Source organism: Candidatus Enterococcus ikei, from assembly GCF_017316105.1.
Classification (GTDB): Bacteria; Bacillota; Bacilli; order Lactobacillales; family Enterococcaceae; genus Enterococcus_L; species Enterococcus_L ikei.
Genome location: NZ_JAFLWD010000009.1, coordinates 115343 through 173013, shown reverse-complemented (window position 1 = coordinate 173013; position 57671 = coordinate 115343). Strand labels below are relative to the sequence as shown.

The 57671-nt window shown below is 33.9% G+C and carries 52 protein-coding genes and 2 riboswitches (1 of these 54 cut by a window edge); of the genes, 9 read left to right on the top strand and 43 right to left on the bottom strand.

The features are described from left to right. Positions 1 to 1066: the 3' portion of a murein hydrolase activator EnvC family protein gene (locus JZO69_RS04850; protein WP_207111760.1), read on the top strand. 221 nt of this gene lie to the left of the window's left edge; the window shows 1066 of its 1287 coding nt (coding positions 222–1287); its start codon lies off the left edge, out of view; the stop codon is at positions 1064 to 1066. A 137-nt stretch (positions 1067 to 1203) separates the two neighbouring features. Next, entirely contained in the window at positions 1204 to 1638 is a 435-nt protein-coding gene (locus JZO69_RS04845) for a universal stress protein (RefSeq protein WP_207111759.1), read from the top strand. A 121-nt stretch (positions 1639 to 1759) separates the two neighbouring features. Here JZO69_RS04845 and JZO69_RS04840 read toward each other — a convergent pair whose 3' ends face one another. The 14 genes from JZO69_RS04840 to JZO69_RS04775 all read right to left on the bottom strand — a co-directional run bounded on the left by JZO69_RS04840 (position 1760) and on the right by JZO69_RS04775 (position 19260). Continuing rightward, positions 1760 to 3040 carry a glycoside hydrolase family 125 protein gene (locus JZO69_RS04840; protein ID WP_207111758.1) on the bottom strand — a complete coding sequence of 427 codons (1281 nt, stop codon included), beginning with the start codon at positions 3038 to 3040 and terminating at the stop codon, positions 1760 to 1762. Between the two features lie 15 nt (positions 3041 to 3055). Continuing rightward, positions 3056 to 3853 (bottom strand): MurR/RpiR family transcriptional regulator, encoded by a 798-nt coding sequence (locus JZO69_RS04835; protein ID WP_207111757.1) that lies wholly within the window; start codon positions 3851 to 3853, stop codon positions 3056 to 3058. Between the two features lie 142 nt (positions 3854 to 3995). Then, positions 3996 to 5318 (bottom strand): PTS sugar transporter subunit IIC, encoded by a 1323-nt coding sequence (locus JZO69_RS04830; protein ID WP_207111756.1) that lies wholly within the window; start codon positions 5316 to 5318, stop codon positions 3996 to 3998. Between the two features lie 22 nt (positions 5319 to 5340). Next, positions 5341 to 7968, bottom strand: coding sequence for a glycoside hydrolase family 38 N-terminal domain-containing protein (locus JZO69_RS04825; protein ID WP_207111755.1), 2628 nt, complete (start codon positions 7966 to 7968; stop codon positions 5341 to 5343). A 321-nt stretch (positions 7969 to 8289) separates the two neighbouring features. Continuing rightward, entirely contained in the window at positions 8290 to 8625 is a 336-nt protein-coding gene (locus tag JZO69_RS04820) for an antibiotic biosynthesis monooxygenase (protein ID WP_207111754.1), read from the bottom strand. 13 nt (positions 8626 to 8638) lie between these two features. Next, positions 8639 to 10066, bottom strand: a complete 1428-nt coding sequence (locus tag JZO69_RS04815) for an ABC transporter ATP-binding protein (protein ID WP_207111753.1) — start codon at positions 10064 to 10066, stop codon at positions 8639 to 8641. Next, on the bottom strand, positions 10066 to 10761 hold the full coding sequence (locus JZO69_RS04810; RefSeq protein WP_207111752.1) for an energy-coupling factor transporter transmembrane component T: 696 nt from the start codon (positions 10759 to 10761) through the stop codon (positions 10066 to 10068). The genes JZO69_RS04815 and JZO69_RS04810 overlap by 1 nt, the downstream gene beginning before the upstream one ends. Continuing rightward, entirely contained in the window at positions 10736 to 11353 is a 618-nt protein-coding gene (locus JZO69_RS04805) for an MptD family putative ECF transporter S component (protein ID WP_207111751.1), read from the bottom strand. Before JZO69_RS04805 ends, JZO69_RS04810 begins: the two co-directional genes overlap by 26 nt. Further along, positions 11350 to 12522 carry a hypothetical protein gene (locus tag JZO69_RS04800; protein WP_207111750.1) on the bottom strand — a complete coding sequence of 391 codons (1173 nt, stop codon included), beginning with the start codon at positions 12520 to 12522 and terminating at the stop codon, positions 11350 to 11352. Before JZO69_RS04800 ends, JZO69_RS04805 begins: the two co-directional genes overlap by 4 nt. Positions 12523 to 12712: 190 nt before the next feature. Continuing rightward, complete coding sequence (gene pcp, locus JZO69_RS04795; protein WP_207111749.1) at positions 12713 to 13357, bottom strand: pyroglutamyl-peptidase I; 645 nt, start codon at positions 13355 to 13357, stop codon at positions 12713 to 12715. A gap of 79 nt (positions 13358 to 13436) precedes the next feature. Then, positions 13437 to 14381 (bottom strand): DUF979 domain-containing protein, encoded by a 945-nt coding sequence (locus tag JZO69_RS04790; protein WP_207111748.1) that lies wholly within the window; start codon positions 14379 to 14381, stop codon positions 13437 to 13439. Beyond that, entirely contained in the window at positions 14378 to 15079 is a 702-nt protein-coding gene (locus JZO69_RS04785; RefSeq protein WP_207111747.1) for a 5-oxoproline transporter, DUF969 family subunit, read from the bottom strand. Before JZO69_RS04785 ends, JZO69_RS04790 begins: the two co-directional genes overlap by 4 nt. 293 nt (positions 15080 to 15372) lie before the next feature. Beyond that, complete coding sequence (locus JZO69_RS04780) at positions 15373 to 17496, bottom strand: hypothetical protein (protein ID WP_207111746.1); 2124 nt, start codon at positions 17494 to 17496, stop codon at positions 15373 to 15375. Between the two features lie 261 nt (positions 17497 to 17757). After that, entirely contained in the window at positions 17758 to 19260 is a 1503-nt protein-coding gene (locus tag JZO69_RS04775; protein ID WP_207111745.1) for an Lsa family ABC-F type ribosomal protection protein, read from the bottom strand. A gap of 542 nt (positions 19261 to 19802) precedes the next feature. On the opposite strand from JZO69_RS04775, the gene JZO69_RS04770 reads away from it, so the two are divergent. From JZO69_RS04770 to JZO69_RS04760, 3 genes are all read left to right on the top strand, one after another. After that, a complete protein-coding gene (locus JZO69_RS04770; protein WP_207111744.1) occupies positions 19803 to 20186 on the top strand; it encodes a VOC family protein in 384 nt (127 codons plus the stop codon). Between the two features lie 15 nt (positions 20187 to 20201). After that, positions 20202 to 21041: a Cof-type HAD-IIB family hydrolase gene (locus JZO69_RS04765; protein WP_207111743.1), complete on the top strand. Its 840-nt coding sequence runs from the start codon at positions 20202 to 20204 to the stop codon at positions 21039 to 21041. 99 nt (positions 21042 to 21140) lie between these two features. Next, the gene (locus JZO69_RS04760; protein ID WP_207111742.1) at positions 21141 to 21992 is read left to right on the top strand and encodes a MurR/RpiR family transcriptional regulator; all 852 of its coding nucleotides are present in this window, start codon (positions 21141 to 21143) and stop codon (positions 21990 to 21992) included. A 168-nt stretch (positions 21993 to 22160) separates the two neighbouring features. Here the strand turns inward: JZO69_RS04760 and JZO69_RS04755 are convergent, their stop codons facing one another. From JZO69_RS04755 to JZO69_RS04745, 3 genes are all read right to left on the bottom strand, one after another. Continuing rightward, the gene (locus JZO69_RS04755; protein WP_207111741.1) at positions 22161 to 22940 is read right to left on the bottom strand and encodes a zinc ribbon domain-containing protein; all 780 of its coding nucleotides are present in this window, start codon (positions 22938 to 22940) and stop codon (positions 22161 to 22163) included. Between the two features lie 10 nt (positions 22941 to 22950). Further along, positions 22951 to 24120 (bottom strand): glycoside hydrolase family 3 protein, encoded by a 1170-nt coding sequence (locus JZO69_RS04750; protein WP_242586546.1) that lies wholly within the window; start codon positions 24118 to 24120, stop codon positions 22951 to 22953. A 129-nt stretch (positions 24121 to 24249) separates the two neighbouring features. Further along, positions 24250 to 25821, bottom strand: a complete 1572-nt coding sequence (locus JZO69_RS04745; protein ID WP_207111739.1) for a zinc ribbon domain-containing protein — start codon at positions 25819 to 25821, stop codon at positions 24250 to 24252. A 238-nt stretch (positions 25822 to 26059) separates the two neighbouring features. Here JZO69_RS04745 and JZO69_RS04740 point away from each other — a divergent pair, with 238 nt between their 5' ends. Then, positions 26060 to 26458 carry a VOC family protein gene (locus tag JZO69_RS04740; protein ID WP_207111738.1) on the top strand — a complete coding sequence of 133 codons (399 nt, stop codon included), beginning with the start codon at positions 26060 to 26062 and terminating at the stop codon, positions 26456 to 26458. A 143-nt stretch (positions 26459 to 26601) separates the two neighbouring features. Here the strand turns inward: JZO69_RS04740 and JZO69_RS04735 are convergent, their stop codons facing one another. Together JZO69_RS04735 and thiT are read right to left on the bottom strand one after the other, a co-directional pair. Continuing rightward, positions 26602 to 27903 carry an MFS transporter gene (locus tag JZO69_RS04735; protein ID WP_207111737.1) on the bottom strand — a complete coding sequence of 434 codons (1302 nt, stop codon included), beginning with the start codon at positions 27901 to 27903 and terminating at the stop codon, positions 26602 to 26604. Between the two features lie 423 nt (positions 27904 to 28326). After that, entirely contained in the window at positions 28327 to 28929 is a 603-nt protein-coding gene (gene thiT / locus JZO69_RS04730; protein ID WP_207111736.1) for an energy-coupled thiamine transporter ThiT, read from the bottom strand. Between the two features lie 55 nt (positions 28930 to 28984). Then, a riboswitch (TPP riboswitch) is annotated at positions 28985 to 29082 on the bottom strand. 150 nt (positions 29083 to 29232) lie between these two features. Here thiT and JZO69_RS04725 point away from each other — a divergent pair. Beyond that, positions 29233 to 30330, top strand: a complete 1098-nt coding sequence (locus JZO69_RS04725; RefSeq protein WP_207111735.1) for a hypothetical protein — start codon at positions 29233 to 29235, stop codon at positions 30328 to 30330. Positions 30331 to 30534: 204 nt separating this feature from the next. Here the strand turns inward: JZO69_RS04725 and JZO69_RS04720 are convergent, their stop codons facing one another. After that, positions 30535 to 30996, bottom strand: a complete 462-nt coding sequence (locus JZO69_RS04720) for a phage tail protein (protein WP_207111734.1) — start codon at positions 30994 to 30996, stop codon at positions 30535 to 30537. 166 nt (positions 30997 to 31162) lie between these two features. Here JZO69_RS04720 and nrdI point away from each other — a divergent pair, with 166 nt between their 5' ends. Then, positions 31163 to 31597 (top strand): class Ib ribonucleoside-diphosphate reductase assembly flavoprotein NrdI, encoded by a 435-nt coding sequence (nrdI, locus tag JZO69_RS04715; protein WP_207111733.1) that lies wholly within the window; start codon positions 31163 to 31165, stop codon positions 31595 to 31597. 88 nt (positions 31598 to 31685) lie between these two features. Here the strand turns inward: nrdI and JZO69_RS04710 are convergent, their stop codons facing one another. The 6 genes from JZO69_RS04710 to JZO69_RS04685 all read right to left on the bottom strand — a co-directional run bounded on the left by JZO69_RS04710 (position 31686) and on the right by JZO69_RS04685 (position 40507). Beyond that, the gene (locus tag JZO69_RS04710) at positions 31686 to 32657 is read right to left on the bottom strand and encodes a diaminopimelate dehydrogenase (protein WP_207111732.1); all 972 of its coding nucleotides are present in this window, start codon (positions 32655 to 32657) and stop codon (positions 31686 to 31688) included. 108 nt (positions 32658 to 32765) lie between these two features. Next, the gene (locus tag JZO69_RS04705; protein ID WP_207111731.1) at positions 32766 to 34346 is read right to left on the bottom strand and encodes a phosphatase PAP2/LCP family protein; all 1581 of its coding nucleotides are present in this window, start codon (positions 34344 to 34346) and stop codon (positions 32766 to 32768) included. Positions 34347 to 34615: 269 nt separating this feature from the next. After that, a riboswitch (M-box (ykoK) riboswitch) is annotated at positions 34616 to 34783 on the bottom strand. Between the two features lie 205 nt (positions 34784 to 34988). Further along, the gene (locus JZO69_RS04700) at positions 34989 to 35507 is read right to left on the bottom strand and encodes a hypothetical protein (protein WP_207111730.1); all 519 of its coding nucleotides are present in this window, start codon (positions 35505 to 35507) and stop codon (positions 34989 to 34991) included. Positions 35508 to 35822: 315 nt separating this feature from the next. Beyond that, on the bottom strand, positions 35823 to 37664 hold the full coding sequence (locus JZO69_RS04695) for an ABC transporter ATP-binding protein (protein ID WP_207111729.1): 1842 nt from the start codon (positions 37662 to 37664) through the stop codon (positions 35823 to 35825). 15 nt (positions 37665 to 37679) lie between these two features. Beyond that, positions 37680 to 40061, bottom strand: coding sequence for an ATP-binding cassette domain-containing protein (locus JZO69_RS04690; protein ID WP_207111728.1), 2382 nt, complete (start codon positions 40059 to 40061; stop codon positions 37680 to 37682). After that, positions 40061 to 40507: a MarR family winged helix-turn-helix transcriptional regulator gene (locus tag JZO69_RS04685; protein WP_025868625.1), complete on the bottom strand. Its 447-nt coding sequence runs from the start codon at positions 40505 to 40507 to the stop codon at positions 40061 to 40063. The genes JZO69_RS04690 and JZO69_RS04685 overlap by 1 nt, the downstream gene beginning before the upstream one ends. A gap of 337 nt (positions 40508 to 40844) precedes the next feature. Between JZO69_RS04685 and JZO69_RS04680 the strand changes: the two genes are divergently transcribed. Continuing rightward, positions 40845 to 41096 (top strand): hypothetical protein, encoded by a 252-nt coding sequence (locus JZO69_RS04680; RefSeq protein ID WP_207111727.1) that lies wholly within the window; start codon positions 40845 to 40847, stop codon positions 41094 to 41096. Between the two features lie 133 nt (positions 41097 to 41229). On the opposite strand, the gene JZO69_RS04675 is transcribed toward JZO69_RS04680, so the two are convergent. The 17 genes from JZO69_RS04675 to JZO69_RS04600 form a co-directional block, all read right to left on the bottom strand. Next, complete coding sequence (locus JZO69_RS04675) at positions 41230 to 42927, bottom strand: metallophosphoesterase family protein (protein ID WP_207111726.1); 1698 nt, start codon at positions 42925 to 42927, stop codon at positions 41230 to 41232. A gap of 171 nt (positions 42928 to 43098) precedes the next feature. Beyond that, positions 43099 to 43371 (bottom strand): hypothetical protein, encoded by a 273-nt coding sequence (locus JZO69_RS04670; RefSeq protein ID WP_207111725.1) that lies wholly within the window; start codon positions 43369 to 43371, stop codon positions 43099 to 43101. 171 nt (positions 43372 to 43542) lie between these two features. Then, positions 43543 to 44091, bottom strand: coding sequence for a CPBP family intramembrane glutamic endopeptidase (locus JZO69_RS16735; RefSeq protein ID WP_277989621.1), 549 nt, complete (start codon positions 44089 to 44091; stop codon positions 43543 to 43545). A gap of 31 nt (positions 44092 to 44122) precedes the next feature. Next, positions 44123 to 45436 (bottom strand): YcaO-like family protein, encoded by a 1314-nt coding sequence (locus JZO69_RS04660; protein WP_207111723.1) that lies wholly within the window; start codon positions 45434 to 45436, stop codon positions 44123 to 44125. Beyond that, positions 45429 to 46088, bottom strand: coding sequence for a bacteriocin biosynthesis cyclodehydratase (locus tag JZO69_RS04655; RefSeq protein ID WP_277989619.1), 660 nt, complete (start codon positions 46086 to 46088; stop codon positions 45429 to 45431). The genes JZO69_RS04660 and JZO69_RS04655 overlap by 8 nt, the downstream gene beginning before the upstream one ends. A gap of 3 nt (positions 46089 to 46091) precedes the next feature. After that, positions 46092 to 46346: a hypothetical protein gene (locus tag JZO69_RS16730; RefSeq protein WP_277989618.1), complete on the bottom strand. Its 255-nt coding sequence runs from the start codon at positions 46344 to 46346 to the stop codon at positions 46092 to 46094. A gap of 7 nt (positions 46347 to 46353) precedes the next feature. After that, positions 46354 to 47229 carry a SagB family peptide dehydrogenase gene (locus JZO69_RS04650; RefSeq protein WP_207111722.1) on the bottom strand — a complete coding sequence of 292 codons (876 nt, stop codon included), beginning with the start codon at positions 47227 to 47229 and terminating at the stop codon, positions 46354 to 46356. Beyond that, positions 47226 to 47543 (bottom strand): LlsX family protein, encoded by a 318-nt coding sequence (locus JZO69_RS04645; protein ID WP_207111721.1) that lies wholly within the window; start codon positions 47541 to 47543, stop codon positions 47226 to 47228. Before JZO69_RS04645 ends, JZO69_RS04650 begins: the two co-directional genes overlap by 4 nt. Positions 47544 to 47603: 60 nt before the next feature. Beyond that, a complete protein-coding gene (locus tag JZO69_RS04640) occupies positions 47604 to 48347 on the bottom strand; it encodes an ABC transporter permease (protein ID WP_207111720.1) in 744 nt (247 codons plus the stop codon). Next, positions 48347 to 49237, bottom strand: a complete 891-nt coding sequence (locus JZO69_RS04635; RefSeq protein WP_207111719.1) for an ATP-binding cassette domain-containing protein — start codon at positions 49235 to 49237, stop codon at positions 48347 to 48349. Before JZO69_RS04635 ends, JZO69_RS04640 begins: the two co-directional genes overlap by 1 nt. 52 nt (positions 49238 to 49289) lie before the next feature. Next, positions 49290 to 49439, bottom strand: coding sequence for a listeriolysin S family TOMM bacteriocin (locus tag JZO69_RS04630; protein ID WP_207111718.1), 150 nt, complete (start codon positions 49437 to 49439; stop codon positions 49290 to 49292). A gap of 595 nt (positions 49440 to 50034) precedes the next feature. Further along, the gene (locus JZO69_RS04625) at positions 50035 to 50229 is read right to left on the bottom strand and encodes a hypothetical protein (RefSeq protein WP_207111717.1); all 195 of its coding nucleotides are present in this window, start codon (positions 50227 to 50229) and stop codon (positions 50035 to 50037) included. 18 nt (positions 50230 to 50247) lie between these two features. Next, positions 50248 to 51204, bottom strand: a complete 957-nt coding sequence (locus tag JZO69_RS04620; RefSeq protein WP_207111716.1) for an alpha/beta fold hydrolase — start codon at positions 51202 to 51204, stop codon at positions 50248 to 50250. Next, positions 51182 to 51850, bottom strand: coding sequence for a TetR/AcrR family transcriptional regulator (locus JZO69_RS04615; protein WP_207111715.1), 669 nt, complete (start codon positions 51848 to 51850; stop codon positions 51182 to 51184). The genes JZO69_RS04620 and JZO69_RS04615 overlap by 23 nt, the downstream gene beginning before the upstream one ends. 432 nt (positions 51851 to 52282) lie before the next feature. After that, positions 52283 to 53287, bottom strand: a complete 1005-nt coding sequence (gene sph, locus JZO69_RS04610) for a sphingomyelin phosphodiesterase (RefSeq protein ID WP_347401566.1) — start codon at positions 53285 to 53287, stop codon at positions 52283 to 52285. A gap of 738 nt (positions 53288 to 54025) precedes the next feature. Further along, on the bottom strand, positions 54026 to 56341 hold the full coding sequence (locus JZO69_RS04605) for an ABC transporter permease (RefSeq protein WP_207111714.1): 2316 nt from the start codon (positions 56339 to 56341) through the stop codon (positions 54026 to 54028). After that, positions 56335 to 57039 (bottom strand): ABC transporter ATP-binding protein, encoded by a 705-nt coding sequence (locus JZO69_RS04600; protein ID WP_207111713.1) that lies wholly within the window; start codon positions 57037 to 57039, stop codon positions 56335 to 56337. The genes JZO69_RS04605 and JZO69_RS04600 overlap by 7 nt, the downstream gene beginning before the upstream one ends. Positions 57040 to 57671 lie beyond the last annotated feature (632 nt).

The window sequence follows — 57671 nt, the reverse complement described above, 5'->3', positions numbered from 1 at the left end:
AAAACATGAAAAAGAAATGAATCAACTAAATACCGACATTTCTAACTTGGAAACTAAAATCAAAAAAAGAAACGAGCAACTACAAGCACAAGCTAGAGTTACTCAAACAAATCATGAGCAAGAATCAATGTTGGCGGTTTTACTAAGCGCCGAATCGATTTCTGATGCCATTACAAAAGCTTTAGCTGTTAATACTCTCGTTACTGCAAATAATGATATTTTAACTGCTCAAAAAGATGACAAAAAAGAACTCGATAAGTTAAAAGTTTCCTTAACAGAAACATTAAAAACACTTGAAAACAAAACCGAAGAGCTTGAAGAGAAAGAAGCCGCTTTAGCAGAAGCAAAACTTGAGCAAAATGTTAAAATCAACGAAATCGCTGCTACTCTTGCAACTGAAAAAGCTGAAAAAGACAAATTTATAAAACAAAAAGAAGAAGCTGAAAAAAGAAAGCAAGCGCAATTAAAGGCGATTGCTGAAGAAAAGAAAAAAGAAGCTGAAGCAAAAGCATTAGCAGAAAAACAAGCGCAAGAACTGGCGGCAAAAATAAAAGAAACCGAAACAGCTTCTGCTCCTACCAAAACAACAGAAAAAGAACAAACAACAACTGTTCCTGACACCAATAGTGATGAAAATACGCAACAAACACCTACTCCCCCTGTTTCTTCTGGCGGTTGGTCAGCACCTGTTGCAGGAATGAACATCACAAGTGGATTCGGTGGCCGTGAAGATCCTACTGGTATTTCTGGTTCGTTCCATGACGGGATCGATTTTGGAGGCGCAAGTGGCACACCAATCATGGCTTCAAGATCTGGTGAAGTTGTTAGCGCAAATTACAGTGGCATGGCTGGAAATCACGTTGTAATCAAGCACGATAATGGCTATTATTCCTATTATTTACACATGAGTAGCTTAAGTGTTTCAGCTGGACAATCTGTTAGTGCTGGACAAAACTTAGGCGGTATGGGAACAACAGGAAATTCTACAGGCGTTCACTTACACTTTAGTATTTCAACGGGATTGTGGAGCGGGTTTGTTAATCCAGCACCATTCCTTGGTTTATAAAAAAACAGCGATAGGAATTCAGTATCTTTCTTAATTCCTATCTTTTTTGATAGCACTATTTATTTCCCATCAATTCGTTTAACCTCTATGAATGAACATGGTATAATAAAGGTAGATAAAGAAAGGTGCTGATTGAAATGATCAATAACTATTCAAATATTCTAGTTGCTGTTGACGGGTCGAAAAATGCTGAGTTAGCTTTACAACATGGAGTCGCTATTGCAAAAGAAAAGAATGCTACCTTATACTTATTATCTGTTGTTGACGAGAATGCAATCAGTCATAGCTCATATGCTTACTCAAAAGTGTTAGCAGAAGAAAAAGAAGCCATTGAAAAAGAGCTGTTAAAAAATATTTATTATGCTACTCAACAAGGATTGGATAATGTGATACCGATCGTTGAGATCGGCAACCCTAAAGAAATGATTTCTACGGTCATACCGGCTAACCAATCGATCGATTTGATTGTTCTTGGTGCCACTGGTAAAGGAATGATCCAGTCCAATCAACTTGGAACAACCACGAGTTATGTTGTCCAATATGCGCCTTGTAATGTACTCGTAGTGAAATAATTACTTCCCTCAATAAATAAACCGTCCTCAAAGTTTCAACTTTTTGAGGACGGTTTTTAAAGTAATACAATGATTGAACATAAAATACCCTAAAAAATATGCTGAGATTTTCTCATATGCTCTATTCCAATTTTCTTATTTCCAAATAATCTAACAGTAATTCACAAAACATCATATTCGCCCATGAAAACCATTCGCGTGTATAGCTTTTTGGATCATTAACATTGATTCCTTCATGCATATGATTTGTACCTGCATCTGTTTGTACTAATGTATTGAGAAGTTCAACTTTTTCATCCTGATTATCTGCTGTTAATCCTTGTATGCATAAAGCAATCGGCCAAACATAGTTTTTCGGCGTATGCTCGCTTCCGATGCCCCTCAAATAAGTTCCCTTGTAATAATAAGGATTCTGATCTGATAAAAGAAGCTTTCTTGTATTTTGGTAAATTTCATCATCGATCGAGCAATAGCCTAAATATGGCGCTGCTAGTAAACTAGGAACATTGGCATCATCCATCAATAGATAATTTCCTAAACCGTCCACTTCATATGCATACACTTTTTTCCCTTGATGCTCAACGATGCCCCATTCACAAATTCCTTGATCGATTTCAATGCTCAAGAGTTTAGATTTTTCTGCCAGTGCATTGTCCTTATATATCGTTTTAAAAATCTCTTCAAGATATCTTAAAATAACCACAGCGAACATATTTGCTGGAATTAGGTAATTATAGGTACAACTGTCATCACTTGGACGAAACCCAGACCAAGTCATCCCCGTAAATCCACACGGTTCTCCTACCCCATCATTGCTTAGTGTATCTTCTGGTCTTTCACCAAAACGTTCAAAACGATAAAGAGAATGTTCATGCCGTTGTTCAGTCTTAAAAACCTCGATAATCAATTTGGCTGCTTGTTTAAACGCATTTGTAAAATGACTTGTCTCACCTGTTTTTTTCCATAATAAATAAGCCAGTTCTATTGGATAACATAAAGAATCTACTTCATATTTTCGTTCCCAGATCCAGCTATTCATTTCGGTTAGATCTTGATGATAACAATGACTGTTTGCTGTTTCGTTAAATGCATTTGCGTATGGATCAAGTAAAATACATTTTATTTGGCGATCAACTAATCCACAGATAAGCTGTTTAATCCGTGGATCTTGATTCACAACAGCTAAATATGGTTTGATTTGAGCAGATGAATCTCGTAACCACATCGCCGGAATATCACCAGTTATCACAAAGGTATCTCCTAATTCTGTTATTTTTACAGTTGTTTCTAGCGTATTATCAAAACAGTTTGAGAAAACTTCACTCCATCTTTGATTGCTGGATTTTTCATATACTAATTTTTTTATATTTTCAATGACTAATTTTGAATATTTTTCTGTCATGGATGTTAACCCTTTCTATTTCCCTTTTAAAATTACTTCTGATTTGATCCAAGATTTTATCGTATCTTTATGATACATTGTCAAAATTTCAGTATACAAAATATCGATTACTGTTAATACTGGTATCTGAGGAGATATGCCGCCCATATCTTTTTTCCCCATTGAGCTAGTCAGACAGAAGCTTTCAGCAAACTCTTTATGTGGACTTTTCTCGTTAGCTGTTATCACTATCACATTTGCATTTTTTTCAGAAACGATTTTTACAGCTTCATGTATGGCTTCGTTATCGCCAGAAATCGAAGAAACAACAACCAAGTCACCTTGTTGAACACCATGAGCCATCATTACAATCGAATGTTCATCCTTGATTACGTTGACAACCTTTCCAAGTCGAGAAAATTTAAATTCAAAATCCTCTCCGCAAAATGCATTGTAACCTGTTCCCCAATAATGAATGATCCGACCAGCATCGATCATTAAGGCTGCTTTTTTCACTTCAGCTTTGTCCAGCTTTTCCATAATGTCGTTTAGAAGCAGTGAGTAGTTCAAATTTACATAACTAATACTTGAATCTGACTGTTTCTTTGATCCTTTACTTGAATATTTATATAAATAGATTAATTCTTTGTAATTTGCTAAACCGATTTTTTTACAAAAACGTGTAATTGAAGAATTAGAAACACTAAGTTTTTTAGCTAACTCTTGAATTCCTAATTCTTTATTACCATCAAGAAAATACTGAGCAATTACTCGTTCTACGTCAGTAAACTTCTTTTCATTTGCCTGAATGATTAATTCAATATAGCTTTCCATACTTGCCTCTCTCCTTCCTTTACTTCAACAAAAACAAGAGGAGGATGGGACAGAAGGGTTTAATCCCGAGAAATAAGAAGGAATTGCTTCTGCTCCCACCGTTTATCCAACGCACTTATCTCTTGTTTTGGCTGATCAATAACTAGTTTTGTGCATTGAGTAATTGACTTTCGTCAAACTTCATATTCATCCGTACAAACGGAGCATAAATGAAGATATCTAATACCACTAAAGCAGCGGTCAAGATCACTGGACTCAAATGGAATGCGCCTAGAATCCACGTACTGACAAAGATCGGTTCGTTCCCAGAATTTAAAACGACTAACGGAACGACCCAACCAATTTTAGTTACAATATAAGCAACAATTGCGTTAAACACTGGCACGAATACAAATGGAATGAACATCAAAGGGTTCAATACAATCGGAAAACCAAAAATAATTGGTTCATTGATTCCGAATAACCCTGGAATAAATGATAGTTTTGCGACTTCTCGACCACTATATGTTTTAGGTGTAAAAATCAAGATTGCTAAGATCAAACCGAAAGTTGCACCTGAACCACCAATCATTGCATAAACGTTTGTCATTGTATTTGGAGCAATAGAAATATCAGCAAAACTTTTTGTTTCAGCAAATTTTGCAACATTTTCCAAGAAAATCGGCAACCATAAAGCAGAAACAACACCCCAGACAATATTAAAACCATGCAACCCTAGAAACCATAGGATTTGTTCCAATAAAATAACCACGATAATAGCTGGTAACCCAGTTCCGACAGAAGTCAAAGGTTGAACAAATAGTTGACTGACCATGTCCATAAGAGAATTGAAGTTAAATGCTTCAATCACCACTTTCACTACAGAACAAGTTAATAATACAATTGAAATTGGAATCAAAGCGAAAAATGAATCAAATACATTTGGCGGAACATTTCCAGGAAGTTTGATAGCAATTTTGTGTTTTGCTAAAATCGAATACAGGTAAACAGCTAATAATCCAACGATCAAAGCCGTAAACATACCTTCATAACTAAAGAAATTATTCGCGTATCCTTGAAGGATTTTTGCTGAATTATCTGCAAAATTCACATTATTCGGTACCATGACAAAATAAGCAGCAAAGGCTAATAATGTCGCTAGTAGCGGATTAATGTTTGATTCAGGATGTTTTTTCATCAACTCTTTTGCGTAATTATATGCAGTAGAAAATACAATCAGTAATGCCACGATTCCAAGTGTTCCTTGATAAACATTGCCGAAGATTCCTGATGCTGTCTGGCCAAGCGTCGTTTCTCCAAAAAATGCATCTATCTGCATTTTGATCAGGTTAGAAAATGAACCAACCACGGTAAACGGAATACTGCTGATAAAGGCATTTTTGATTGCTTGTAAAACACTGTTATTATCTACTTTATTTGCGATTTTTAATAATGGCTCTTGTATTTTCTCAATGTTTATATTCATGTTAAATCAACCTTTCTCATGTTTATCTTTCTATTGAAACTGTTTTAATTTCTCCTGGCTTAAACTTGCCTAACGATAATTTATCCAACATGCCTAAAGATTTAATTACATCACCATTCAAGTCAACAAAACGAACCTTTCTTTTAGCTTCTAAAGTTAACGTTTCTGTCTTGAGCGCTTCTGTTAATGACGGATTATACAAACGAATATTGATCCATTGCTCATCTCTACTTAGTTCAATTGCACTAAATACTAAATTAGATCCATTTAACGTTATCAACTCTTTTACATCGTTGATTTGATCTAGTTTATTGCTTTGGAAGTATTGAATTGGGTTGGTAAAACGATTCAATGTTTGAACTTGGTAATACGGTCTAGTGACTGAATATACTTGGTATTCTTTTTGAATCATTATAGGATCAAACTCATCTGTGATCATCAATGATAACTCCATCTCCAATGGACCTAATAATTGACTGTCAGGTGTGGGGATATAACGATATTGGTTCCCAGATGCATCTCCTGGTCTTCTTAATAATTCTGGTCTTCCTAAGAATCCTACACCTCTAAATAAAGTGATATACAATGCATTATTGATCACTTGATATTCTTTAATTCCTTTGCTCATTACGGTCCAACTTGCAGCAGAATCATGGATATTCGTATAATGAATCATTGGATAAATTTCAGTAGGTTCTTCTTTCCAACCAAGTTCTTTCCAGTCATCAATGTGAGGGTCTTGATTATTTCGTTCTACAATGCCAAACAATGTATCTGCATAGCTAACCTGGCTTTCTACAGGTGTTTTTATAACTAAGCGCATCCGATGATCCAAGACTTGATTGTTTATGTTTAATTTCATATCGATTCGTTTGGACTTTTTACTTAGTGATACGGTAAAGCTATAATCGACTTTTGCATTTGATTCTTGTTCTTTTCTCGCGCGTAAATCTTTGGGCAACTGCCAAGTACCAGTTACTGTCATTGTTGAAACGAGCGAACCTTTTTGAACCGAAATATCTGTTGTATTAAAGAATAATTGATGAACTTTATCATGATAAGCAGGAGAGTAATCATACGTATCTCCTTCATCACCAGATTCTTCCACGTATAAACAATTTTCGTAAGTTATGCCTTGCTCTTTTAGTGAAATCGAAAAATTTCCTTCTAAGAAACTGATTTTATAACGATCATTTTCAATCATCGCTTTTTCTGTGTTTTCATGTTTTTCTCTAGCAATTAAGTTTTCTTGTTCTTCCACAGTAACGATTGTATAAGACAAAGGCGCCGTCTCTTTTACAAAGCTTAGTTTATGGATATAATAGTATTTTGATTCATCATAATCACTTTCTGATCGTCTAACTTCACCAGCATAAACTTTTTCAGTTGATAGAATTTGAATAGGCAGCTCATCATGCTTCTCATCAAATAGCTTGATCATTTGCTTTTTAGTACTTACTTCAACTGTATAAGGATCTGTTCGTGTATAAGGTAATGTATTAAATAAAACTAAATTATTTTCTTCGATTCCTTCAATTGATTCGGAAATTTTTCTTACCAAATAATCAATAGTTGAATAAGATAATTGGTCCGCTTCTTTGTATCTTGCCAAAATCATTTCATTTGTTTTGTCTGTATTACAGCCACCAATACTATCGTGTGCATGATTTTTTAAGAGTAGCTTCCAAATATAATCCATTAGTTCCCGTTTAAATGGAATCCCAAGATCATCAGCCATCAACATCAGCGGTTCTAATTGGAAAATCAACCGATTTTCAATCGTATCATTTAATTTTTTCAAATCATATCTTGATGAATAAATAGAACGATGAATTTTAGAAACGCTTCCACTCATGAACTCACCTTGAACGGTTGGTAGCTCTGCATTATCTTTTCTTAATAAATTAAAAATATGAGGGTAATTGCTTTCTTCAATTTTGTATTCACTACTAAATTGTTCATTTACTTCTTGAATGATTGTTTTTAAGTTGCGGTCGACTGCTCGCTGATCACCGCCAATGGGTAAAGTGACCACCTCAGTTGCACTATCTTCGGCAACAATATCAAGAATATTTTTTTTCTCATATAGCGCCCCTTCCACAAGTGCCACACCAGCGTAATATCCATTTCGAATATTTATCGTCAATACTTTAGAGCCATCTTCTGCTGTCCAGTAAAATTCACGACTTTTAGTGACTTCATTTGGCATTCCTCGCCAAAATACAGCATCTTCAATGCCAAAACCATTATAGATTTTAGGCATATCTTTGCCTTGTCCAAACGAATCCGGCAGATAGCCTAAAGCAGTGTGGCCTCCTAAGTGTTTCGACATATCAATGCCGATTTGCAGATTTTTCACTACAGATTCACCAGCAACAACAAATTCATCCATCTGCGTATACCAAGGACCAATAAATAATTTTTTTCCCTCAACAAGTTCTTTGATTTTTGCTGTTTTTTCTGGATATACTTTTAAATAATCATCTATAATGCTTAATTGTCCATCCAGATAATAATAATCTAGTTCGTTATTTTCTAATGCATAGATCATCTCATCCATATGATAAGAAAACTGTATAAATGCTTCATTATCACTAAAATACCACTCACGATCCCAATGTGTATGGGCAACTACATGTACCTTCTTCATTTGTTATTTTCTCCTTCCAATATTGCTCATCTTTAATATACTCTGGATCACTTAAAAAGAAAACGATTACGGTAATACTTTCAAGTATTTTCTTATTTTAGATAAATCAATGAAAATATTATCATTAGTTTAGTAAAAAATGACATCAAAAGCCGAAGAGATATGCTTTTAATGTCGTACTTATACTCTTTATTTCGTCTCATAACTACGAAACTATTTTCATAACGCGTTGAACTTAGTAGCTTCGATTATCACCGTTTTTATGTCTAACTAAAAAAAGATTCCTGTCAGTAATTTCAGACAGAAACCTTTTTGGTTCATTTATGTTAGTACTTCATATTCAGCTATTGTACTTGAAATAATTCCTGGTCGTTTCTTTTCTACATCTGTTTCCTGTTTTGGTTCTTTTCGTTGGTGCATTTGTTTAAACGATTGACTTTGTACCCAATTTTTTTGGTGTTCTTTTGAAGTCCATCGACTTAATACCACCAATTCAGTGATCTCAGGATCATTTGGTAACGTGCGGTGCATCAATTGAAAATTTAAGAAGCCATCAACTGCTTCCATACTTTCTTTGGTATGACCTGCTGTAAACTGCTGAATGATTCTTTGTGAATGAGCAGTTTCTGTTTGGATCGTATTCGTTACAATATACATATACTTCCCTCCATTAGTAATTGATAGTCGTTTCTATAAAACAATCTTCAATGATTTTCCCTTGATCAAGATGAATTACTCTCTGACAAGTACGGCTTAGAAATTCTTTATCATGTGTGATCACAAGAACTAAGATATTTTCTTGATGCAGCCAGCGAATTGTATTACTAACTTCTTCCATATGCAATAAATCCAATCCACTTGTCGGTTCATCAAAAATAATGATTTTTTTTCCTGATAATAAAGCACTAGCGATTGCCACTCGTTGTTTTTCTCCACCTGACAAAGTTTGTGGGTGACGTTGTAACAATGGTTCTAGATTGAGCATTTTGACAATTTTATCATATTCATTCGTATTTTTTGCATTCAAGCTAATTTCTTTTTCTACAGTTTCAAAAAATAATTGAAGATTAACATCCTGCATTACAACAAAACTTTCTTTGATCAATTGTTTTGGTGTCATCAGTTGTTGATTTAATTTAATCACACCTTGGCTAGGTTTGAGCAATCCCGATAAAAGTTTTGAGAATGTAGATTTCCCAGCGCCATTGTGACCGATGATTCCAGTGATGTGGTCACTCGTTAAGCTAAGTGAAGGAATCTGCAACACAGAAGGCTGCTTACGATAATGGAAATCAAGCTCTTCACAAGAAAGAACTAGTTTTTCTAAACCCTTTTCTTGATCACTTGTTTTTGTAAAGGTTGTTTGTTCGAGTGATCTCAAACCCATTGCTTGGATTTCTCTTGGTGTTTTTTCTCTCATTTCTTGGCTTGTATAGCTTTCAACAATTGTTCCTTCGTCCATAACTAAATAACGATCTGCAAGATCTGTCAAATAGTATAGACGGTGTTCAGACACAATGATCGTCATACCTTCATCTTTAAGCACCCTTAAATAGCCTTTTAATCGATCAATCGTTTCTTCATCTAAATTGCTTGAAGGTTCATCCAGTAAAAATAACTGATGCTTCAACATGCTGGCAGAAGCAAAGGCAATCAATTGTTTTTGTCCCCCAGATAAATGAAACATGCTTCGTTCTAAAAATTCTTCTAAAGAAAATAAACTTGTTATTTCCTTGATTCGCTCAATCATTTCTTTTGGCGGCAGACCATAATTTTCCATCGCAAACGCTAATTCAGAATAGACATCGCTAGTAAAAAATTGAGTCTTAGGATTTTGAAATACGACACCAATGTCGCGTACATATTCATTAAATTCTTTCGTTAATAAATCTTGACCTAAAACAGAACCTGTTCCTGTCAGCTCCCCTGTATACAGTTCAGGAATCAAACCGTTTAAAATTCTTAGTAACGTGGACTTGCCACAACCACTTTTACCACATAAAACAATAAACTCACCTGCTTGAATGTCTAAATCAGCTTGCTGGATGATTCTTTCCTGATCCTCATAGGCAAAAGTTACATTCTGTAAATCAATCATTAAATCAACCTCCCTATGACACCGCAGACAATCAAAGTACCAATCAATAAATAATCTTGAACTTTCAATTGGATTTCGTAGATACTCGTGTGTGTTTTGGGATTTGCTAAACCACGAACTAATGCTGCTGAAGACAAATCTAACGATGTATTTTCAGCCGACATTAAAATTGGTACAATGATATATTCCATAGTCTGAAATGGATGAAGAAATAAATCTACAGTTGAAACAGCAATCCCCCGATATTTCATTGCATTACGAATACTTCGAAAATCTTGGAAAAGTGTAGGAAAAAATCGAAACAGCACTGTAAGTGGAATAATCAAACCGAACGGCACATGACACTTCTTTAATGCTGCGATCCATTCACTGATTTTTGTCCGATTCATAGCAAAAGCCGCTGCCATGATCGTTGGCAACATCCGACGATTCCCAACAAATAGAAAATCGAAAAACGCAGCAAAACCATTATCAATATAAGGAAATAATAAATAATCTCCTAAGACGAGCAACCAAAAAACACCATAAAAGATCGTTCCTTTTTTAAAACTACCATTTAGTATAAATAATCCGTATAACAGTGTTACAAATAGGATTTCTGCCTTAAATGGCAAAGGAAACATCAACAAAAAGCTAGCAAATAAAATCGTACATAGCTTACTTCTGGGATCAAATGTTACGTATGTTTTTTCCATATTTTTTTCCTTTAGCTTTATCAAAATGCTTATCGTAAATTTTTTGCCCAATCATTATTCCTAAGATACTACAGATAATGACCGCAGCAACACAGACATAAAAGGTGGTTGTTGTGATCGGTGCAAATACTTTATCGATATACACAGCGTCTTTACCACGAGCTACTAACGAATCGATATACGCATTTTTCATGAACCACAATGGCAACACAGGTCCCATTAAGCCGAAACTAAACACAATATAACTAAGCATAGTCCGTACTTTTTCAGATAGTTTAGTACGATACTGAATCAAATCAGCTGCAACCGCACAAAGGATATTCGGTAAAAAAGATAACGGAAAATGACCAGAAACGAGAAAAAATAGTCCCATTACACTGCCCATGATCGTGATTGCCCCAAAACGAGGAATACGATGGATGACTAATAAATAAACGATTCCTGCAAAAAGTGCTGTTGCGCTTGGAATAAGAACTGAATTAAACGCTGGAATCGTGAAACGCAAAATAACCATAGCGATCGTCACGACTAAAAAATAAATGGCTGTATAAATCCCAATAGAAATAAAATCTTGAATTTTTAACTTTTTCATGTTTGTACTGACCCTTCTTGTTTTATTGTAAATAAAAATAATAGCTGACCATAGACCTCACTAGTGATTTTCAATTGATAGCGACCAGGCTTTTCAAATTGTGCACTTGGCAACAATAATTGATCTTCTTTCAATTCATAGTCCAATGAATAACCGTTTTCTGAAGTCTTTTTGGTTTTGAACAATTCAAATTTAGCAGTTTGGTTGGTTAACTCTTTGACTAATCCTGGATCAATTGACAAACAAATCATCTCACCTTGCGTATATTCTGGTTTAGATAATCTTGGTGGAAAATTCATAGGTTGTTTTAATCGAGTCGTAAACTGAACATCCTCAAAACCATCGGCTAAAATCTCAATCGTAACTGATTCATCTGCCTTCCATTGGTCAAATAATTGATATCTTGGTTCCTTAGTGTTAGCTAAAAGTCCAAACTCTAAATGATTTTCTGGCTTGTGGTATAAGTAATCTGGCCACAAAAGTGGAATTGTCTGACCATTTTTAGTCATCGTAAAACTGTACACAAACTTCCCATACGCCTCGTGAAACTGATCATAAGTGAGAATCTCAAACTCCGGTAAAAATTGAACCATTGCCGCATAGCTATAATGAGCAAAATAATACATCTCATTTACATATTCTAACTTATTTTGAATAGCTTGAACATTTTTTTCCTGACCAATTTCAAGCAATTCTCTAGAACCATATGTACCATCTAAAAATAGACGTTTCCTTTTATAGCTGCTCAGTTCGATTGCTTCTTCTTCACTGATAGGAGTCAATGACTGAATGGTTGTGATTTTTTCTTTAAACTCTGGATAAGCTTCAGGCTGACTTTCAGCTAAAATATAGTCTTTCACAGTAATATAAATTGGTACTTGTTTGATACTATAACTACCATTTTCATTTATCTCAATTTTTTGCTGATTTGTATGAGGGAATCTTTCGATGATTTGCTGAAATTTTTCTGATAATCGATAATCAGTTTCGTGCAAATCAGGGCTATCCGCGTGGTAAAAATCAAAAAAAGTCATGGTTGTCTCACCAATAAAATAACGAGGTAATTTCTTATTTTCGATGTATAGTTGTTTATCGAGCATTATAGAACATTGCTCAGTTTGGGCATTGTCATAGTTAATAGAAAAACCAGCTATGTTGACTTCCTTCATTGAATCAGTCCTTTCCTTATTTGGTTAGTATATCATAACAAAATGATAATGAGAATCATTATCAGTAAAATATAATTTTTTATCTTTTCGTCTATTTAATAACCAAAGAGGTTGAAACATAACTCTATGAGTCACATTCCAACCTCATGGAATCTAGATAAACTTATTCACTATCTAAGCAACCTATATTCTAATGCGTAGTTCCTGTATTTTCTTCAATATCCACTTCTGTAGTCACAGCTGCTTCAATTGCATAAATCAGTGAGTCAGCAATTGTTTGGATTGGCATTGATGGTGTTCCAACAGGTCGGTCAATCACTTGTGTTGGTTCAAACGGCACGTGGATAAAACCGCCTTTTACGCCTGAAAACTCTTTATCGATCATGTATAACAATCGATACATGATATCATTGCAGACAAATGTACCTGCTGTATATGAAATATACGCCGGTAACCCATGTTCCTGAACGTTTTTCATCATTGCTTTGATTGGCAATGATGTGAAGTAAGCTGTCTCGCCATCTTCTTCCAGTTTTGATCCAATCGGTTGATTGCCTTTATTATCTGGAATTCTAGCCTCCGCTAAATTAATCGCTACTCGTTCAAACGAAACGGCACTACGTCCGCCTGCTTGTCCTACACAAATAACAATATCAGGATTATTTTCTTTGATTGCAGCTTCTAATACTTCGCCACTTTCTTTAAAAACAGTTGGTATTTCTAATTTGATTACTTGAGCTCCGGCAACTTTATCTGGGATCATTTTGACAGCTTCATACGCTGGATTAACAGAATCTCCGCCAAATGGATCAAAACCTGTGACTAAAACTTTCATTATAAATCTCCTCCTAAATTTAAACTGATAGCGAGTTCGTTCGGTCTTAAAAGATAAACTCGCAAAACTAGACGAATAATTATTTAAATAAAATCATATACACAACTTGGAATACAAACATAAATATCGCGATAAACCATTGATTTTTAATCACACCATATTTATCTTTCATCTCTAACATTGCTACCGGAACGACGTTAAAGTTCGCAGCCATCGGTGTCAACAATGTGCCACAATAGCCACAAGTCAGCGCCAACATACCGATCAATGCTGGATTTGCACCATACGCTAACACAAACGGTGCTCCGATTCCCACTGTCATCACAGTGATCGCCGCAAAAGCATTCCCCATAATAATCGTAAATAGCATCATCCCAAAAGCATAAATAATAATTCCCAACGCAACATTTCCTTGAGGAACAATTGTTCCAACAGCAGAAGAAATCACTGTTCCGACACCTGCACTAGTGAAAACAGCACCTAATGAAGCCAAAAGCATCGGCAGCATACTCAAAGGTCCCACTGTTCCCAACATATCAGCCGCATCATCTAAAAATGTCGTTGGTTTATTATTCTTAGAATAAAACATAAGGATCAAAATGGCTACTAAAACCCCTACTCCAACACCGACCAATGCACCAAGGTTTGTAAATAAGGCAAAAATAATAGCAAAGACACCAATACTCAAAGCTGGAACAAAAATTTTCATACCTAATTTATCAGACATTTGCTGCATATATTCTTTAGATGGCAGCTTACTTTTTCCTTTACTAACTTTTTTCAAGATTGCTGGAATTGTCATAGAAAAAATCAAAATTCCGCTGATCATTGAAGGGATAAACCGACCACCAGCAATAACGATTCCTAAGGCACACCAAAAATAAGCGGTTCCATAGCGATGAGGATTACTTTTATCTAATAAATTCTTGATACCAGTATAAATCAAAATCAACCCCATCAGGATATACAAAACTTCTAATAATTTCTCTCCAAGTAAAACATCTGAATTCATAAAAAAACTCATGCTTGATCCCCTTTCTCCGTCACATCACCATAATATTTTTTCATCAATCGACGATCTTTTGTGTAGAAATAAATACTAGCAGTCACCAAAGCAACTAGGGCTACAGGAATTTCAACAGCTGCTAATTGAACTAATGTTACTTCATAGCCTAATTCCTTTAAGGTTGACTGAACTAACAACCCACCTGAACCACCAATAAATAATACTTGCCCAAAGAACCAACAAATATTTTCCATTGCTGAAGCCATTCCTTTAAGCTCTTCTTCATAGTCTTTATTTAATTCTAAATTTTGGGATTCAACGGCTCCGATTGACATTGGTAAAATAATCGGACGAACAAAGCCTGCAACTCCACCAAAACTGACATTGAATGCAGCAAAAATCATTCGAAAAACCCCATAAATATCGATGATCAATCCTGCTGAAACTTTTTTAAAACGACGAATCAGGGAAGCTGCTGATTCTTTTAAACCATTTCTTTCAAGTGTTCCCGTAGCTAACATAATAATAATAAAAATGGCCATCCCTCTGTTATTTACAAAACTTGTACCTAAAATATCTAACATTCCTTCTAAGCCGACGCCTCCGACTAAAGCTGTTACAACTAAGGCGATCATTACGATCAAAATCGAGTCTAACTTCATCGCAAAACCGACAATAACGATCAACACGCCTAATAAACTAAGAATATTCTCCACTGCTCACACTTCTTTCTTTTTTTATTTGAATCATGTTCTGAAAATAATAATTGCGTTAGATTCGTTCAAGATAAAACAAGTTGTTCAACAATAATTTAAATTATTTTCAAAATCAACGACTTCTTTATTATACACAAAATTTGATTATTTTATTATTTTTACGATAAAACTCCTTTTTGACTAACAGATAGTTTATTAAAATAAAAAATATGAGGAAAAAGTAACGATTACTTTTCCCTCATCCCCTAAGACTCGATAAACATTCATATAACTATTTTAAAGTACTGAATCAATCAAAAAACGTCGACCTCTTCCTCTGCATTTTCATAGATAATTTTTCTTTTTTCTTCATCTATTTTTTCCCAATCTTTTCCATAAATATGTTCCAAACGGCCATAATCATCGAAAGACAATATATAGCAATGTTCGTGGTTTCCATCATTGATGATTGTATAAAGTTTGTCCTCTTCGTCTTGACTAATTTGCCAAGTTCCGGACTTGAGTTCTTCTGCGATTGGCATTGAACTGTTTTTTTCTAGCATTGCTTTAACATTTTCAGTAGCATATTCTGGATTGTCTCTCAGATTTTCTTTTCGCTCCGCTGATAATAAATAATAAGAAACAAAGAATTTTTGAGACATCATTGGTCGAACTTGAATATCTGCCCATAAAGCCTCCATTTTATCTTGTGGCAAGACTTCCCAACCATCTCCAAATACGTTGGAAATTTTTTCTTCATCATCTTCTTGAAGGATAACAAATGGGATATCTTCATCTAAAAGAGTCAGAGCTGTCACAAAGCCATAGCCCGCTACATTATCTAGTGAAGGATAAAAATCTGATCTGGAATCGATTACTATTTCAGGCAACTCAGAAAGAATCATCCGTTGTGCCTTCTCTTTTGCTTGGCCAACTAGCTTTTCCTCTACAAAATTTGCGCGCTGTTCATCTTCTCTATCAATATAAAAATAATAAATAAATTGGTCATATACATTGTTACTTTCTTTTAAATCAGTCAATTCAGCAGTATAAGGATTTCCTACAGAATTATTTTCTCCACTTATCAAACTTGGGCTATCTGATGCAGGCGTATAAGAATGTCGCTTAGCAATGTTGGAAGTAGCATTGGCTAATTTAAGAATACATATGATAATTAAAACTATACTCCATAACGATAGTTTCTTCTTTTTTTGCTTATTTTGAGGAATTGACAGGGCATCTGCTGATTGCAACATAGCTAGTTCTTTTGGTCTAAATAGTGAAGGATTTTTTTTCGCTAATTCCGCCCAACACTCTTTCACACGAGAATGACGTCGAAGGTGAAAATAGACATAACCCATTAGTAATTGAACCGTTGTATCAGGAATCGCAGCTTCACTCTTATCAAAAATCAATACATCGTTCGCTGCGCCGTGATTTTTAGCCCATTCATAATAGGTACTAAAAAACTCACACGTAGTACTTACTTTTAATGCTCTGGATTTTTGAATCAGTTCTTTGAATGTCCGTGTTGTTTGCTCATCTTCTAGCCTAAAATCGTTCATTAAAACATAAGCAATACGCAAATTGACTACATCAACATCTTGCGTTGTGACTGCTTGGCACAACTCAAATCGTTCTTGCCAGATACTCTGATCAGGAATACCATTAGTGAATATCTGAAAAAGTTCATAACGATTGGTAAAATATTCTAATCGCTGTTCTTTAGGAATAATCTGGTAGATATCAAAAGAAAACATCGGAACATGTTTAATTTGCATCCAAGTATAGCAAAAATAGTCCCCAGCTTTGTGATCTCTGGCTAAGGAATCAAAATCAAAAAAGCTACTCAAATAACTGATAACTTCTCTTGAAAGGACACGATAATTTACTAACAAAAAGTTCTGCATTACTGATGAGATTTCATTATAGTCCTCGCTCGACCATTCTAACTCATTTGAAAATAACGGTGTCCATTTTTCGAAATCTGAAAAAAACTCCATTTTTTCATAAATCATATCTAATTCTTTTTTAAATCGTTCGGAGATATTAACCGTACTTTGTTCTTTCTCATTCTGTTCAGGGCCGTTGACCTTGTAATCTACCTCATCCATTTCTTTTACAGAAGGTAGAATATCAGCTGTTGCTTCTATATCCTTAGTTTTTTCAAGATCATTGAAGCTTAAAGGGACTTCTTCAGTTGATTCAATCGTTGTAAAATCACTGGTCTCAAAAGAAGACACCTCATATTCTTTCGGGCGATTACTTTCAATAATCGTTCCGGATAAGAAAAGAGCTGAATCAAACGCTTCTTTTAACTTTTGAGAAGCTACTGGTTCCTCATCTACATTTATCCTATTTAGTTTCGCTTCATACGCTTTTTTTATTTTATCTTTATCTGAAGTTGGTTCTAACGCCAAGATTTCCCAACAATTCATAAGCCCAACCCACTTTCTCCTTTTTTCTCTACAACATTTCCCATACGTTATCTTCTATTATGACAAAATTAACATAGCATGACAATACTCTAATTAATTTATTTGGCTTGTGAAAGCTGATATTATACATAAAAAATAAAGTGTAAGGAAAAAATAAAAACTACTTGTGCCTTACACATTAAATTTATTTTTGTTAATGAAAAGAACACCTAAAAAAACTGCCAAACGATGATTTGAATAGCATCGTTTGACAGAACATTTTTATTTATTTTTTGATAAGGTGACTATTTGTGTCGCTATTTTTTCTAAAAAAGCTTGGTCGTGTTCCACTAACAACATTGTTGGTTTTACTGATAGAATCAATTTTTCTAATTGTTCCTGATTAAAAACATCTAGATAATTTAACGGTTCGTCCCAAATATATAATTCTGCCGGCTGTGCTAAAGATTTTGCCAACTCGACTTTTTTTCGCTGCCCCATACTCATTTGCTCGATACGATTTTGGAAGACTTCTCTTTCCATTCCTAATTTATGCAAATTGTTGAGAAACTCTTGATGATTTAAGCCTTGTTCTTCAGAAAATTCCAGCAACGTTCCTTGATTATCTTCATAATTTTGGCGAACATAGCTAATATTCAGCTTATTTGGCTGAAATACTTCACCATTATTTTCACCGGTAAACTGACCAAGTAAAAAGTGGATGATCGATGATTTTCCAGAGCCATTCGCACCTGCTAACGCAATTCGCTGCCCTTGATTTAGTTCAAACGAAAGTTCTTGAAACAACGCTTTATCTTGATAACTTAAGCTTAGGTTCTCAACAGTCAGTAATCGTTTATGGTGTCTCGGTAAGTAGTTCATCGTCAATGGATCAATATATTCAATATCTTTTAAAAGACTAGCTTTTTCTGTCAATTGTGATTCCATTCGATGTTCGATTGTCTTCGCACGCTTCATTGTGCGTGCAGCTCTTGCACCGATCGCTCCCGTATCATAAATCGCCCCACTCCCTTTTTCTGAGGCTTTACCATATTTATCTTGTTCTTTAGAACGAGACCATTCAGCTTTTTCTGCGGCTGTTTTTTTCAAACGGCTAACTTCTTTTTTTAATTTTTCATTTTGTGCAAATTCAAATTCATCCTTGATTTTCTTTTGTTCTTCATAAACGGAAAAGTTTCCTTGATACAGCTCTAATTGACTTTTTTCAATAGATAATACATGGTCGACGACCTCATCTACAAATGAACGGTCATGACTGACTACAATAAAACCTTGACGTTTCTTTTTCAAATACTCCGCGACTTGCTTACGCCCGACAATATCCAAATGATTCGTTGGTTCATCGATCAAAGGAAAATGGAGATCATCTATAAACAACAACGCCAATAAAACCTTCGTCTGTTCTCCGCCAGAAAGCGTCTCAAAATCACGCCATAAAATTTCTGGATCAACTTGTAAAAGATTTAACTCCCGTTCAATTTCCCACTGCTCAAAATCATTGATTTCCTGTAACACGTAATACGTTAATTGTTTCTTATCTTTGATCGGCTGTGGAAAATATAAAAATTCCAATTGATGTATCATTTGACCACTATACGGCAATTGATTCTGTAAAATTTTCAGTAGTGTCGTTTTACCGCGACCGTTTCTGCCAATCAGTCCTAATTTCCATTGTGTATCAAAATTTAGATTTGCTTGATCAAATAATAAAGTTCCTTGGGTATCATACCCGAATGTTATGTTTTTTAGTTCAATTTTTGACATATTCTCACCTCATTTAAGAAAAGCTGAAGGAAATTTCTCTCTCCCTTCTACACTTTTCAGAATCGGCTATACGTTTATGAGTACACAAAAAGACCCATACGCAGAAAAATCAATGCCAATCCTGAAAATCTGCACACTGCTCCCTTGAGATTTCTCAAGTTACAGTCTGAATGCAGCTTCAACAAATTGACTTAATTTTTCAACGCACGGATCCCTCACTTCGTTTTTTATTGCATTTAATATATCATGCTCATTTTAGTTTTGTCAACAAACGCTTCTCACGACTTCAATTAAATTTCATAAAATAGGCAGAGTATTTCCTCTAAATAATTTTTGTTTTTGATGTTAAATTATCACATTTATACATTGACAGTTCTTATCTTTGAAAAAAAACTTTCAATCTATCTGAACATCCACTTTTGAGTTTAATTTTCCTTTATACTATAACTATAATAAATTTACGGTCACTTTGAGTTTCTTCTACTGGTCAAACGCAACTCATTAAATTATTCGTTATACTCTACGAAAAAGGAGATTATACTATGAAAATTGAACATATTGGTTTATGGGTAACAAATTTAGAAAACATGCGAGTATTTTACGAAACCTATTTCAAGGCAACTGCTTCTAAACTTTACCACAATAAAAAAACGAGTTTCCATTCTTATTTTTTAACATTTTCTGATGGTGCGAGACTTGAAATCATGCAACGAGATGATATCGTTAATCGTACTACTAGTGAAGAAATTCTGGGCTTCGCTCATTTAGCTATCTCTTTAGGCAGTAAAACAAATGTCGATAATCTGACCAACATTTTGGTGATGGAAGGCTACGAATTGCTAAGTCCCACCCGCACTACAGGAGATGGCTATTATGAGTCTGTTATTGCTGATCCAGAAGGAAATCGTTTGGAATTGACTGTTTAAAATGGAGGAACTATAATGAATGTAAAAGCGATTGTTTTAGACATTGACGGAACACTTTTGAATGATGAAAAAAAACTAACTACCCAAACAAGAGAAGCCTTGATTGATGCTCAAAAAAAAGGGATCAAAGTCATTCTTGCATCTGGCAGACCAACACCTGGTATGTTGAAATATGTTGATGAGCTACAAATGAATCAATATAACGGGATGGTCGTTTCTTATAACGGTGCTCATGTACTGGATGTCAGCACACAAAAAGAATTATTCAGCCAACCTCTCTCAATCGAAAATAGTAAAAATATCTTAGAACATCTTAAACAATTTGACGTAAAACCAATGATTGCTAAGGATGATTACATGTATGTCAATAACGTATTTGACGGCATGTTGGATCTAAATTTCACAGATGGATTATTTAACATTATTGAATACGAATCACGTGGAGGAAACTTCCAACTATGTGAAAAAGATGATTTAGCGGCTTTTGTAGATTTTCCTCTACATAAAATTTTAGTAGCTGCTCAACCAGAATATTTACAAGAAAACTGGCAAAAAATTCTAGCCCCATTTAAAGAATCAGTTAGTGGTGTTTTCTCTGCGCCGATGTATTTTGAATTCACTGATCAAGGTATCGATAAAGCTAACGCGCTGGAACAAACGTTAAAACCGTTAGGAATTAATCCGGAACATATTATATCTTTTGGTGATGGGTACAATGACCTATCTTTGATCAACTATGCTGGAATGGGCGTCGCTATGGGAAATGCCGTTGATGAGTTAAAACAAGCAGCTAATCATGTCACCGCTTCTAATAATGAAGATGGAATCGCCCAATCCTTAGCTAAGTTCCTTTAATCAACAAAAAGAGTAGGAGCAAAAAATCCTACTCTTTTTTTGTGTTCCTCACATAATAAGTTATACTTATACTAATCAGACTGAAAGGTGTTTTATGTGATGAATTTAATACTTAAATTAAAAAACCTAGATAAACTTACAACAAGCGAAGAAGTTCTTGTTGCCTATATTCTTGATTTTCCAGAAAAAGTCATTCATTTTTCTCCAAAAGAATTAGCTGAACACTCTTATGTTTCAATTTCAACGATTTACCGTTTAATTAATAAATTAGAGCTGGATGGTTTAAATGATCTTAAATTTGCCTTGGTCAACTATCTAAATGAACATACAACTGAACAAATAATTGACATTGATTATCCTATTTCAGCTGAGGATAATCATTATGCCATGACTAAAAAGTTAAAAACAGTTTATGAGCAAACGGTTCAATCGACCATTGATACGAACAACTTTGACACGATGGCGTTCAATAGTGAGTTACTTAAAAATGCTGAATTTATCGATATTTACGCCACATCTGCCAATATTTATTTTGCCCAAAATTTTCAATTTCAAATGCAGGAAATCGGTAAACAAATCAATGTACCAATCGACGATTATATGCAAAACCTATCCGCTGCAAACAGTACACCCAATCATTTAGCTATCGTTGTTTCATACGAAGGACGCGGCTCTAGTGTAAAAAAAATCTTAGAAACCCTCAAGAAAAATCAAAGTAAAATTCTATTGATCACATCGAAGAAGAGTCCTTTATTACATAAAAAAGTTGATGGTATTTTCCTCTTCTCTTCAATGGAAAATCATTACAATAAGATTTCCTCCTTTTCAACACGTTTGTCTTTAATGTATATTTTTGACAGCCTCTATTTAAGCTATTTCAACCAAGATTACGAGAAAAATTTAGCATATAAATTAGAAAATTATCAAAAGATGAATCCAAATTTGATTTAAATCATTCAAAAGTGACTGGAACAAAAAAAACCAATAAACGGTGCAAAAAAATTAGCTTCTTCAACAATTTTCTAAAAACCGCACGATGCATAAAAAAGCATCGTGCGGTTTTTAGTTCAATTGCTCGAAACTAAACGACTTTTGTTACATTCTCTATTTATAACTTCTTTAATAAAAAAGACTAAACAAAAACAGATTGATAATTTTTGAACCACCTAATAATTGAAATATAAAATAAATAACACCAAAAGAGAGTATCAAAGTGAACAGTGTCAAACAAAATCGAACCCAAACATCTTCTTGTTTCCACAAGTGATCCGTAAATGATAAGCTAACCAGCAAAGCCGATAAACAAAATAGTCCTGAAACGATCATGAAAGAACTACTTAGCATAAAGGAAAGCACTAACGATAACAGACTCACGTAAACTGCTAAACTCGCTGGACTAAATAAAGAATCGAACGCAGTAGAAAATAACATTTTTTTCTTAGTCCGCTTATTGGAAATTAAGTAAAATACTATGACGATAAGGAAAAAGTACGCTCCTAGCAATAACAAGCTTTCTATAAATAAAGACAACGGTGTCTCACTAGAAAAATAGCTTATAATCACAATACTACGACTGATTGCTATACTATTAAAAACAATCAATAATAAGAAATTAATCACTCCAAAAATGGGAATTCTTTGTGCTTTTTCTTCCTCTGTCCCTTTTATCTGAGTATTTAACCAGCTAAAATAATTTTTACTTTCCTTTTTCAATTGCTGAACGGTTTGATTACTTTTCAGTTGTTCATTTAAATTTTGCTGCATTTGAACTGTTTTTTCTAAAACTGTTTCTTTTTGAGGCGTATCTACTGGTTCAGTTTTGCTTTGACTTTTACCACACGTTGGGCAAAACTTTGCCTCTTTTTTAATTTCTTTACCACAATGAATACAATTGTTCATTTTTACACCTCTACCCTTTTATTAACCCTACAGCTAGTTTCATTTTTAATACTCGATAAACAGATTCATTTAATTTTTCTTCGGTATACGCTCCTTGCTGGATTCCTTGTAGAACAAATGGAATCTGTTCTTGAAATGATGAAGACAAAATCAAATCATTTCCTGCTTTTAAGGCAGCTAGACCAGCTTCTTCTTGAGAAATAAAATCCGCAAGCCCCGCCATATCCATATCATCTGTCATGACCACTCCTTGAAATCCCAATTCATCGCGCAAAATATCATGGACTGGTTGAGAAATCGATGCCGGCATTGTCTCATCGATACTAGTAATAATATTATGAGACACCAAAATACTATCTGCTCCAGCAGCAATACCCGCTTTAAATGGCAAGAAATCATTGCTTCTTAACTCTTCTATAGGTCGAGTATCATAGACGATCTCAACATGAGAATCGCGATTATTTCCATAACCTGGAAAATGTTTTAGCGTTGACGTAATCTTTTGTTTTTTCAATTCCTCCACACTTATCTGTACATACTCACTTGTTTTCTGTGCATCTAACCCTAATGTTCGGTCATAAATAAAGGCTTCTGGATCAGTCGCAACGTCCGCATCAGGAAATAGACCCCCTTGAATTCCATAAGAGTGTAAGACTTCAGCTTTTTTTTGAATCTCTGAACGAATACCTGTCCAGCCAGATGCTTGATACACTTCTTGTGGGGATTGAAATACTTCTGGAACTAAATCTGTGCCTCGGCTCAAACGTGAAACCGTTCCGCCTTCTTCATCTGACGCAATAAATAATGGAAGTTTACTTGCAGCTTGATAAGAAGCTATTTTCTTCTTTAATGATGCTGCTGTTTCTGACTCCACATCACGACCAAACAAAAGATAACCACCTAAATGATAATTCTGAATACTTTCTAATTGTCCATCGATCGGTACACGAGCTAAAAATAATTGTCCGACTTTTTCTTCCAAGCTCATGGATGCAATTAGTTCGTCAATGATTTTTTCTTGATTTTTAACAGGTATTTGCTCTTTTTCGCTTGAAGAACTAGCGGTTTCTTGCTTCTCTTTATCAGTTGAAATAATGGTACTCTCCTGTTTTTTTGTATTTTCCTGACTCCCTTTTTGATTTACTAGCCAAATAATAGCTAAACTGATTCCGAAAATCATTAGTAAAATAAGTCCTGCGCTGACGATCATTTTTTTAGTATTAATTGTTTTTCCTCCTAAATTTAAAAGTATGGCAGGCTTGAGAAGTTAAATAGGAAAAAATCGAAACGAGCCCATGAAATCAACTGTTTATTCAATTCCTCCATTATCCACAACTTCAAAGTTCTCTTTGCCGCCTAAGCTTTGAATTTTAAAGCGATCTTCTCCCTCATCATAAATGAGCGTTGCCTTTTTGTAACGGAAAATCTGTGTGACATCTTGTTGTTTGTAATCTTTGTAGACGGTTTTATATTTGATCAGATACTGAACATCATATGTGTTCTTACCATTCATTTTAACCGATTCTACGGTTGCCGTCCCATTTACTGAATTTTTGACTTTACTATCACGGACCGCTTGGATAAATGTATCAAAATCCTGATATTCTGAATTGCCTTTCCCATCAGTAAAAAACGTTGAAAACTTTTGCTTTGTTGTTTCATCATAGGTCATGTACGTACTCGTATAGCTAGTAACATTCGAGTAAAAACTAGCTAAGAAATTTTCTACATCTGATTCAGATTTTATTCCTGAAAAATCTAAATTGATTGTCGATGAAAAATAATCCGGATCATATTTACTTGATTCAAAATTAGCATCATTGATTTCAAATTGTTTAGTTTCGATAACACTTTTATTCGCCAATGTTTTTTTCAGCTGAAGCGTGATTCCTTGATGCCAAATTTGATCTTTGACTTCCAGTTCGCCTGTTGATAGTTGACCTATTTTTTTATCATCAATAAAAACATCCGCATCGGAAATATTTGATGTCACTTTAAATGAAACTTTACGAAAATCAAGATTTACTTGGTTCATCTGCTCATAGTCACTGCCTTGAGACTGAACTAAATCAATGGTTGTTTCGCTTTTTTCACCTGCTAACTCACCTTTTACTGTGTATTCTGCTGGGGTCAACGGTCCCCAAACAGTTTGAAATTGCGTTTTGTCTGTTGTTTCTTTTTCTTGATTATTTAAAAATAATTTCATGTCTTTTTGATTTGCGGTAACAGTGATATATTTGGGTTTTAACTCAAAGTGATAGTCATCAAATAAAAAGAATTTCTTACCCTTTTTTTTCAATGCCAGCTCACTTGTTTGATTATTTTGACTTTCTAAATTTGTGATCAAACGCGAAAAAGCTGCTCTGTGTTTATTTTGTTGGTAATAGGCAAAATAGGTTTTTAATTCATCCTTTGTTACATTATAATTAGGATCCGTTGAAACCGTCAATTTTTTCATCTGATCTATATCTTTGTTTTTAACGATTTCTATCATTCTTTTTGATTGGTTCTCATAACTATAATAACTTTTTGCAACAAAGTAGCTCCCGCCAATCAGACACATTACTACCGCTGATATCACTATCAGGATTTTTTGTTTCTTATTCATCGGTGGTTTAGTTACGATTGGCAATTCTTTTTTGCTTGGTTGTAACGTTTCTTGTGAGACTGACTTTCCACACGCTGGGCAGAATTGATCATCATCTTCTAGAGATGCTCCACATGAACATGTCGCGTGTTTAACGGTTTCATGTTCTTTAGCTTCGCTTTTTACTTCAACCTTTGTTTGATCGTTTCCAGAAGTTGTTAGCTTCTCTCCACAATTTTCACAAAACAATGCTTCTTCTTGATTTTCATATTGACAAGAATGACAAATCTTCATTTTTCTCTCCTATTTTCTTTCATTTTTTTCACCCTATTCTATCATTCTATTTTACGCTCAAAGAGTCAACTATTTTTGTGTTTTTATTCAATATATTTTTGTTTTTATTGATATATGGACAATACTTTTTGTCTATTTAAATAACTAATCTAATTTAATTCCTAATTTTTGACAAAAAAATAGGCGCATGAGATGCTTTAAACGTAGTAAACAAAAAAAGAGAGAAGGTTGGATTTTTATGTCAACAATGGTTTTTGTAAATTTCCCAGTTACTGATGTAAAACGTTCTACTGAGTTTTATGAAAAGTTAGGTTTTAAGCAAAACGTCGATTTTTCTAATGAAGAAACAAGTTCAATGGTTTGGGATGATAATTTTTGGATTATGCTGTTAAATCATGATTTCTATAGTAAATTTATCAAAGATAAAAAAATTGCAGATGCGAAAACAACTAGCGGTGCTTTGATTGCATTTAGTATGGAAAGTGCTGATGCTGTGAAGAAATTTGGCGAGACAGCCAAAGCAAATGGCGGAGATTATTATAAAGTTGATATGGGGATTCCCGAGGATATGATGTTTGGACTTGAAGTGCAAGATCCAGATGGTAATACTTTGGAACCTAATTGGATGCAAATGTAAATTATTAATCGGATAAACATGTTCATTCGATTTTAAAAGAGGAAACAAAAGTTTTTATACTTTCGTCTCCTCTTTTTTAATTCCTTAAAAATTCCATTATTAGAATGTCAAAATCTTACTTGATTTGCCTCTCAATTATATTTCTAGATATCTCCCTTATCGAATTCATCGCTATTTTGCTCATTTCCCTCCGCCAAACGCTTCTGTAATTCCTTATCATAATTTCGAGCAGCTGGTATCATAAAGTTGATCACACCACATATAAGTGCGCCAACTCCTGCAATCACGAACATTTTTTCGACACCAATTTTATCGGCTAATGGTCCTGCAAAAATTAAGCCTACGGGTCCAGTAATGCTCATCAATGAGTTCAATACACCTAATACGCGTCCAAGTACATTCGGTTCATAGCTTTGCTGGATCATCGCCATCAACAAAGTATTAAAATACGGTGTTGCAAAGCCAGCAATTGCATTTAAAAGAATAAAATAGATAAAGCCTTTACTGGTCGCTGGTAGCAAACCACTCAAGCTAATCGTTACACCAATCACAGCATAAGCAAAAAAGATCAGGTTCATTCGATTTTTCCAATTTCCAAAAATTCCGATCACAGCTCCGCCAATCAACATTCCCACAGAGTAAATCACTTCTACCAATCCAGCTTGACCAACTGATCCATTAAAATAATTCATGGTCATCAAAGGATATAAACTGGCCGCTGGCATAAATAACAACATAAAGATCGCTCCGACAATCGTGATATACCAAAGACCTTTGTTTTCAAATAGTTTTTTAAATCCAAATTTAGTATCGGCTAAAAGATGAATCGGTTCTCCTTCTGAGGTGATTTTTGGAATCGTGACTAGTGTCAGTAAGCCAACCCCAAAGACGGCCCCAAGAACATCTAACAAAATCAGAAAATTCATAGAAGTCATCGAGTACAGCACTGCACCTAAGGCTGGAGCAATGATAAAGTTCGCCGATTGAACCATGCTAAATTGACCATTGACCTTCGTCAGCTCATCTTCTGGTACCATCGTAGGTAATATTGACTGGATTGTCGGCATTTGAAAAGTTTGCGCAATCGATCGAATCAATAGCGATGCAAACACTAACCACAGGGGGAAATCTGCTGATATCGTTCCAACAATTGATAATATCAGTGCAAAGATCGCAACAATAATGTCTGTCACAATTAGCAACAGTTTTTTATTCCACCGGTCGATCAAAGGTCCTGCAAACGGACTCAACAACACCATCGGCAACATTCCTAAAAGCATCGCAAAACTCAAAATGGTCGCGGACCCTGTTGTCTTTGTCAAATACCAGATAATAGAATATTGCACTGCCATGCTTGTAATACCTGATAAAAATTGGCCTGTTAAAAACAAATAAAAGTTTTTTTTCCATTTAGCAGGCTCAAATAAAGTTGGATGTTTAGACATAAGAACACTCCTCAAGTGATTTATTATTATTTACGTTAAAGTCATAATAACCTCTTCTAATTTTGAAGCGTTTTTCCAAAATTTGAAAAGCCTAGCCTTTTTCAAACAGATTGAATCGATCTTCCCCTTTATTAGGAAGACCATTTAGTTATTCTTTTTCAGCTTTCTATAGGTTGATTTTAACTGACGTGTTGTTTTCAAACAAGCAATTGATTTTAGCTTTTATGCCGGTCATCACTTGTAAACTAAAAACCAATCACACATGTATGCGATTGGTTCAGTTAGTAATTATTCCTTTTTCCCCTTAATCATACTAATAATCTTTAAGTAAAATCCAAGAGATTATTTATTAGGTTTCATCACTGTAACGATTTCTTCTTTATATTCTTTCCTATCCTCTGATTATTTAAAATTTGCCACCATTTATTCAACTTCATTATTGTGCTGACTAATTTGTGTCATATTCGTTGGAAGAAACAGTTTAGGATTGATTTTAAGTAACAACAACAAAACAACTGACGTTGCGATTGCCGTAGCCAAGCCACTTAATCCATTCATTACAAATGAAAATAGCCAAGGATTCATTCCCCAAAGAGCAAAACTTCCCCAGAAAATAACACCCGCAATAAAGTGCCAAAAATAGCGCATCAGAGTACCAAAAAAGGAAGCATAAATAATAATTCGACTACTCTTCCCAAACTCTTTATTTCTGATTGCTTGTTGCAATTTACCACTATAAACGCCTGCAAAACCTGCAAAGCCAAAAGCCAATATATATTCAATAATCACTTGAATCGGCATCAAATAATACACCTGTGCCGTTGGAAAATGCAACAACCCCCAAATAAATGCAGAAAAGAAGCCAGCCTTAGCTCCCCTTCGTAAAGCAAAAAGAGTAATAGGAATCATCCCCAATGAAATTGAAAAACTACTACCGATACTCGTTGGAACAAAAGACAACACCATCGCAATCGCTGCAACGATCGTGCCTTCTATCCAAATTCGTAACTCTGATGTTCTTTGCATACAAAAAACTCCTCCTTGTAGAACGACCAATTCACAAAGGAGGAGTAAAAGCATATCTTTACTCCATCACAATTCCTACGCTCGTACTAACGAACAGGTTCAAGGGTTTAGAGTGGTTACTCATTCTCAGCCAAGGCTCCCCTTTGTGATGGGTTCTATTTAATTTTTAGTGGCTATCACTTTCTGATAACATTAAAAGAGTAACATGTTGTTCAAAAAAAGTAAAGAAACGACTTTAAGAAAAAAGAGTAGTCTTCTTTTATATACATAAGGTAAAATAGAATTAAAATAAGGAGGAATAGAATGAAAAAAAAGGTAAAAAAAGTTGGTTCGATTTTGATAGAAATGTGCTTAGGCAGTGCAGGCGGATATTTTAGCGTATATCTAATCCTGAAAAACAATGTTCATTTTTCAGGATTAGATATAGTGATCTTTATTTTGGCGTTAATCATTTCTTATATCATTCATATCATTATCCATGAAGCAGGACATGGTATATTTGGAAGCATGACTGGTTATAAAATGGTAAGTTATCGTATTTTCTCTTTTATGTGGGTTTGGCAAAAGGATGGTTCGATTGCTTTTCGACGTTTTAAGGTTCCTGGAACCTTAGGACAATGTTTGATGGCTCCACCACCCTATGAAAAAGGAAGCTTTCCTTTTTATTTATATTTGCTAGGAGGCGTTTTAGCTAATTTGATTTCTAGTCTTATTGTTGGCTTGTTATTTGTTCCTCATTCTATGATAGCATTCGCCTTTGTTATTGCAGGAGGTTTTATCTTCATTACGAATACGCTGCCAATAGGCTTTAATGATGGTATGAGCATAAAAACCGCCTCTTCTAGTGAACAACAACAATATTTACTATATATCCAATTTGAAGTAAATTATCAATTGAATCAGGGAAAAACGTATATTGATCTTCCAGAAAGTTACTTTGTGCTAGAAACAGCAAAGCCTAAGCAAACTTATTTCAATGATTATCAACAACTTTTAAAAATTGCTCGTTTCGCAGAACAGCACAACTGGATCGAGCTAAACAAGCACATGGAATCATTGTGGTCACGCTTAGATGACTTGATTTCTTTATATCAAGTTGAAGTTAAAAAAGAGTTGATTTTTGCTTTGGCCATTACTCATCCAGAAGATCCACGCATTGCTAATTTATGGTCTGATAAAAAAGTAAAAATGAGCTTGAAACAGCCTTTGATGAGTAATAAGCGAATAGAAGCTGCTTATTATTACTTTGTTGAAAATGATGATAACGCTGCTTTAGATTTTTTGAAAGCTGGAAAAACTTTAGTACATAAAGCTCCTAACCCTGGTGACGCTAAAGCTGAAATGAAATTGAATGACTGGCTTCAAGAGCAAATTATAATAAGTGACAATACTAGATGTTAATACACAAAAAAGTGACTAGCCTGATTTTTCTGAATCAGACTAGTCACTTTTTTGAATTAACATCTAATCAAATCATTTTCGATATTATTTCTACTCATGCTTGCATACAAAAAAACACCCCCTATATAAAGTAGGAGTGTTCTAGTCTCTATTCAGACCTGATTTATTTTTCTCTGGACAGTTGCTAAAAAATTTCTCTGTTTACTAATAATCACCTTTAATTACAAAGAAAGAACCTCGAATTGTTCCAGCTAATTTTGATTTTTGACGAACAAATTTAAATTTCCCTTCAAATTCAACTGGAATGTCCATCCCATCAGATAACTTAAAACCAACCGCACGTTTGCCACCTTTTTCAAGGGTATACATCACATTGACAGCCAAACCGTTCTCATAAAAAACATAAGCCATCTTAATACCATCTACTTCAAAGCTCGATATTTCCAACGGTTTATATGGAAAATACATATCTCGTTCAGCCAAAATTTTTTCGATCCAAGCTAAAGTTTCAGGATCAGCACTTGCTGGTACCGTTACAAATTCATGTTTGTACTTGTTCCAATAATAGCGTGCTTCATTGGCACGTAAACCAGCTAACGCATCTGCAACTGGAGAGCTTTCAAATCCGATCGTTGATACGCTTTTAAAATCCACCTTATAAGACATTTTTACTCCTCTTTTCTTTAACTTTAGTTTTATTATATGCAAAGTAGAACTTAGTGACAAATAATAAAACTGATGCTTTTTTTGTGGAATCTGTTGTAATTTGAAATTTTTTTTACTATAGTTAAAGCTGTAAAAGAACAACTAGCAAAACTTTGGAGGACCTATTATGAAAATTTTATATATATCAATATCTGGCAATACTCGATCTTTTGTTCAACGTTTAAAAACGTATGCTTTTGATAAGTATAATGTACCGATCGAAGTAAAAGAAATTCATGAAAATTCCGTTTTTGAAGACGAAACAGCGCCTTTTTTCACCTTTGTTCCAACTTACTTAGATGGCGGAAATGGCGTAGATAATGGAGATACAGAAATTTTAACTGAAACTATGCGTGAATACTTAGAGTATCACGGAAACTACAGATATTGTCTAGGAGTAGTCGGAAGCGGCAATAAAAACTTTAATCATCAATATTGTTTAACGGCTAAACAATATGCACAAAAATTCGACTTTCCCTTTTTAGCAGATTACGAACTTCGCGGAACACAGGAAGACTTAGAACGTGTTTACACTATAATGAAACAAACAATCAGTGAATAATTGTTTTATAATTGATAATTTAAACGAAAAAATGAGCCGGAAACAAACGAAAAATCAGTTTGTTTCCGGCTCATTTTTATGCCATCAATTACAATAATTCTTTTCTTAATTCCTCATCTGTTCGATCAGATAAATACTTAGGTGCAATATCCAAAACTGTAAACGCTCCAAATTGTTTTTCTCTAGCCAGACGTACACACGCTCTGGCATACGCAACTAAAACACTTGCCGTAAATTCCGGATTACTTTCTAGTTGTAAATTATATTCAATAACCTGTTTCGTATTTTCATGCGTTGTGCCAGTATGAAGAACCGTTCCTCCATGTGGCATTTCCTTGTGCTCTTGATCTAGTTCCGCTTGGGAAATAAAATGAACTTCAGTATCATACTCAGCAAAATAATTAGGCATTGAAACAATTATTTCACGAATTTTTTCTCCATCGGCTCCTTCATCAAGCACGACAAAACATTCTCTAAAATGTTTATCACGAGTAGTTAAATCCAGCTGCTCACCCGCTTTTAGTTTTTCAATAACATCGTTATTTGGAATCGTATATTGAACGGCATCTGCAACACCGGCAATTCGTCTTAATGCATCTGAATGCCCTTGGCTGACTCCTTTTCCCCAAAATGTATTTGTCTGTCCGACAGGTAAAATACTTTGAGCATACAAGCGATTTAAACTAAACAAGCCTGGATCCCATCCCGTTGAGATAATTGAGGTTGTTTTATTTTCTTTTGCTACTTTGTCCACTTTAGCAAAATGCTCTGGAATTTTAGCATGTGTGTCAAAGCTATCGATGGTATTAAATGAATGCGTCCATTCTGGCGTTTGCGCTGGTAAATCTGTCGCTGATCCTCCACATAAAATACAAACATCAATAGCATTTTTTTTAGACGTAAGCTCCTCCATTTTATAGGCTTGTCCACCTTCTGTTTGAACCAATTCAGGTGATCTTCTTGTAAAAATGCCTACTAATTCCATGTCTTTATTTTGCTTAAGCGCGCGCTCAACGCCACGTCCCAGGTTCCCGTACCCGATAATTGCAACTTTTATCATACTTACATTCCTCCACTTCTATGAATCAAATTATACCAAAAGAAAAAGTCATTTGACAATCGGAAGTTGGGCATTCGGTTTTTGAAAACAGAGCATTTGGACGCCAAGTTAGTTTATATTCAATTGTTTCTTTAATTCCGATGTAACTTTTTGTTTCTCTTCTTCTGAAATACGCTGATATGAAATCCCTCCATCGCCAGTATAGCCATCACCTGTAAACCCTTCTCCTTGCATTTGATAACTCTCAATATCGCCCAGGGCTTGCTGGTAATTTTTCATTAATAATATCATTTGATCCAAAGTCATATCCGTTTGTCCATTATCTCCAATGACATCTAATAATTCTTGGTATCGAAGAACATTTTTCATAGAAGTTAATTCTTTAGTAAGCTGAATCGTTACTTCCCGCTGCCTTTTTTGTCTGCCGTAATCCCCCAACGGATCTTCGTATCGCATTCTCGCGTATTGTAATGTTTCCCAACCACCTAAATGCTGTTTTCCTTTTGGATAATGGATTCCTTCTGCATCGAACTCAAAATCATTATTGACCGTAACTCCACCAACCGCATCACTTAAATCCGCTAAACCATCCATATTGATCACAAAATAGTGATTGATTGGGATATCTAAATAATGTTCAACCGTATCGATCATCATTTCGTCACCACCAAAGGAATGTGCATGATTGATTTTATCGTACATTCCATCTTTCCCAATGATTTCTACATAAGCATCTCTTGGAATACTTGTGATCGTTGTTTTCTTTAATTGATTATTCACCGTTACAACCATGATAGTATTCGCTCGAAAATCCGTCTTACGCTTTGAATCATTGGCAATTCCTAAAAGTAAAAAACTGGCCGGCTCGCTCTTTCCCAATTGCGCAGATTTAGTTTTTCGATTTAACGGCTGATATATTTTATCTGCTGTTTTTTGAACATTCTTAAACACACTTGCACCATACACTGAAGCGCCCGCCACGACAACTAAAAGAAATGTTAAGGCAGTTAAAATCGTTCTTTGAATAAATCGTTTTTTTGTTTCTGACGTTGCCAATTTCTTATTCAAATAAACTCTTTGAAGACAAGTGTAGGAAAAATTTACCCAAATAAAACTTAATAGAAAACCTGCGATGATATCACTTGGATAATGAACTCTTAAATAAATTCGACTAAAGCCGATCAACAGAACATAAAGGAGCAATAGACCTTTTAAGCCATTGTAATTTTTCGTTTTCTTTGGAGAAAATGTGTGGATGACCAAAATGACTGAACATGCCAAACACATTGCTAAAAGTGAATGTCCACTAGGAAAACTGTAAGAGGTCTTCTCCGCTAATTGTTCTACATTTGGCCTTGTCCGTGCAACCAGATGTTTCAAGATAAAACCAAAAGCACTAACTATTAAAACATTGCTACTCATCCAAATAGCTAGTGCTTTATGCTGATTTCTCCATAGGACAAATGAAACTATAAGACTCACGATAAAAATAGGGACGATTGTTGTAGTTTTTGCAAATAGATTCACCAAACTAGTCAGTGTTTCATTTGGTTTCCAATTAAATTGATAAATCCATGAATCTAAATTAGTGAACCAAGTAACCTTTTTAACAACTAAAAAACTAAGTAATGAAAAAAGTACAATACTAAAAATAACTGGCGTAAATTTCTTTTCTTTCGACATATACATGTGATAAAATCCCTTCATTCCTATATTCATTAAAAAAACTAATTCAAACTTGGTTCGTAAATATAAGCATTACCTAAAAAACTGCTAAAAGATTCTATTTCCTATTAGTTAGGAGTGAATCATTTAGCAGTCTTTTCCATCTCCAACCAACCTCACTCCAAAAAAACACAAGCAGGTACAAAGACGGTATACATTCAGTAAATGCAATCGGTTGCTACTTTACCAAAAGAAAAAAGCCAAACATTTTTTTCCTAAGACGTTTGACTTTCAATCAATCTCATCGTCTGAGTTTTAGCACTATACAACGTAAAGAAAAATTCTTAGCTATTTTATGAAAAGCCTTAATTCGACAATTCCTGTTTTACACATTGGCGTCTTTCGACGTTTCTGCGCAATAGCCTATGTTTGTATAGGAGCCTCACCTAACAAGGTTATTTATCTATTCATTTTGTTAAATAGTACCGCTATGAAAAAGTTTTTTCAAGTTATTTTAAGAGTCTTTATGTTTTCTTAATTTTAAATCACAAATTTGATTTAGGTTGTTTGAATGAAGAAATAGAACTTGCAACAAAATAAAAGTCGCACAATGCAAGATGAAAGCATTATGCGGCTCGAAGGAAATATAAAAGTTATTTTAATTATTTACGTTTGGGACATAAAAAGCCAAATAGTTTTATCTGAGCCAGTTGCTTTACCAACAGTAATATAGTCTCCATATGTATTTACTGGAGAACCATTATGGTAAACATTGCTTAATCCTGTTTCTTGTTCACTAATCATAAACGAAGCTGCATCACTTTTTTTACTTAAATAAATATACCCTCTATTTGATACTGTAAAATAGTTATAATCTTTAAAAATAGGATTAGCAGACCTAATTTTGTAATAGCTAATAGTCCCCGGTTCTTTTTCTAAGTAAACACCTTCACTTTTACTACCTAACGTTGCATATTCCCAATTATTTAAGTCACGTCGGCCTGTAAAATATCCTTTTATCTTATTAGTATTTGCGTCTCCTCCGATCATCGCAGCTTTCCCAGTGGGCAGCGCTGCATAGCTATCAATACCAAACGATAAGCTTACACCAATCAATGTACTCAAAACCATAAAGAAACTGACCAATCTTTTAACATGTAACAATCTTCCTGTTGCCTTCATCATTATTACCACCTTTTCTATTTGTGAAATATATTACATGATAATAATAATATTTTTCTAACACAAAAAACGTTCAATATATTACTTTAAAAGTAGATTTATGGACTTTTTGAAAATTATAATAACCACAAAGAGCGTATTGAGGCAAAAAAAAATTCTGTAACAGTCAATATTTTCAAAAAAAAACACCTTTTTGACCTAAGCAGTCTATTTGCTTCATAATACCCATTTTATGAAAATAAGAAAGAAGCTAGAAATGGCTTAAAACAGCCTTTACTAGCTTCCGTTGTATTATAATTTTTTTTACTCACTAATCGCTTACTCATCTAACTCTTCAAACTGAGAGTTATAAAGTGACGCATAATAACCACCTTCAGCAAGTAGTTCTTCATGTGTTCCTTGTTCCTTGATATCACCATCTTGCATATAAAGAATTTTATCTGCATCTTTGATTGTTGATAGACGGTGCGCAATAACAAAGGATGTACGGCCAGCCATTAAGTTGTTCATAGCTCCTTGGATCAAGCCCTCTGTTCTTGTATCAACTGATGATGTTGCTTCATCAAGTATCAAAATCGGTTTGTCAGCTAAAATAGCACGAGCAATCGTTAGTAGTTGTTTTTGACCTTGAGAAATATTTGACGATTCTTCATTTAATTCCATGTTATAGCCGCCAGGTAATGTTTGGATAAAGTGGTGAACGTGAGCGGCTTTCGCTGCTTCATAGACTTCCTCATCTGTTGCATCTAGACGACCATAACGAAGGTTCTCCATGATGGTTCCTTTAAATAACCAAGTATCTTGTAAAACCATCCCGATATTTTTACGTAAATCTGCACGATTGAAGTCTTTGATATTATGACCATCGATTTTAATCGCACCAGATGTTACATCGTAAAAACGCATCAATAGTTTAACCATGGTTGTTTTACCTGCACCAGTTGGTCCGACGATTGCCACTGTTTGGCCTGGATCGACATGTGAACTGAAATCATTGATAATGATTTTGTCTGGTGTATAACCAAAACGAACATGTTCAAAGTCAACCATTCCTTTGGCTTTATCGATTTTAACCGGATTTGGTACTGTTTGTGCTTCTTCGTCCTCTTCTAGGAATTCGAAGACACGTTCAGCAGCTGCTGCCATAGATTGAAGTAAGTTTGATACTTGGGCTAATTGAGCAATTGGTTGTGTTAAGTTACGAACGTATTGGATGAATGCTTGAATATCTCCGACCGTGATCGTACCATTATAAGCTAAGATCCCACCAAAGATCGCTACTGCAACGTATCCTAGATTTCCAACAAAGTTCATGATTGGTTGCATCAAACCAGAAAGAAATTGTGATTTCCAAGCTGATTTGAATAGTACATCATTTTGTGTTTTAAATTCTTCAAGAGAATTTTCTTCATCATTGAAAAGACGTACGATATTGTAGCCACCGATTGTTTCTTCTACTTTACCATTGATCACACCAAGATATTCTTGTTGTGTTTTAAAATATTTTTGAGAGTTTTTTACCACAATCAAAATTAAGATCATTGAAATCGGTACAATCAAAATAGCAATCCCTGTCATTTGCACAGAAATCGATAGCATCATTATGATAACCCCGATGATTGTAAAGACAGATGTGATCAACTGTGTAATTGATTGGTTTAATGATTGACCTAAAGTATCCACGTCATTCGTGATACGAGATAATACTTCACCAGTCGTACGACTTTCAAAATAGTTCATCGGCATGCGATTGATTTTTTCTGAAATCTCTTTACGCATTCGATATGTGATTTTTTGCGAAATCGTTGACATGATCCAGCCTTGAATGATCCCGAAAGCTGAAGCCACTAGATAGAGTCCTAGCATGAAGAGTAGAATTCCACCAATTTTATTAAAATCAATTCCACCAGTTCCTTGATATTTTTTTATCAAACCATTGAATAGTTCTGTGATGGCTTGTGATAAGATTTTTGGACCCCAAATATTAAATACAGTTGAAGCAATTGCAAAGATCATTACAAAGAAAACAGGTATTTTATAAGCACCAATATAGGAGATTAATTTTTTTAGTGTTCCTTTAAAATCTTTGGCTTTTTCCACTGGAGCTCCATTTCCAGGTCCGCGTCCGCCACGAGGGCGATTTTGTGTTTGTTCTGCCATTCTATTCGCTCCTCCCTACTCAGCTTCTTCTATGCCTAATTCAGCATTGCTCAATTGTGATTGGGCAATTTCTTGATAGACAGTGGATGATTTCATTAATTCATCATGTGTTCCATGATCGACTACACGACCTTCGTTTAATACGATAATATTATCTGCATGAAGGATCGTAGATATTTTTTGGGCAACGATGATTTGTGTTGCGCCTTTGATATTTTCAGATAAAGCTTTACGTAATGCTACATCCGTCTTATTATCAAGTGCTGAGAATGAATCATCAAAGATCAAGATTTTAGGATTTTTCGCTAAGGCACGAGCAATCGATAGACGTTGTTTTTGTCCACCAGAAACGTTCGTTCCGCCTTGAGAAATTTCTCGGTCATAGCCTTTTTCATTTGAATCGATGAATTCTTCTGCTTGGGCAATTTCAGCTGCTTTTCGCATTTGTTCATCAGAGATATTAGCATCCCCAAATTTGATATTTGATGCGATATCGCCTGAGAATAAGATCCCTTTTTGCGGCACAAATCCAATGATTTCATGTAATTTATGCAAGCTCATTTCACGAACATCGATGCCATCGATCGTGATTCGTCCACCCGTTACATCAAACAGGCGTGGAATCAAGTTAACGATTGTAGATTTACCTGAACCTGTTGAACCGATCAAGGCAGTTGTTTGTCCTGGTTTGGCCGTAAAGTTGATGTGATGCAACACATCTTCGTCAGCATCACCATAACGGAATTCTACTGCTTCAAATTTCACTTCACCTTTGAAGTCGTGATCATCTTTTGGATGTTCTGGATCTTTGATTGTTGGTTCTGTTTCAAGTACTTCTTCCACACGCCCAGCAGCAACGTTGGCACGAGGTAAAATAATTGAAACCATTGATAACATCATGAAAGCCATAACGATTTGCATTGTATACGTGATAAAGGCCATCATATCCCCAACTTGGAGTTGACCGTTATTCATATTGTGTCCGCCGACCCAAACGATCAGAACAGAAATACCATTCATCAATAACATCATGACAGGCATCATAATCGACATCGCACGGTTAACAAATAATTGTGTTTTCATTAAATCAGTGTTGGCGCGATCAAAGCGTTTTTCTTCAAATTTTTCTCGAGAAAACGCACGAATAACAGGTAAACCAGTGATGATTTCACGAGAAACCAAGTTTACTCTATCGACTAAGTTTTGTAATGCTTTAAATTTAGGCATCGTTGTTAATAGTAGAGTTAATACTAAGATTAAGACAGCACCAACTGCTACACCGACGATCCAGCCCATACCCGTTCCTGTTTGATAGACATTGTAAATCCCACCAATACCTAAGATCGGTGCATATAACACGATACGCATGATCATTACGATCCCCATTTGCATTTGCTGGATATCGTTGGTATTACGTGTAATCAATGAAGCTGGGGAGAATTTCTCCATTTCAGTGTTTGAAAATTGTAGCGTCCGTTCATATTGACCGACACGCAAATTTCGTCCAACAGATGCAGCTACTAATGAGGCAATCAACCCGACGATAATTGCAGCTACCGCTGAAACAAGGGTTAAAAGAACCATTTTTGTTCCCGTTTTGACCATGTAATCTGTTTGAATTTGTTTTGTATTCATATCTAGGGCTTTGTATTCAGCCAGTGTGAATTGAATTCCCACTGTTTTCATTGAGTCTGCCCCTAGATCACCTAAGCTTTTTTTCGTAGCATTACGAGCTGTTTCGACTTTCTCTGGCATAGCGTCTGTTTTTGTTTTGATTGAATCAGCTAAGGTTTTAGCTTGCGCACCTTTTTCTTGTGCTTGGGCTGCCAACTCTTGTGCTTCAGTTCCTTTTTCCATTGCTGTTGTAGGATCAGTTGCTGAAGCTGCCGCTGCACCTGCTGCTTTAGCTTGCTCACTTAATGTCGTTGCTTGTTCGCCAAGTTGTTTGGCTTTAGCTGCATCTTCTCCGATTGCTTTATAATCATCGATTATTGCTTTAGCTTCACTTCCGCTTGATGAATCTTTAGATTGAGAAGTTGCCAGCATCATCATTGGCAGATTAAAAATATCTGCTAACTTGGCTTCTGTCATGCCATCTTGAAGATTTAATTTATAGACTTCAACTTCTTTTCCATCGATTTTTTCAGTTGTCAATTTATAGTTGTCTTCAATTATTTTTTTCTCATCATCTGTCATGAACATTTCAATTCCCTGAAGAGATGTTTTCCTGATTTTTTCAGGTGTAGAATATTCAAGCCCTCCTTGTTGAATACCAACATCGACGATACCTGATGTTAATTTTGGTAAGCTTAAATCACTATTTGCCTGTACAACTAAAAGCACAAGAACTGCGATGACCGCATACCAGTATTTGCCTAGATATTTGAAAATCTTCACTATTGGTCACCTTCCTCTTTCTGGGAAATTTGTTGGGAGTAGTCTACGAATTTCGCAGTTAGCTCGATGAACTGTTTCGTGTCTGTTTCTCCCATTAGTTTAAAAATCCTAACGATCTTATCGCGCATTTCTTTCTTTTGCAGCTTGGCTGCTTTTTTACCACAATCTGTTAATGTAACATTGATACGGCGACGATCATCTGGGTCCATCTTACGTTCGATTTGCCCCTTTTTTTCTAAACTGCCGAGAACCACCGCAATACGTGCGCTAGATAGGTTTAGTGATTCTGCTAAATGCTTTGGACTAGTTGGTTCACCGTAACGCGCAAGAAATTTAATGACGATACTTTCACCTTGGTTACTCTTTTCTAGTCTGCTAAATGCACTATGCCGATTTTGAACCATTAGACGCATAAGCTCTTGTTCGGCTTCTTCTGCGTATGACATATGACTCCTCCTTTTTTCAAAATAATTACTTTTCACTATTAATAGCTAATAGTGTTAGTAACTAATGCTGTTTGATATTAACGCAAATAGCTTTTGATGTCAATAGTCTTGGATTAAAAATTTAAATGAATACGGTTTTATTTTAAAATCTTAAAAAAGTGTTCTGAATTTGATTAAAAAGGTTGATTTTAGACAAAAAAATCTAAGAACAATTTTTTTACACCGTACTTAAATCATTTTTTTGAAAATTAGTTTCATAAATTGATACAGTTCTCTGAAAAAATAATGGTATAATCATTTTGTAACAAAATTATATCTTGAAAAGAGGAATTGAATAATGAAAAATGTTGTTGGTAAAATTGTCAAAGTTCTTTGCATCTTCGTTATTATTTTGGACATACTTGGTAGTGTCGCTTTGTTTTATGGAATGAATAAATACGACTCCTTAGGAATCTTTATTAATAATTGGCAAAATAATCTTTTTAACTTATCAAATACAGACGCCAGAGCAATGAATTCCATGATACTATTTTTAGTTGTTCCTATTGTTATATTATTACTTTTACCAAAAAAAGAAAAATCTAATTAATTGTTAGAGTAAAAAAGAAAAGCCCGAGGGCTTTTCTTTTTTATCTTTAGTTAATCGGCATGTTTTTAAAAAGATAGTAACTTCCAAACTTGAGCGTCAACAAATAATTAATCTAGCTTTCAAAAAAATCTAACTAATTTTCTCCATTGAGTAGACTTTCTAGCTCAAACCCTGTATTCATTTTAGAATAAATTGAGCACACTACAAACAACTCTTTTCCTGCGAATTTAACCAATTTATATCGACCTGAAGATGCTGGGATATGATGATGACCATGAATAGCTCCTATTATGTTGTATTCTTCAAACAACTTTTCTATTTTCGGTTCTGAGCAAAAATAGTTTTTCTCATATGATCGGCTAGCTGGTGAAAGCATGCTCAGTTCATTAAATAATGGCGCATGTGAAACGATTACTGTTGGTACCTCATAATCTTTTTTTAGTAAATATCTTAATGAATTTAGGATAAATTTTTGTTGTTCTCTTTTTCGTTTTACTAGTACAACTGGAATTGTCAGTCCTATATAGCGAATACCATTATGAATAATACTACTGTTGTTTAGCACATTCATTTTAGGAAATCGTTTTTCCAGTTCGGCTTTTACACACTCATAATAAATATGATTTCCTACAGGCAACTTATACCACGAATCATCTGGATTCATTAAAAGATCTTGAAACCACTTATTTTTAAAAAAAGGGTTCCATTTTTCCCACTCTTTATCTTCTATATTATGACTTTTTGGCAAGACATCTGCTAATTCATGATTTCCTATAACGTAGAGTCCATTAATATCTTCATTTACTACCTGAGAATCTGATAGATCTCCAACCAAAATATTAAAGTTTTTATTTGTGAATGGAAGTTTCCCATCGATCGTATGAATATCAGAAATAACATTTACTGAATTTGTATTTTCAGTTTGGAGAACATTTTCAAAGTATTGTTCTAGTTCTCTAGGATCAACGCTATGTGCGGTGTAATTTTTTCTAACTTCAGAAAGCTCTTTGCCAAACTCTGATCGTAAAAGCAATTTATTATGTACAGGCACAGATTTTTTTCCAACAGCAATTGTATTTTCTATCGTTTGTTTTACTACTTGAGGAAGTAAATCTAATGCTGCTTCAATATCCGATTCAAAAGTTAACTGTTTATCCGAATTAAAACTGTTTTGCAAGTCTGATTCTAAGAGTTGTATATTTTTCCCATCAGTCATTATTGGTAATGCTTGGGTCAGCTGAACAACAAAATTTAGATATTCTGAAACATAGCCAGATATTCCTGTTTTTATATTTTCACTAAATAAAAACTTTCCTGCAAGATTGGCAGAAAGCGCCCCAGTTTCATCATGTTGGAGTAAACGTCCTAGAATTTGGATCTCAAATAGGGGATCTTCAAATATGGCGTTATACGCTTGAACAACTTTTGAGGAGTTTTTGTTGACTCGTTTGTTCGTTACTTGAAAAATACTTAGCTTAATATAGGTTTCCAAATTTGCTTTATGCGATTCGATATATTGGCGAACTTCTTGTGGATGAAGTAAATATTGAATTGCTGCACGTTGGATATAGTTTCTTGCGGTATCATATGGAATCGCAGAGTAGACAAGATCACCTCTGGAAACTACATTTAATGAGTTTTCTTTCATGTTAAAGGTTAATTGGAAGTAATCATTTCTAAAGACTGTTTTATTGACTGGACGTCGTTTATTTTCTGGATAAAGATCAAAGCGGGTAGTGAGTTCTGGAGGCAATATAATTTTAGATTCCACTGGTGATGAAGAGGATTGGTGAGCTACGCTTAAAGAGCCTTTGTTTTTGCTGGATTTCATTATTGTATTCCCCCTTCTCATAAAATATTTCACAGGATTAATACTAACAGAATAAAATCCTGCTGATTGTTTGTTACCCTAATTGTAGTATGCATTATTAGACAAATCAATTATTAAAAATAAAATTATTTTAATCATTCTACTTTTCATCCTAAAAGAATATAAAGAATTTTACATTCTAACCCTACCCTCAGCTTCTTCAACAAGTTCTTTTATCTCTTCACTTAATTTTATCCTTAGTTCCAACAAATATTGAAATTGTTCTTTAAATAAAATATTAAAATCATACCCTAACCAAAAAAGTTCTTCTTTATAATTTTTAGCTATTTTCTTAGTCGTTTGATATGTCTGTTCAATCGCATCACTTTCAATAAACTCTAAAGCTCTAATTTGTTCAGCTTTCATACTTATTTTATATAAAATTCCTTCTAAGTCTCTGGCCATAATATTATTCCTTTCGTATTATTGTGTCTTAGTAACTTTCACTTGAGCACCAGCAATTTGAAGAAACGTAACAATCTGAATACTATAAATAAAAAGTAGAATGACAACTAAAAAGCAGTATAATAAAAATATACAAAGAACTAAAATACTATGTTATCTCGTTATGTATTTCTACCAATTCTTATAACCATCATACATGCTAATTCGCATTAAATAGACAAAAAAGTTAAATAGACTGTGAATTAAGATAGTGACGAAGATATTTAAAGTTAAAATAAAGACTAAATTCAGAGTCAATGCGAAGATACATTTTACTGTTGAAGCTGCTCCTTGATAGAAAATATGTGCAATGACAAAAGCAAAAGTTGATAACAAGATGTATTGAAAGTTCTGATATCCTAAAATAAGACAATACTGATAAATAAAATAACGAAAAATCAATTCCTCTAAAACTGGAAAATAAACAATAGATTGAATAATCGTTCTATTCTTTCTATAGACAGATAACAATTTCTTACACTTCTTTTCAAGAATTAAATATTCAACAGCAAACAAAAGAAAAGATAGTGTTAAAACAGAAATTGCAGCAATCAACACAAACCAACTTTGCTGAAAAAAGAAACCATTGATTATTGTTACTAAACTTAAGCAAATGAGGTATTGAAAAAAGTTACTCTTTTTACCAATAATTGGAAGTCTCTTCGTCAAAAGTAGAAACATTCCAGGAAATAATGTAATCAGAAACAATAAATCATGCAATCGGATGTGGAAGATTGTTCACCACACCTCCTAATCTTTTATATCTTTTATGATGATATGGCGGATATGAAGGGAGATGTATGGATAATAACTCTGGCAAAATTACTCGACTCACTTCAAGGTTCATATGTTTAAACTCTGATGGAGTGATCGGTAAAAAAGCTGCATATTGACTAATTTTAGGCAAATCCTTTAATAGCTCTTTTAAATTTTTAACTTTTTCTGGACCTTTTTGTGTTTGATTTGGATTATGTGTTAATCCTGGCTTTCCATATTTCGCATAAAAAATGACATTATCATCTAAGTTGTCTATAATTTGAGTCTCTTTAGAAACAGATAAAAACTTCTCTTTATCTGTCCAAGGTACATTCATATTGTATTCTAATACAGTCAAACACTCCATAAATGCCCGATAAATAGATTTATCTAGTGAATAACCACCTTGAACGCCAACTGTATATTTAGGTAGGGTTCCCTTTTGATCCTTCGCCTCTATTTCACACAAAATTACATAAATAGACTTATCAAAAGTAATATCTGTAAAAGTGATATGGAACTTTGATAAAAAGCTTTTTACTGCTAACTGCTTATCAAACCAAAGTGAAAGGCGCTCATTATTATCTACATCAAGTATTTCCCCTTCAAAGCCACCATACCACCACAGATTAAATGAATCAATTTGTAAATATTCAATCAATGCATTTTCAACACTCTCAACCATCGTTTCATGGCAAGCTGTTCCCGTCGATACTGCACTGGTAATATATCTTTTTTCATTTTGGAATAGCTCTTCAGTGTACATCGTAACAAACTGTAACGGCATCCAAACTTTTTGCTCTGGATCAATAAGAGAATTCATTGCTATCCATTGAATACCATCTTCTGGTAAAATATAATTTTTTTGCTCAGACTCAGAATAATATGAATTAATATATTGTAATTCACATATCAAATCCCGTTTATATTCTTGTCTCAATTTTTCATATGAGCTGAAAACAACACGATCCTTAATAATCGCCGGCAACAACGAATACGTATAACGCTCAGCACTTTCACCTAAAAAGCTAACTAATGTTTCATTGAAATTAACACCATAACCACTTAAATGATAGCTTATCTTTGGCATATCCTTAGATATATGTTTTTCAAAATTGACAAAATTAGCTGTTAAGTAATGGTATTTCATAATTGGAAAAGAGCTCGAACCTAGAAAAAAGTTGTTTTTATCCCAAATTCCGGTTACATTTCCGCTTAAAATATTCCACCGTAGCTGATTGTACGAAAGATTATTCCGAATATCAATCACTAGTCATCAGCTCCTTCAAAACATTTATGGAACGTATATTCTGCTCTTCAAACAAAATATTATTAAATGTTGAACATGTTGTGCAACAGCTTTGAATTCTATTCGTGTTAAAGGAATATTCGTAATTATTCATATTAAAATGAACGATGTTTCCTAATAGAGAGGACTGACCATAAACACTAATATTGTCAATTTCTTTTCTTACTATAGATAAAGCAAAAAGTATTTCAGCTATTGATACACTCACTTCTGTCTGTTCCATATAATCTTCTGCACAACCTTCAAAATGAGTCATCAGTTGCTGTTCTAAACATTCGTAGCAACCTGTTTCATCATGTTCAATACAAGTGATAAACACATTTTCATTATCGAAAAATGCAATCGTATTGATTGTCTCGGTTTGTTTCATTAACTTGTTAAATCCACGTAAAAAAGATAGATTAGACATTTTTGCAATCAAATAAATCTGCCCAAAATTTGCAAGCATTTGCTTTTTCTGTTCAGAAAGAGATGACAGCTTCAAAATATCTTTATCTTCCGTTAATAATTCAAGTTCCTTAAAAGATAGGAATTCAGAAGCTGGGACAATTTTATTATCTACATTTAAATAAGCTTTTACCTCTTCAATCAAATCATCCTCAACAACAATCAAAGGTTACACATTCTGATCTTTAACAACTGTCAGAAAACCAAATTTAGTTAGAGTTTCAAAATCATCATACACAGAATGTCCCAATGAAACTGAAATATTGCTTTTTTGAGACAACTCTTGAAATGCTACTATAAATTCATTGGAGCTATCCTCTTTATTGATAACCAATTCATTTTTATGAATAACACCACGCTTTAAGGTAATATCGATTTCATTTTCAATCACTTTTGTTCCTGTTCTAATCATATATGTTTTCATGCTAATCTTATTCCTTTCCACAAATATTAGTAAATACAATGTGATCGTTCACTCCGTCTAAATACAACAACTTTTCTATAGTCGATTTATTGAAACCTGCTATTGGGCAACTAGTAAAATACATAGACTGACAAACCAAATCAAAATTATGAGAGATCCCGCCAAGTTCTACAAGAGTGTTTAACAAAGCAAGTTCTCCATATTTCACAAAATTCTTGTTAATCGAATATTCAAAAAATACACAAAAATTCATGTTGACAATATCAATATTTTCTCCCACAAAAAAATTATTTGAATCAATTTTTTCAATATTCAATGGATATAAGCTATGAGAATAAGGCTGATATTTATAAATTCCTTTTGAAATACCAGAAACGTGATTAACATATAGGTAAACATCGATTGGATATAAGCCACCTCCAGAAGAATAATATCTAGTGCTAGCTACCAAATCATCGTAGACAAGTTTACGACTGCCAAGGCCAAATGAAAATTTAACGATTGTAGAAAATGTGGCCTGATCCATCATTTCATATACAAATTTTCGAGTACTATGTCGTTGCTCAAGAACTTTAGAAAATTGAGTTTTAATTTTTTTTGCTACTTTAGTTAGATATATTGTATTTTCATCTAACAATTCCTCTGCTTCTTTGGTTTCATTTATCAAGGAAGCCAAATTAGATTCGTTATAAAACATAATACTTTTAAAATCATTTAAATTTTGCTTATTCATGTTCAACAAATAGCTCAGCATTGACGAGGTTGTGCTACCAAACATCATTTGAGAATACATATGTTTATTATCATTATTTGATTGGTTTGTATCATCCTTTACCAATAATGTATGAATATTAAAAAATCCTTTTTTCTCAAAATCAATCATTCTGTCTTTTCCTTTCTTCGTTTATTTACTATAGCCAAAATAACTTCCGTTACGATAGCCAATACCATGGAAAAAATCAGACCGATAAACATCATATTGCTATTATTTGGCGTTCCTTTAAACTCTCCCCCGACTTTTCGAATGTCAAAAATAGAAAAACCAAAAACATTTACACTATATTCAGACAAAGATGTGCCTTTAACGTGACTATAGCCTAATCGAATCGCCATAAAACATACAAAGACACCTACAATAATTCCTAAAATAATGGATACGATGACACGATTGGTAGGATTATTAAACTTTTGTTTCATTTAATTAAACACTCCTTTCAACTAAATTGTTCCTTTTCCAACAAAAATACTTATACCCAATTACTCCTTTTTCTTTTTATTCCACACAAACAGAAGAACTAAAATCATCGTTAATATAATACCAAACACTGTATTTAACACTAGAAAATCGTTGGTAAAAATTTCTTTTTCTATCCATATATTGAAAAAGTCATTCATCACGTACTTCATAGGTATAAATTTCCCGATTGATTGAAACGACTCTGGAAGTTCTGAAAATGAAGAAAACGCACCCGTTAAAATATAAGAACTAAACAACAGAATCATTCCTACAGGCATTAGTACCCGTGTGTTTTTCACAACTAATGCAATCAGTGCACCAAAAATCAGTAAAACTAAATTGCTGTACAAACACTGAATAACGTAAGCAATCAAATAACCAACATTAGGAATATGTAATCCATACATCAAAAAACCGAATAGAATATTAGCGATAATGCTTAAAGCCGTTAATAAAACATAGGAACACACATCAGAAATAATCATACTTTGTGTGCTCAATCCAAAATATTCCAAACGCTTATAGCTTTGGTTTTGAATGCTTTCCCCTAACCAAATAGGAAAACTAATTAATGAAATTGGCAGCATTCCCATGCCTGTACTAATCAAAAAATATTTATCTACAAAGTGATACCCATTCCCTATATCAAAATTTCCATAAGATGATACCATAGCAAACATCATAATCAACGGAAATAGTAATGAAAAAAAGATTGATATTGGAATACGAAATTGTAATTTAATACTCGTCCATAAATACCTCACTATTTTGTCACCTCCAAAATAGATTGAGCAGATTTTTCTGTCATTGCAAAGGCAACTAAGTAAGTTGTATAAATGTTTTGCTTAATCACATTATATGTAGCATTCTTTTCTCCCAAAATACTTTCCACATTACTTTGGAGTTCTTGATTATGGCAAATAAACGCTGTACCGTCGCCAGTATCAGTCTGTGGAATTTTTCCCATTTCAACGTTGTCTAGCTTAGCCAGCTCACTATAATCAACTCTAACTACAGAATAATGAACAAACATAGCAAAATACTCTGTAATTGAACCGTAGAAAATCAGTTTTCCTTGTTTTAACATCAAAATTTTTGTCGCCCAATTTTCAATTTCATCAAAATAATGAGTAACGTTCAAGACTGTTCCCTCTGTAGTTTTTTCTTTCATCATTGCTAATAGAGCAAGCCTTTTTTTATAATCTAACCCTGAAGTTAATTCGTCAAAAAAATAGATAGATTTTTGACACTCCAACACTAAACTTAAGGTTAATCGTTGCTTCTCACCACCGGAGAGATCCTTGATGTATTTCTTTTTTAAATCTTCCAATTCATATCTCTCTAAAACCTGTGACAATGATTCTTTTTTTAGAGGCAGAACTAGCTCCACCAGTTCATAAACCTTCATTAATTCATTATATGAGTTCTCTTGAAAAACGATGCCACAATCCTTCTTCTGAAAATTTTTAATAATTTCCCCATCAAAACTAACTTCTCCCAAAATAGTATTTATTAGAGTCGTTTTACCTGCGCCATTTTCACCTAAAATTGCAATTTTATCTTTAGATAAAATTTGGATTTCTCTATCTATATCAAGAATCATCTTGTCGTTTTTTTTTACTTTCAAATTTTTTATTGCTAAAATAGCATCCATTTCTATACACATCCTAAGTAAAAAGGGGGATTTGAATCCCCTTTCATTCACCTTATTTTTTAGTTTCTGTAGCAGTTGATGCAGAACATGTACAGGTACATGTTGAACAAGAACATGAACAACATCCAGCAGCATAGTTCATTGCTTCAGCTCCAATACCTGTGTTGCAATACCCGTTCATTGACTGAGACTTGATATTCATAAAAACACCTCCTAATCATTTTCTTATTATTCTAATACAATATTAACGTAACATATTTTTCATCTCTTTTCAATATATTTTTTTTACTTATTATAAAATATAGATTCCTTTCAATTTTGTATTCCAAAGCTATTAGCGATTCCTTTTAGACGAACCTGTTTGCTATTGAATTTGTTTATAAGTATTTAATTTTTGTTGGTTTTGTTTTGTCCTGTTCAGCTTAGTTAGCGCTACCAAATTATTTATACCAAGTATATAAAATAGAATGAAAATAAAAAAGTTGAGTAAGTCCTGATACAGAACATACTCAACTTTATGACAATTAAATAGAGAGAGATTATTAGTTTATTTTTTCAAAAGTAATTGTCTCACATATCTGTTCAATAACATTTACTTCTCTAAAAACTGTGTAATTATTTTTACCATTTTTTCAGATTGAGTGTGGTGTAAATAGTGACTCCCTTCTAAAATCTTTATTTCGGACTTTTGACTATCTTTTATCCTATCTTCATGGATGGGAACCCATTTATCATCTGGCTCAACACTTTCAGAGGCTAAAAAGTATAAGACAGGTAGTTGAACTGGATAAGTTAAGTTAGCTACCTTTCCCTGTCACTTTAACGCATAGAGATTTGTTATCAACTTTCACTTCTTGACCATAAGGAATACTTTTTTTCGTTTCTTTTTTTAGTTGGATTTTATTATTTGCGTAAATTCCGACATAAACAAGAAGCATAACTACCAATAAACTTCCGATTAAAATACATAAAATCTTCACTATTTTTTTCATAGTCATTCCTCAAATCTGTCAGTTCCCCAAAAAATTGGTTGTTTCTTTTACAATTGTTTCCATTTGCGTGTGGTGTAAATAATGGGCACCTGTCAATTGAATCAATTTTCCTTTATCTAAACCTTTCAGCTGATCTTGATGCATCTCAAGCCAATTTTTTTGATTCATATCATTATCAGCAACAAATAATAAAACCGGCATATTTTTTGGATAAATTAAGCCACGAGAATCAGGGAAGCTATTGCTTAATTCTTGAAGTTCATCTTTCATTGCAGGACTACTCATGTTCTTCATCGTCAATAACTTAATCTGTTCAAAGTCAGGGTTATCTTGACTCACGCCTATACCTTTTTCTGGATTAACTTTGATTAACGCTCGAAAAACACCTGCTGTTTTTAAGAAGTCGAAGACTGACATATCAATGCCAGGCCAAGGTTGTTCTGGTGTGCTGGAATCAATTCCAATAAAGCCTTCCATTTCATTTGGGTAAACTTGCGCGTAATTCACCGCATAAAGCCCCGCAATCGAGTGTCCCATCAATGTGTATTTAGAAATGTTCAGTTCTTTGGCTACTTGGTGGATTTCTTCCACAATATTTTCCACGCTACGACGTCGATTCGTTTGGCTGCTTAAACCATAGCCAAATGGTTCAATCGTAACCACACGATACTCTTTCTTCAACTCATCGATCATCGGTTTAAAATCTAAATAAGGACTAGCTGTTCCCTGCCCAGGTAAAAGTAAAATTGTTTTCTTTCCTTCACCTTCATCGACAACGTTCATCTCACCATCAAACACTTCTAATTTCTCACCATAGGGTTCAATTCGTTTTGCTTCGCTTTTCAAACTTATCTGGTGAATCGTAAAGGTAATCATTAAGGACACAATTAGGATAGTGATTATACCAAAGATTACTTTGCCCAGTCCTTTTAATAGTCTGACACCTAGTGATTTAGTTTTCAGTTGTTTGGTCATTCAGTTCTGCCGCCTTTTTCATAATTTGTTGGTCAAGTTGCTCTAAAAACCCATCACTGATAATTGGCATTCCACTATTTTCAAGCATTGTTTTGGCAGCCATTAATTTTTCAAAAAAGGTCTCTACTGTATTTGGAAATAAGGCTTGAATAAACCACGTACTTAAAATCAAGATCGCTAATTCAGCCATTTGTTTCGGTTGATCAACTGTGACTGAGCCATCGCTATTTCCTTCAATCAAACAGTTTTCTACTAATGGTGCCATAATTTCATTCGTCGTACGAATATACATTGAAAAGAATTTAGGATTATCTAATAACGTAAAGCTAAGGATTCGAGATTGACTGGCCTCACTGTTGAACATTCCTTCAAATAACAAAGCTTGAATTTTCTCTAAACCATTTAATTTGTCTTTTTCCATAATTGCTGTTAAGGCAGCTTCATTGGGGATAAATCGTCTGACAACGGCATCTATGATTTCATCTTTAGATGCATAATGGTGATAAACGGCTCCTTTGGTTAAACCATCTAACCCTTTGACAATATCGGAAATAGACGTTTTTTCATAGCCTTTTTTTATAAATAATTCTGTTGAAACATCTAAAATCAATGATTTAGCTTCTTCTGCTGTATATTTTTTAGTCATCTAATCTCTCCTTCCAAAAAACATTCAATCGGTATGTTTTTATCATACGCTTTTTTTGAGGAAAGTCAAATTGTATTGATTTTATGCTCTATTTCAGCTTCTAAGATTAGTATTTAGAGTAGTTATAATTATTATGTAACTATTTATTATTTAAACAATTGGATCACTCAAAATAAAAAATAGAAGACCGAAAATCGTAAAGAATTTCAGTCTTCTTTTTTTTTAGATTTTGTTATACCGGTTCTAACTTTTTTGAATCATCTGAGCTTAGGAGATAGGCTATTGTCGGCCTCACTTAATATAATATTCTTGACCTACGCTTTACTTGTCAGTCGTATCATTTCCATATACAAACATTCGCTTACTTTCTATTATTCCCAGATGGAGTTCATCTATACTACATTTGTTCCATCCCAATCCACTAAAAAATTATTATTGATTGTTTGTTGTCGCAAATACTGGATAATGATCTGAATAGTCGTTATACGTATATGTTTTCCACCAAGAAGTTACGGACCACTCGGGAGATTTTACTTTTTTTATTTCGTTAGACCAAGATTTTGGATTAGCATGATCTTTATCTACAAAGATATAATCCAGATACTGCGGTGATTCATTAGGATAATTATAATTTGCAATGGAATTCGTCGTTGGATCCCATGAAGCAAAATGTCCTTTTACATTTGTTAAAGGGCTGACATTTAAATTACTTATCATATTATTGTACTCAGTAGATTCATATTTCACATTCATATCTCCACCAATAAATACTACTTCATTTTCTGGGATATTTTTATTTTTTATAAACGTTTGAATTTCTTTTATCTGTGTCGCACGTATAGCCATAGCTGTTTCAATAGGGATAAGTGAATCATCTGCTTGAAGATGGGTTCCTATTACATGATAAGCTTTGTCATTTTTCATAATTTTTACATAAACGAATCCTTTATTAGATAAATTATCCATGCCACCACCACGTTGAAAAACATATTGAATCTTTTCAGCAATCGGCCACTTACTAATAACAGCAACTCCCCCATTTTCTGGGACTATATCAGAATAATTTCCTTCAGTTTTATCCCATCCACTTCTACTTCTTCCAAGAACAGGGGTTTGATGTGGATATAATCCTTCCAGGTTAGATAATAGTTGTTTCGAAGCATTAACATCAAATACTTCATTAAAGATAACTATATCGTTGTTTTTAATATATTCTGCTTGAGAAATCAAGTCTGCACGTTGCCCCTGGCCCCAGTTTGGATATAATTTTGTGGAAAGAAAATATACATTATGTGTAGTTATTTTAAAGTCTTCTAGATAACTATTGCTTGATTCTGCTGACGATTTTTGAGGATTAAATCCTATCGTGACAAACGATAATAAAAAGATAATCCCAATAAGTATTGTTTTCTTAAATAGTATTTTTGTATATTTCACATTAATTCCTCCTTAAATATTATTAGATTAATTTAAAAACTGGACGGGTGAAAAATAATTACAAAACGAATGTTGTTTACTTTTGTCTTTTCCTGCTCACTTCAAAGACATTGTTACCAAAATCACAAGATTGGCCAATGATTCACATTTTGAATCATTCATGTAATCTTTTACTCAAATAATTTTTTTCTGGTACACGTAAAAATTGAATTACTCTGACTATTAAATTATCTACATAGTATGATCTTCGATGATACTGTTCATGTTTTTTTAAACGGTTGGTATAACTAATCTAAAAAGTAATGCAAAAACAAATGTTAGTCTCATCTTTTGGGATTATACACCTCCAAATCTATTTTTAATTTAAAATAAACAAACAATATTTAAATCTGATTATTCAAAATACATTATAAACAGTTTTAAATATTTTTTCATCTCCTATTACGTTAATAACCACCTTTAGTTAATATAATCAAAATATTATACAGAAAATGAAAATTTTACCAACATTTCATTTAAGTTTTTGATAAAATGATATTACAATTATTATTTTAAAATTATTACTAAACGGCAATATTTTAAAAGGAGAATGTTTGGGTAGGAATGAAATTTAATATAAACTCTAACAAGCAACTGAAATTCAGCTGCTTGTTATTATTAAATAGTAACTCTTCTTCATTAGAATGATTTCTGTTCTTTTATTTATGACAGCCAGATAAATTTGCCTTTTCCAGAACATTATTCAACACTTTTAAGCGCTTCAGTCATTTTAATCTTATTGATTTTTTGATTAGAGAGATAATTCACAATAATGATTAAAACGATCGTAAAAATAATCGTAATCAGATAACTCTGTCGATCAATAACTGGTTTGAAATAAAGCTCATCACCCATACCTGCATTAGAAAAGATTTTTTCATGTATTTTAATCCCAAAAGGTATCCCTATAATGATACCGCAAAGAGATAAAAGAATGTTTTCAGTTGAAAGAATCTTTTTAAGTTCAGAAAATCTAAAACCCAAAACAGACAAGGTGGCCATATCACGTTCTCTATCTGAAAAATTTAACGTGCTTAAATTATATAAAACAACAGTCAACAACAGACTAGCAGACACTATCAATAAAATCGACATCGAAAAGGTACTTCCCATGCTAGCTAAAAAGTCACTTTCTTGTTTTTCTGTTAAGACAATTTTTTTCATTTCATCATTTGAGAATGTTGCTTTTAGGTTTTTGCCCAAGAAACTTGTCGGCACAAATTCTTGATTCACTTTCTCCCATGCAGATTTTGTTAAATAAAAGCCTTGTCCTATACTCAACTCTGCAATATCCGTCAACTTTAGCTTGACCAAATCCCCCGCAGCATTTCTAAACTGAATATTGTCTCCTTTTTTCAAAGAAAAAATTTCTGCTGTTTTCTTTGTAATTAGTAAACGATCCTCTGCTAATTTTACTTGTTTATCCTTGTCATAAAATTTGATATACGAACTATTATCCTCTATAACGTGAATCAACCCACTCTTATTTTTACTATCGGATAGAATAAAGTATGGTCGTTCTTCAAGTCCTTCTACTTCTTTATTATTTCGAGTTTTATCATACAATTTGTTTGAATCCACGTCGCTTGCGCTTGCTACATAGGCCTTTTCTTCGTATAAGTAAGATTTCTCATAAACCGAACTAGCCACATGATTGATCGTGTCTCTAATTCCCAAAGCAGATAACAAAAGACTCGTACAACCAACCACGCCTATAATCGTCATTGACATTCTAATTTTACTTCTAAACATTTGTCGCAACGTCAACTTTTGAGACGTTTTTAAACCATTCCAAAAAGGTTTGATTCTTTCCAACAAAATATTATAACCTTTGGTGGTACTCTTTTCTCTTAAAAGAGAAGCTGGTGACTCTTTCTCAACGTTATAAAAAACAATCAACGTGGCAACACATGTACTAAATACGGATAACGCAGTAATTATTGCCACTTGGTAGCCATTAATGACAATTTCAGGATGATCAAAAATAAATAACTCATTAAAAAATCGCCAGATATAATTAGGAATGACCTTCCAACCAATTAAAACACCGAAAAATACGCCAATAGCACTCACCCATATACCATAAAATAAATAATGCGTAATGATTTTAAAACTACTGTAACCTAATGCTTTCATCGTTCCAATGATCGCTCGTTCCTTATTGATCAGACGATACATTGTTGTAAAGCTCATTAGGATAACAATCGCAAAAAAGATAATTGGAAACAAGTTGCCTATTGATTGATATTGTTGCACCTTTTGACTAGTGGCTAAATCATTCAATGTCTCTTTAGACTCGAGAATACTAATAATTTCCTGTTCGTATTTCTCTTCAATTTCCTTTTTGACTGTTTCGAGTCCTTTTCCCTCTGCTACTTTTATGACGAGTTTATTCGTCATTACACTATTTTGTGTAAAATATTCTGTGTCTTTTTTATTCATGTAAATAAAACCGTAATCCTCATGATTTGGTACCACGGTCGTTGAGTCTGGCGTAATATAAATATAAGAAGAACTTACAGCCAATCCAGTGATCGTAACCTCTTTTTCAAGTGAATTTAGTTGAATCGTGAGTCTGTCGCCAACATTTATCTGATTTGCTTCAGCATAACTTTTATCGATAACAACTGTATTCTGTTTGTCTAAATCTTTTCCTTTAATAATCGTATACTGATTGAGTTTAGCTTCTTGATCAACACCGTTAATTAGGACTTCTTTACCGTCACTACCTGTAATTGCCCCTTCTATTAGAAATTGTTCTTCGAGCTGCTTGATGTTTTCTGACTCACTAAGCTCTGAAAAATCTTTGTTGGTTGGATTGATCAATACTTCAATATCCGCTTTATTTTCTTTACGATAGTTCGTTTCAACATAATCATTTAAACTTCTCCAAGTGCTATCGATTCCTATATAAATCGCTACGCCTAAAATCAACATCAATGCAATTGATAAAAGTTGGATACTGTTCTTTTTAAAACTACGAAGAAACATTTTTTTCAAAGGAGACATTACCATACTAATTCCTCCACATCTGAAGGACTTTCCTGCGTGTAAATATCTGCAATTTTCCCATTATGCATTTTAATGATTTTGTCCGCAATTTTAGTGAACTCTGCATTATGGGTGACAATAATTACTGTTTTATTCATTTTTTTAGAAGTATCGATTAAGAGCTTGATGATCGCTTTACCTGTCTCTGAATCTAAAGCGCCTGTTGGTTCGTCACATAGTAGCATTTTAGGATTTTTCGCAAGTGCTCTGGCAATAGAAACACGTTGTTGTTCGCCACCTGAAAGCTGACTCGGAAAATTCCCTGCTCGTTGATCAAGCCCTACGCTAGATAATACCTCACGAGAATTAAGCGGCTCTTTACAAACTTCTGCAGCTAACTCAATATTTTCCAAAGCAGATAAATTAGGGACCAAGTTGTAAAATTGGAAAACAAATCCAACATCATTCCTGCGATATTCTGTTAGTTCTTCTTTTTTTAGTGAAGAGATTTCTTTTTTATCGATAACGATTGTACCGGAACTTATTTTCTCCATTCCGCCTAGTAGGTTTAAAAGAGTCGTTTTTCCAGCTCCACTTGCACCGACGATTACGACAAACTCCCCTTCATTGATCGTAAAGTTTACTTGGTTCACAGCGTTTACTGTGACTTCCCCACTTACTTGGTATTCTTTACTGACCTCTTTAAAATTGATGTATGTCATTGTTTTTCCTCCTTTTTTCATCCAACAACTCAAAGCATGTTTAAATGTTCATGTAATCATATGTTTATTGTACGGAAATAGACACTTTTAGTCAATAAACTTTTTGTGTTTAATTTTGACAATTGTTGTTATATACTCTTCCATTAGATTCTGAAAGAAATGCAGTTCATCATCAAATAATACTTTTTCAGAATTATCTAGCTCTACTCTCCATGCTAGTTCTTTAACAAAAACATCATTGTTACCTTACTTCATTTATATTTAGAAATAATATTCACTTCAAAATAGTTTTCAAAAATTCGCATATGAATGGTTTTCTAACTATAAGTTACACGAAAAAAGCTTGGGGCTTACGTCCCAAGCTCAAGCTCTTCTTAAATTACTTTATTTACGTGTAAAAAGATTACACAATAAACCGATAGACAGCCATTACCAAAACTGGGCAATGATATTCAATCCATTATTGGACTACGAGACCTTCTCTTATTGAATTGAACAAACCTTCCACGACAGCTGGCTTATTCAATTTTGCTTCAACTATTTTTTCTGTTATCAAAAATAGTTGAAGCATTCTAATTTTTAAAAGCTCTTAACTACATTAACTGCCATAGTTTAGCTAACAACCTCATTAT

What these genes read in the sequence shown, in the direction of transcription:
- JZO69_RS04725 (WP_207111735.1), top strand. Translation starts at nt 29,233, where the DNA reads ATGAAAAAAAAGGTAAAAAAAGTTGGTTCGATTTTGATAGAAATGTGC.
- JZO69_RS04750 (WP_242586546.1), bottom strand. Translation starts at nt 24,120, where the DNA reads ATGATTTTCGGAATCAGTTTAGCTATTATTTGGCTAGTAAATCAAAAA.
- JZO69_RS16730 (WP_277989618.1), bottom strand. Translation starts at nt 46,346, where the DNA reads ATGAAAACATATATGATTAGAACAGGAACAAAAGTGATTGAAAATGAA.
- JZO69_RS04830 (WP_207111756.1), bottom strand. Translation starts at nt 5,318, where the DNA reads ATGAATATAAACATTGAGAAAATACAAGAGCCATTATTAAAAATCGCA.
- JZO69_RS04815 (WP_207111753.1), bottom strand. Translation starts at nt 10,066, where the DNA reads ATGATTGATTTACAGAATGTAACTTTTGCCTATGAGGATCAGGAAAGA.
- JZO69_RS04700 (WP_207111730.1), bottom strand. Translation starts at nt 35,507, where the DNA reads ATGATGAAGGCAACAGGAAGATTGTTACATGTTAAAAGATTGGTCAGT.
- JZO69_RS04805 (WP_207111751.1), bottom strand. Translation starts at nt 11,353, where the DNA reads ATGAAAAAGTTAAAAATTCAAGATTTTATTTCTATTGGGATTTATACA.
- JZO69_RS04645 (WP_207111721.1), bottom strand. Translation starts at nt 47,543, where the DNA reads ATGAAACAAAAGTTTAATAATCCTACCAATCGTGTCATCGTATCCATT.
- JZO69_RS04835 (WP_207111757.1), bottom strand. Translation starts at nt 3,853, where the DNA reads ATGGAAAGCTATATTGAATTAATCATTCAGGCAAATGAAAAGAAGTTT.
- JZO69_RS04670 (WP_207111725.1), bottom strand. Translation starts at nt 43,371, where the DNA reads ATGGCCAGAGACTTAGAAGGAATTTTATATAAAATAAGTATGAAAGCT.
- JZO69_RS04605 (WP_207111714.1), bottom strand. Translation starts at nt 56,341, where the DNA reads ATGGTAATGTCTCCTTTGAAAAAAATGTTTCTTCGTAGTTTTAAAAAG.
- JZO69_RS04695 (WP_207111729.1), bottom strand. Translation starts at nt 37,664, where the DNA reads ATGGCAGAACAAACACAAAATCGCCCTCGTGGCGGACGCGGACCTGGA.
- JZO69_RS04705 (WP_207111731.1), bottom strand. Translation starts at nt 34,346, where the DNA reads ATGTATATGTCGAAAGAAAAGAAATTTACGCCAGTTATTTTTAGTATT.
- JZO69_RS04775 (WP_207111745.1), bottom strand. Translation starts at nt 19,260, where the DNA reads ATGTCAAAAATTGAACTAAAAAACATAACATTCGGGTATGATACCCAA.
- JZO69_RS04745 (WP_207111739.1), bottom strand. Translation starts at nt 25,821, where the DNA reads ATGAAGATTTGTCATTCTTGTCAATATGAAAATCAAGAAGAAGCATTG.
- JZO69_RS04650 (WP_207111722.1), bottom strand. Translation starts at nt 47,229, where the DNA reads ATGATTGATTTTGAGAAAAAAGGATTTTTTAATATTCATACATTATTG.
- pcp (WP_207111749.1), bottom strand. Translation starts at nt 13,357, where the DNA reads ATGAAAGTTTTAGTCACAGGTTTTGATCCATTTGGCGGAGATTCTGTT.
- JZO69_RS04800 (WP_207111750.1), bottom strand. Translation starts at nt 12,522, where the DNA reads ATGAAGGAAGTCAACATAGCTGGTTTTTCTATTAACTATGACAATGCC.
- JZO69_RS04845 (WP_207111759.1), top strand. Translation starts at nt 1,204, where the DNA reads ATGATCAATAACTATTCAAATATTCTAGTTGCTGTTGACGGGTCGAAA.
- JZO69_RS04825 (WP_207111755.1), bottom strand. Translation starts at nt 7,968, where the DNA reads ATGAAGAAGGTACATGTAGTTGCCCATACACATTGGGATCGTGAGTGG.
- JZO69_RS04675 (WP_207111726.1), bottom strand. Translation starts at nt 42,927, where the DNA reads ATGAAATCCAGCAAAAACAAAGGCTCTTTAAGCGTAGCTCACCAATCC.
- JZO69_RS04635 (WP_207111719.1), bottom strand. Translation starts at nt 49,237, where the DNA reads ATGGATGCTATTTTAGCAATAAAAAATTTGAAAGTAAAAAAAAACGAC.
- JZO69_RS04780 (WP_207111746.1), bottom strand. Translation starts at nt 17,496, where the DNA reads ATGAATTGTTGGGAAATCTTGGCGTTAGAACCAACTTCAGATAAAGAT.
- thiT (WP_207111736.1), bottom strand. Translation starts at nt 28,929, where the DNA reads ATGCAAAGAACATCAGAGTTACGAATTTGGATAGAAGGCACGATCGTT.
- JZO69_RS04600 (WP_207111713.1), bottom strand. Translation starts at nt 57,039, where the DNA reads ATGACATACATCAATTTTAAAGAGGTCAGTAAAGAATACCAAGTAAGT.
- JZO69_RS04790 (WP_207111748.1), bottom strand. Translation starts at nt 14,381, where the DNA reads ATGAGTTTTTTTATGAATTCAGATGTTTTACTTGGAGAGAAATTATTA.
- JZO69_RS04840 (WP_207111758.1), bottom strand. Translation starts at nt 3,040, where the DNA reads ATGACAGAAAAATATTCAAAATTAGTCATTGAAAATATAAAAAAATTA.
- JZO69_RS16735 (WP_277989621.1), bottom strand. Translation starts at nt 44,091, where the DNA reads ATGTTTCTACTTTTGACGAAGAGACTTCCAATTATTGGTAAAAAGAGT.
- JZO69_RS04680 (WP_207111727.1), top strand. Translation starts at nt 40,845, where the DNA reads ATGAAAAATGTTGTTGGTAAAATTGTCAAAGTTCTTTGCATCTTCGTT.
- JZO69_RS04630 (WP_207111718.1), bottom strand. Translation starts at nt 49,439, where the DNA reads ATGAATATCAAGTCTCAGTCAATGAACGGGTATTGCAACACAGGTATT.
- JZO69_RS04735 (WP_207111737.1), bottom strand. Translation starts at nt 27,903, where the DNA reads ATGTCTAAACATCCAACTTTATTTGAGCCTGCTAAATGGAAAAAAAAC.
- JZO69_RS04740 (WP_207111738.1), top strand. Translation starts at nt 26,060, where the DNA reads ATGTCAACAATGGTTTTTGTAAATTTCCCAGTTACTGATGTAAAACGT.
- JZO69_RS04625 (WP_207111717.1), bottom strand. Translation starts at nt 50,229, where the DNA reads ATGAAAAAAATAGTGAAGATTTTATGTATTTTAATCGGAAGTTTATTG.
- JZO69_RS04710 (WP_207111732.1), bottom strand. Translation starts at nt 32,657, where the DNA reads ATGATAAAAGTTGCAATTATCGGGTACGGGAACCTGGGACGTGGCGTT.
- JZO69_RS04760 (WP_207111742.1), top strand. Translation starts at nt 21,141, where the DNA reads ATGAATTTAATACTTAAATTAAAAAACCTAGATAAACTTACAACAAGC.
- JZO69_RS04770 (WP_207111744.1), top strand. Translation starts at nt 19,803, where the DNA reads ATGAAAATTGAACATATTGGTTTATGGGTAACAAATTTAGAAAACATG.
- JZO69_RS04685 (WP_025868625.1), bottom strand. Translation starts at nt 40,507, where the DNA reads ATGTCATACGCAGAAGAAGCCGAACAAGAGCTTATGCGTCTAATGGTT.
- JZO69_RS04755 (WP_207111741.1), bottom strand. Translation starts at nt 22,940, where the DNA reads ATGAACAATTGTATTCATTGTGGTAAAGAAATTAAAAAAGAGGCAAAG.
- JZO69_RS04620 (WP_207111716.1), bottom strand. Translation starts at nt 51,204, where the DNA reads ATGACCAAACAACTGAAAACTAAATCACTAGGTGTCAGACTATTAAAA.
- JZO69_RS04810 (WP_207111752.1), bottom strand. Translation starts at nt 10,761, where the DNA reads ATGGAAAAAACATACGTAACATTTGATCCCAGAAGTAAGCTATGTACG.
- JZO69_RS04820 (WP_207111754.1), bottom strand. Translation starts at nt 8,625, where the DNA reads ATGTATATTGTAACGAATACGATCCAAACAGAAACTGCTCATTCACAA.
- JZO69_RS04765 (WP_207111743.1), top strand. Translation starts at nt 20,202, where the DNA reads ATGAATGTAAAAGCGATTGTTTTAGACATTGACGGAACACTTTTGAAT.
- nrdI (WP_207111733.1), top strand. Translation starts at nt 31,163, where the DNA reads ATGAAAATTTTATATATATCAATATCTGGCAATACTCGATCTTTTGTT.
- JZO69_RS04720 (WP_207111734.1), bottom strand. Translation starts at nt 30,996, where the DNA reads ATGTCTTATAAGGTGGATTTTAAAAGCGTATCAACGATCGGATTTGAA.
- JZO69_RS04615 (WP_207111715.1), bottom strand. Translation starts at nt 51,850, where the DNA reads ATGACTAAAAAATATACAGCAGAAGAAGCTAAATCATTGATTTTAGAT.